The organism is Paracerasibacillus soli, assembly GCF_042432965.1.
GTDB classification, from domain to species: domain Bacteria; phylum Bacillota; class Bacilli; order Bacillales; family Amphibacillaceae; genus Paracerasibacillus; species Paracerasibacillus soli.
The window spans coordinates 29,479-75,506 of the sequence record NZ_JBHLWL010000061.1; the positions used below are offsets into that span (position 1 = coordinate 29,479).

At 36.8% G+C, this 46,028-nt stretch carries 50 protein-coding genes; 30 read left to right on the plus strand and 20 right to left on the minus strand.

What is annotated here, in order from left to right; genetic code table 11:
- Nucleotides 1-348: 348 nt before the first annotated feature.
- Nucleotides 349-1,617, plus strand: a complete 1,269-nt coding sequence (locus ACFFIS_RS14660) for an ATP-binding protein (protein ID WP_320381178.1) — start codon at nucleotides 349-351, stop codon at nucleotides 1,615-1,617.
- Between the two features lie 141 nt (nucleotides 1,618-1,758).
- On the opposite strand, the gene ACFFIS_RS14665 is transcribed toward ACFFIS_RS14660, so the two are convergent.
- The 5 genes from ACFFIS_RS14665 to ACFFIS_RS14685 form a co-directional block, all read right to left on the minus strand.
- Entirely contained in the window at nucleotides 1,759-2,184 is a 426-nt protein-coding gene (locus tag ACFFIS_RS14665) for a YndM family protein (protein ID WP_390188138.1), read from the minus strand.
- Nucleotides 2,185-2,471: 287 nt separating this feature from the next.
- The gene (locus ACFFIS_RS14670) at nucleotides 2,472-3,218 is read right to left on the minus strand and encodes a hypothetical protein (RefSeq protein WP_320381176.1); all 747 of its coding nucleotides are present in this window, start codon (nucleotides 3,216-3,218) and stop codon (nucleotides 2,472-2,474) included.
- Nucleotides 3,219-3,959, minus strand: coding sequence for a hypothetical protein (locus tag ACFFIS_RS14675; protein ID WP_320381175.1), 741 nt, complete (start codon nucleotides 3,957-3,959; stop codon nucleotides 3,219-3,221).
- On the minus strand, nucleotides 3,940-4,842 hold the full coding sequence (locus ACFFIS_RS14680; RefSeq protein WP_390188139.1) for an ATP-binding cassette domain-containing protein: 903 nt from the start codon (nucleotides 4,840-4,842) through the stop codon (nucleotides 3,940-3,942). Before ACFFIS_RS14680 ends, ACFFIS_RS14675 begins: the two co-directional genes overlap by 20 nt.
- Nucleotides 4,843-4,848: 6 nt before the next feature.
- Entirely contained in the window at nucleotides 4,849-5,226 is a 378-nt protein-coding gene (locus tag ACFFIS_RS14685; protein ID WP_390188140.1) for a GntR family transcriptional regulator, read from the minus strand.
- A 188-nt stretch (nucleotides 5,227-5,414) separates the two neighbouring features.
- Between ACFFIS_RS14685 and ACFFIS_RS14690 the strand changes: the two genes are divergently transcribed.
- The 3 genes from ACFFIS_RS14690 (at nucleotide 5,415) to ACFFIS_RS14700 (ending at nucleotide 8,223) form a co-directional block, all read left to right on the plus strand.
- Entirely contained in the window at nucleotides 5,415-5,870 is a 456-nt protein-coding gene (locus tag ACFFIS_RS14690; protein WP_320381167.1) for a YaiI/YqxD family protein, read from the plus strand.
- A 2-nt stretch (nucleotides 5,871-5,872) separates the two neighbouring features.
- Nucleotides 5,873-6,742, plus strand: coding sequence for a MurR/RpiR family transcriptional regulator (locus ACFFIS_RS14695; protein WP_320381166.1), 870 nt, complete (start codon nucleotides 5,873-5,875; stop codon nucleotides 6,740-6,742).
- Between the two features lie 101 nt (nucleotides 6,743-6,843).
- Nucleotides 6,844-8,223: an aspartate aminotransferase family protein gene (locus ACFFIS_RS14700; protein WP_390188141.1), complete on the plus strand. Its 1,380-nt coding sequence runs from the start codon at nucleotides 6,844-6,846 to the stop codon at nucleotides 8,221-8,223.
- 203 nt (nucleotides 8,224-8,426) lie between these two features.
- Here the strand turns inward: ACFFIS_RS14700 and ACFFIS_RS14705 are convergent, their stop codons facing one another.
- Nucleotides 8,427-9,839: a LysM peptidoglycan-binding domain-containing protein gene (locus ACFFIS_RS14705; protein WP_320381164.1), complete on the minus strand. Its 1,413-nt coding sequence runs from the start codon at nucleotides 9,837-9,839 to the stop codon at nucleotides 8,427-8,429.
- 143 nt (nucleotides 9,840-9,982) lie between these two features.
- Complete coding sequence (gene cypC / locus ACFFIS_RS14710) at nucleotides 9,983-11,242, minus strand: CYP152 family fatty-acid peroxygenase CypC (protein WP_390188142.1); 1,260 nt, start codon at nucleotides 11,240-11,242, stop codon at nucleotides 9,983-9,985.
- Between the two features lie 181 nt (nucleotides 11,243-11,423).
- Between cypC and ACFFIS_RS14715 the strand changes: the two genes are divergently transcribed.
- Both ACFFIS_RS14715 and ACFFIS_RS14720 read left to right on the plus strand, forming a co-directional pair.
- The gene (locus ACFFIS_RS14715; protein WP_390188143.1) at nucleotides 11,424-12,566 is read left to right on the plus strand and encodes a hypothetical protein; all 1,143 of its coding nucleotides are present in this window, start codon (nucleotides 11,424-11,426) and stop codon (nucleotides 12,564-12,566) included.
- A gap of 123 nt (nucleotides 12,567-12,689) precedes the next feature.
- Nucleotides 12,690-13,829, plus strand: a complete 1,140-nt coding sequence (locus ACFFIS_RS14720; RefSeq protein WP_390188145.1) for a conserved virulence factor C family protein — start codon at nucleotides 12,690-12,692, stop codon at nucleotides 13,827-13,829.
- 74 nt (nucleotides 13,830-13,903) lie between these two features.
- On the opposite strand, the gene ACFFIS_RS14725 is transcribed toward ACFFIS_RS14720, so the two are convergent.
- From ACFFIS_RS14725 to ACFFIS_RS14735, 3 genes are read right to left on the minus strand one after another with little or no spacing between them, the layout of a single operon-like run.
- Nucleotides 13,904-16,123 carry a hypothetical protein gene (locus tag ACFFIS_RS14725; RefSeq protein ID WP_390188147.1) on the minus strand — a complete coding sequence of 740 codons (2,220 nt, stop codon included), beginning with the start codon at nucleotides 16,121-16,123 and terminating at the stop codon, nucleotides 13,904-13,906.
- Nucleotides 16,113-16,442, minus strand: coding sequence for a hypothetical protein (locus ACFFIS_RS14730; protein ID WP_320381155.1), 330 nt, complete (start codon nucleotides 16,440-16,442; stop codon nucleotides 16,113-16,115). Before ACFFIS_RS14730 ends, ACFFIS_RS14725 begins: the two co-directional genes overlap by 11 nt.
- A complete protein-coding gene (locus tag ACFFIS_RS14735; protein WP_390188149.1) occupies nucleotides 16,402-16,983 on the minus strand; it encodes an RNA polymerase sigma factor in 582 nt (193 codons plus the stop codon). The genes ACFFIS_RS14730 and ACFFIS_RS14735 overlap by 41 nt, the downstream gene beginning before the upstream one ends.
- A gap of 225 nt (nucleotides 16,984-17,208) precedes the next feature.
- Between ACFFIS_RS14735 and ACFFIS_RS14740 the strand changes: the two genes are divergently transcribed.
- Nucleotides 17,209-17,433 carry a hexameric tyrosine-coordinated heme protein gene (locus ACFFIS_RS14740; protein ID WP_320381154.1) on the plus strand — a complete coding sequence of 75 codons (225 nt, stop codon included), beginning with the start codon at nucleotides 17,209-17,211 and terminating at the stop codon, nucleotides 17,431-17,433.
- 187 nt (nucleotides 17,434-17,620) lie between these two features.
- On the opposite strand, the gene ACFFIS_RS14745 is transcribed toward ACFFIS_RS14740, so the two are convergent.
- Nucleotides 17,621-18,190: a DUF6434 domain-containing protein gene (locus ACFFIS_RS14745; RefSeq protein WP_390188151.1), complete on the minus strand. Its 570-nt coding sequence runs from the start codon at nucleotides 18,188-18,190 to the stop codon at nucleotides 17,621-17,623.
- Between the two features lie 177 nt (nucleotides 18,191-18,367).
- Between ACFFIS_RS14745 and ACFFIS_RS14750 the strand changes: the two genes are divergently transcribed.
- From ACFFIS_RS14750 to ACFFIS_RS14780, 7 genes are all read left to right on the plus strand, one after another.
- On the plus strand, nucleotides 18,368-18,934 hold the full coding sequence (locus tag ACFFIS_RS14750; protein WP_390188152.1) for a helix-turn-helix domain-containing protein: 567 nt from the start codon (nucleotides 18,368-18,370) through the stop codon (nucleotides 18,932-18,934).
- The gene (locus ACFFIS_RS14755) at nucleotides 18,835-19,767 is read left to right on the plus strand and encodes an IS3 family transposase (RefSeq protein WP_390188263.1); all 933 of its coding nucleotides are present in this window, start codon (nucleotides 18,835-18,837) and stop codon (nucleotides 19,765-19,767) included. Before ACFFIS_RS14750 ends, ACFFIS_RS14755 begins: the two co-directional genes overlap by 100 nt.
- A gap of 176 nt (nucleotides 19,768-19,943) precedes the next feature.
- Complete coding sequence (locus tag ACFFIS_RS14760; RefSeq protein ID WP_390188154.1) at nucleotides 19,944-20,804, plus strand: hypothetical protein; 861 nt, start codon at nucleotides 19,944-19,946, stop codon at nucleotides 20,802-20,804.
- Nucleotides 20,805-21,027: 223 nt separating this feature from the next.
- Nucleotides 21,028-22,530 carry a malate dehydrogenase (quinone) gene (mqo, locus tag ACFFIS_RS14765; RefSeq protein ID WP_390188155.1) on the plus strand — a complete coding sequence of 501 codons (1,503 nt, stop codon included), beginning with the start codon at nucleotides 21,028-21,030 and terminating at the stop codon, nucleotides 22,528-22,530.
- A gap of 782 nt (nucleotides 22,531-23,312) precedes the next feature.
- A complete protein-coding gene (locus tag ACFFIS_RS14770; RefSeq protein ID WP_390188264.1) occupies nucleotides 23,313-24,752 on the plus strand; it encodes an NADP-dependent glyceraldehyde-3-phosphate dehydrogenase in 1,440 nt (479 codons plus the stop codon).
- A 248-nt stretch (nucleotides 24,753-25,000) separates the two neighbouring features.
- The gene (locus ACFFIS_RS14775; protein ID WP_320380547.1) at nucleotides 25,001-27,280 is read left to right on the plus strand and encodes an ATP-binding cassette domain-containing protein; all 2,280 of its coding nucleotides are present in this window, start codon (nucleotides 25,001-25,003) and stop codon (nucleotides 27,278-27,280) included.
- Between the two features lie 401 nt (nucleotides 27,281-27,681).
- Nucleotides 27,682-28,269, plus strand: coding sequence for a DUF7010 family protein (locus ACFFIS_RS14780; RefSeq protein ID WP_390188156.1), 588 nt, complete (start codon nucleotides 27,682-27,684; stop codon nucleotides 28,267-28,269).
- Between the two features lie 190 nt (nucleotides 28,270-28,459).
- Here the strand turns inward: ACFFIS_RS14780 and ACFFIS_RS14785 are convergent, their stop codons facing one another.
- Complete coding sequence (locus tag ACFFIS_RS14785; protein WP_320380545.1) at nucleotides 28,460-28,621, minus strand: hypothetical protein; 162 nt, start codon at nucleotides 28,619-28,621, stop codon at nucleotides 28,460-28,462.
- A gap of 370 nt (nucleotides 28,622-28,991) precedes the next feature.
- On the opposite strand from ACFFIS_RS14785, the gene ACFFIS_RS14790 reads away from it, so the two are divergent.
- The 6 genes from ACFFIS_RS14790 (at nucleotide 28,992) to ACFFIS_RS14815 (ending at nucleotide 33,000) form a co-directional block, all read left to right on the plus strand.
- The gene (locus ACFFIS_RS14790) at nucleotides 28,992-29,297 is read left to right on the plus strand and encodes a rhodanese-like domain-containing protein (RefSeq protein ID WP_320380544.1); all 306 of its coding nucleotides are present in this window, start codon (nucleotides 28,992-28,994) and stop codon (nucleotides 29,295-29,297) included.
- A gap of 188 nt (nucleotides 29,298-29,485) precedes the next feature.
- Nucleotides 29,486-31,180 (plus strand): FAD-dependent oxidoreductase, encoded by a 1,695-nt coding sequence (locus tag ACFFIS_RS14795; protein ID WP_320380660.1) that lies wholly within the window; start codon nucleotides 29,486-29,488, stop codon nucleotides 31,178-31,180.
- A 38-nt stretch (nucleotides 31,181-31,218) separates the two neighbouring features.
- Nucleotides 31,219-31,479, plus strand: coding sequence for a metal-sensitive transcriptional regulator (locus ACFFIS_RS14800; protein WP_320380543.1), 261 nt, complete (start codon nucleotides 31,219-31,221; stop codon nucleotides 31,477-31,479).
- A gap of 108 nt (nucleotides 31,480-31,587) precedes the next feature.
- Nucleotides 31,588-31,950: a rhodanese-like domain-containing protein gene (locus ACFFIS_RS14805; RefSeq protein ID WP_320380659.1), complete on the plus strand. Its 363-nt coding sequence runs from the start codon at nucleotides 31,588-31,590 to the stop codon at nucleotides 31,948-31,950.
- Between the two features lie 15 nt (nucleotides 31,951-31,965).
- Nucleotides 31,966-32,265 carry a rhodanese-like domain-containing protein gene (locus tag ACFFIS_RS14810; protein WP_390188157.1) on the plus strand — a complete coding sequence of 100 codons (300 nt, stop codon included), beginning with the start codon at nucleotides 31,966-31,968 and terminating at the stop codon, nucleotides 32,263-32,265.
- A 183-nt stretch (nucleotides 32,266-32,448) separates the two neighbouring features.
- Complete coding sequence (locus ACFFIS_RS14815) at nucleotides 32,449-33,000, plus strand: O-acetyl-ADP-ribose deacetylase (RefSeq protein ID WP_320380542.1); 552 nt, start codon at nucleotides 32,449-32,451, stop codon at nucleotides 32,998-33,000.
- Nucleotides 33,001-33,208: 208 nt separating this feature from the next.
- Here the strand turns inward: ACFFIS_RS14815 and ACFFIS_RS14820 are convergent, their stop codons facing one another.
- Together ACFFIS_RS14820 and ACFFIS_RS14825 are read right to left on the minus strand one after the other, a co-directional pair.
- Nucleotides 33,209-33,709 (minus strand): universal stress protein, encoded by a 501-nt coding sequence (locus ACFFIS_RS14820; protein WP_390188159.1) that lies wholly within the window; start codon nucleotides 33,707-33,709, stop codon nucleotides 33,209-33,211.
- Between the two features lie 168 nt (nucleotides 33,710-33,877).
- Complete coding sequence (locus ACFFIS_RS14825) at nucleotides 33,878-34,306, minus strand: MarR family winged helix-turn-helix transcriptional regulator (RefSeq protein WP_320380540.1); 429 nt, start codon at nucleotides 34,304-34,306, stop codon at nucleotides 33,878-33,880.
- A 166-nt stretch (nucleotides 34,307-34,472) separates the two neighbouring features.
- Between ACFFIS_RS14825 and ACFFIS_RS14830 the strand changes: the two genes are divergently transcribed.
- Nucleotides 34,473-34,976, plus strand: a complete 504-nt coding sequence (locus tag ACFFIS_RS14830) for a CarD family transcriptional regulator (RefSeq protein WP_320380539.1) — start codon at nucleotides 34,473-34,475, stop codon at nucleotides 34,974-34,976.
- Between the two features lie 250 nt (nucleotides 34,977-35,226).
- On the opposite strand, the gene ACFFIS_RS14835 is transcribed toward ACFFIS_RS14830, so the two are convergent.
- On the minus strand, nucleotides 35,227-36,111 hold the full coding sequence (locus ACFFIS_RS14835; RefSeq protein WP_390188161.1) for a fructose bisphosphate aldolase: 885 nt from the start codon (nucleotides 36,109-36,111) through the stop codon (nucleotides 35,227-35,229).
- Nucleotides 36,112-36,439: 328 nt separating this feature from the next.
- Between ACFFIS_RS14835 and ACFFIS_RS14840 the strand changes: the two genes are divergently transcribed.
- Both ACFFIS_RS14840 and ACFFIS_RS14845 read left to right on the plus strand, forming a co-directional pair.
- Complete coding sequence (locus tag ACFFIS_RS14840; protein ID WP_390188163.1) at nucleotides 36,440-37,174, plus strand: sulfite exporter TauE/SafE family protein; 735 nt, start codon at nucleotides 36,440-36,442, stop codon at nucleotides 37,172-37,174.
- A 314-nt stretch (nucleotides 37,175-37,488) separates the two neighbouring features.
- Nucleotides 37,489-38,205 (plus strand): sulfite exporter TauE/SafE family protein, encoded by a 717-nt coding sequence (locus tag ACFFIS_RS14845; RefSeq protein ID WP_320380538.1) that lies wholly within the window; start codon nucleotides 37,489-37,491, stop codon nucleotides 38,203-38,205.
- A 380-nt stretch (nucleotides 38,206-38,585) separates the two neighbouring features.
- Here ACFFIS_RS14845 and ACFFIS_RS14850 read toward each other — a convergent pair whose 3' ends face one another.
- Nucleotides 38,586-39,371, minus strand: coding sequence for a metal-dependent hydrolase (locus tag ACFFIS_RS14850; RefSeq protein WP_320380536.1), 786 nt, complete (start codon nucleotides 39,369-39,371; stop codon nucleotides 38,586-38,588).
- Nucleotides 39,372-39,562: 191 nt separating this feature from the next.
- On the opposite strand from ACFFIS_RS14850, the gene ACFFIS_RS14855 reads away from it, so the two are divergent.
- The 4 genes from ACFFIS_RS14855 to ACFFIS_RS14870 all read left to right on the plus strand — a co-directional run bounded on the left by ACFFIS_RS14855 (nucleotide 39,563) and on the right by ACFFIS_RS14870 (nucleotide 41,929).
- Nucleotides 39,563-40,018 (plus strand): carboxymuconolactone decarboxylase family protein, encoded by a 456-nt coding sequence (locus tag ACFFIS_RS14855; protein ID WP_320380535.1) that lies wholly within the window; start codon nucleotides 39,563-39,565, stop codon nucleotides 40,016-40,018.
- Nucleotides 40,019-40,221: 203 nt separating this feature from the next.
- Entirely contained in the window at nucleotides 40,222-40,443 is a 222-nt protein-coding gene (locus ACFFIS_RS14860) for a DUF2829 domain-containing protein (RefSeq protein WP_320380534.1), read from the plus strand.
- Between the two features lie 84 nt (nucleotides 40,444-40,527).
- Complete coding sequence (locus ACFFIS_RS14865) at nucleotides 40,528-41,283, plus strand: 3-oxoacyl-ACP reductase (protein ID WP_390188164.1); 756 nt, start codon at nucleotides 40,528-40,530, stop codon at nucleotides 41,281-41,283.
- 136 nt (nucleotides 41,284-41,419) lie between these two features.
- Nucleotides 41,420-41,929: a QueT transporter family protein gene (locus ACFFIS_RS14870; protein ID WP_320380532.1), complete on the plus strand. Its 510-nt coding sequence runs from the start codon at nucleotides 41,420-41,422 to the stop codon at nucleotides 41,927-41,929.
- A gap of 342 nt (nucleotides 41,930-42,271) precedes the next feature.
- On the opposite strand, the gene ACFFIS_RS14875 is transcribed toward ACFFIS_RS14870, so the two are convergent.
- The 4 genes from ACFFIS_RS14875 to ACFFIS_RS14890 form a co-directional block, all read right to left on the minus strand.
- On the minus strand, nucleotides 42,272-42,544 hold the full coding sequence (locus ACFFIS_RS14875; RefSeq protein ID WP_390188266.1) for a tyrosine-type recombinase/integrase: 273 nt from the start codon (nucleotides 42,542-42,544) through the stop codon (nucleotides 42,272-42,274).
- Nucleotides 42,475-43,041: a site-specific integrase gene (locus tag ACFFIS_RS14880; protein WP_390188165.1), complete on the minus strand. Its 567-nt coding sequence runs from the start codon at nucleotides 43,039-43,041 to the stop codon at nucleotides 42,475-42,477. Before ACFFIS_RS14880 ends, ACFFIS_RS14875 begins: the two co-directional genes overlap by 70 nt.
- Nucleotides 43,042-43,045: 4 nt before the next feature.
- Nucleotides 43,046-43,405, minus strand: coding sequence for an Arm DNA-binding domain-containing protein (locus tag ACFFIS_RS14885; protein WP_320380530.1), 360 nt, complete (start codon nucleotides 43,403-43,405; stop codon nucleotides 43,046-43,048).
- A 69-nt stretch (nucleotides 43,406-43,474) separates the two neighbouring features.
- Nucleotides 43,475-43,849 (minus strand): helix-turn-helix domain-containing protein, encoded by a 375-nt coding sequence (locus ACFFIS_RS14890; RefSeq protein ID WP_390188167.1) that lies wholly within the window; start codon nucleotides 43,847-43,849, stop codon nucleotides 43,475-43,477.
- A 310-nt stretch (nucleotides 43,850-44,159) separates the two neighbouring features.
- On the opposite strand from ACFFIS_RS14890, the gene ACFFIS_RS14895 reads away from it, so the two are divergent.
- The 3 genes from ACFFIS_RS14895 to ACFFIS_RS14905 all read left to right on the plus strand — a co-directional run bounded on the left by ACFFIS_RS14895 (nucleotide 44,160) and on the right by ACFFIS_RS14905 (nucleotide 45,967).
- Nucleotides 44,160-44,468, plus strand: a complete 309-nt coding sequence (locus ACFFIS_RS14895) for a hypothetical protein (protein WP_390188168.1) — start codon at nucleotides 44,160-44,162, stop codon at nucleotides 44,466-44,468.
- A gap of 277 nt (nucleotides 44,469-44,745) precedes the next feature.
- Nucleotides 44,746-45,144: a hypothetical protein gene (locus tag ACFFIS_RS14900; RefSeq protein WP_320380526.1), complete on the plus strand. Its 399-nt coding sequence runs from the start codon at nucleotides 44,746-44,748 to the stop codon at nucleotides 45,142-45,144.
- A gap of 421 nt (nucleotides 45,145-45,565) precedes the next feature.
- Entirely contained in the window at nucleotides 45,566-45,967 is a 402-nt protein-coding gene (locus tag ACFFIS_RS14905; protein ID WP_390188169.1) for an AAA family ATPase, read from the plus strand.
- Nucleotides 45,968-46,028: the final 61 nt, after the last annotated feature.

A 46,028-nucleotide genomic window follows, 5' to 3' on the forward strand; every position in this document is an offset into this window, starting at 1 on the left:
GTGAACGCAGGGCTAAGTTCACCACGTCCTGTGGTAACGCCTGCGCTAGCACGTCCTGTGCGTCGGAAACCCCACAGGAAAAAATTTAAGGAGGGCCGACTAAATAAGGCCTTTGCGGCCAACGTCGGCATACCCCAGTGTTGGGGCAAGGCAGGTTAATTTCGCAACGTCCTGTTGCAACACCTGCACTAGTACTTCCTGTACGTCGGAAGTTGAAGCGTTGCCCGCGGAAAGCAACGGTCCGTAGCGGAAAACAACCTAGCACGTTACGAGACAGTTTGGTTCTATTGTTATGAAACAATGTATTTTCAAAAACACTTTCTAATACTAAAGTAAAGAGGTACTTTTATGAAACAAAAACAAGCTATTTTTCAATCACACCATTTAAACAAAGAAGCAAATCCACATTATAATGATTATGCAACAGCTGTACAAAAAGTTAAAAACATATTACAAGAACAAACCGGTTTGCATTTCAAACTCTATCAATCGGACATGGAGATGGACCAAGTATTTGAAGCTGCTGAACAGATGATCATGCAAAACGACTCCGATATCGTACATATATGTAGTATTTATGATAATGTCAGTGTCGCAACATTTCGTTATACAGTCGTGGAAAACTATACGGTCCAACCATCAATTGAAAATAATATCTTTTATTTTCCAAAGTTTGACGTCGCATTAGTAAAGATGCCAATCTATCAAAGCCATGAAGATTTCGAGGAAAATTTCTTATTTGCAAGTGACGACCAAAGCCTATTAAAATTTTTGAACTATTTATTAGAAAAACAACGTCAAGCGATGTTAAAGGGGATTTCAGTCTTTACAGACACGGATGATGGATTAATAAAAACTCGTGAAAAAATCACACAACAAATTCACCGTGAAGATGTATTATTGGAAGAAAACATCAAAACAGATATATTCCGCTCCATTGATGAGTTCTTCTTAAAAAGTGGAGCATTTTTTAGAGAATATGATATCCCGTATAAACGTGGGATTTTATTATATGGTAGCCCAGGAAATGGCAAAACAACATTAGTGAAATCAATTGCAGGCAGTGTTGCCGCACCTACTGTCTATTGGCAAATAACCGAAAATACATCTAGTTATTCCATTCAAGAAGTATTTTCTACTGTAACAAAAATGGCACCTATGGTTCTCGTTATTGAAGATATCGAATCCATGCCTGACTATGCTCGTTCTGCGTTTTTAAATGCACTAGATGGAGCAACTTCAAAAGAAGGTATCTTTTTAATTGGAACAACAAACTATCCTGAAAAAATTGATCCTGCCTTAATTAACCGTGCAGGGCGTTTTGACCGTGCATATGAAATTAAGCAGCCAAATGATGATTTACGTAAAAGCTATTTACACAATAAAGGATTAGAAAAGTTTCTAGACATGAATCAAATGGAGTTATTAGTGAAAAAGACGAAGGGCTTATCTATCTCTCAATTAAATGAAGTATACATGTCCATTGCCTTACAATGGCATTATGATCAGGAAATTCAAATTGAGAAAATTGTGGATGATTTACTTGAAAATCAGCGAAAGACAAAGAAACAAGATTGGGATTTGGATGAAGAGAACATCGGTCGTGTAGGATTTTAAGATGGTACAGGGACAAAACCAAAGTGTCAGACCCCTCAACTACTACATTTAGTATGAAACAATTAGTTTTTTACTGGTCATAGTAGTTGACGAGGGGGGTCAGACCCTTATTGTCCCAACCCTATTTTTCAATGAAATAAATCACTTTTCTTCTTCAACATCATGTTCCTCCCCAAGTTCTGTCTGGAATTGACTGAATGTACCGCGGTCGTTGCGTTCCGTTTCTGAAAGGTGGTTACGAATATACCCATGTACAAACATCTCCACACAAGTAATAAAGAAAGCTGATAAAAAAGATATCGGTAAAATATGATGTGCTGTCCCAATAAACGTTGCTGATAAGAACCATAATGTGAGAAAAACGAGGCCGAAGTCCGCAATTGTTGCTGCAATATTACCAAACCTTCTTAAAATGATCATATCACCAATAAGGTAGGATACAACGGTCGTAATAACCCCCATCCAAAATAAACTCATTAGCGATGCATGATTAAAGATCCCAAATAATGATAGAACTGTAATAAAAATTGCCGCAAATTTAATACCAAGTATTTTCAAATGATCCATTTCAATCGCCCTTTCGATATAGCATTTGTTTTAGTATTTGGCGATTAACGGAAATTATGCCCGAGAGGGATGGTCTATTTTATTTTATTGATTAAAAATTTCTGTGCGTATGTGCCAAACAATTTCCGTACATTCATACTGGAAAGTTTAAGAATGTCACAGATACCTTACTCTAAGCTGTTATATGTCCATGCATATATAAAGCACCTCTAATGTTAGATTGTGTCCAACAATTAGGGTGCAGTTCAACAGCTAGCAAGCGTTTATTTAGTAGATTATCTTAAGTCTCATTCAAATTCCTCTTCATCCAAATCAATTGAGACATTTTTAGGAACTAAAATGTACATTAGACTGTCTCCGCCACTTACAGATGTCCCCCCTAAAAAACTTGTATCATCGTCGTCAACCGTAAATTCCTCCGTTACTCCCTCTTTATCTAATGTTTCTTTAAAACTATACGGTGTAAAAGGAAACTCATTAGTCATTCCCACAATTGAAATAGTCTGTTCATTTGGATTTTGGATCTGTAGGTTATTATCTTTCATTAATACATGAGAGATAGACACATCTTCCGAAATCGAAACTTCTATGTGACCATTTATTATAATTGGTGTACGATAATATCTTACTTCCACTTTATCTGTTTTACTTATCCCAATATCATAATTAATATATGAATCCCCACTAAAAGTTAACTTTACGCGTTCATTACTGATTGGAAAGCTCCATGATTTTATTAAATATTTTTCAGCTACTGTAGAAAAGTTCCCTTTGTGAGCAAGCTCGTATAAACTCATTTCAGAATTCGAGATTGGCTCTTTCATTACTTTTATTTGATTATTGTGCAATTTCTCCGGCAAAAACGGGGTAATAATCGTGGCAATAAGTAATATCGCAACATAAGTAATAATTCCAATATTTTTATGACGTAACTTTTTTAGTTTTAAGATTTTACCTGTGAATAGTATTACTATTCCAATGATAATACTTAAGATGATGAATAAATATAGCAGTTGGATAAAAATATCTGACATCTATTCTCGCACCTCCAGTCGATTCATCGCCCAGAAAGATACTGCAAATAAAAGTAAACTTGTAACCCCCACTTTTAATACGAACAAACTAAACAATGTTTCCTGGAAGAAGAACTTTCCAAATTCAACGACTAACTGGATTTCCCATTTTGAAAAAAATACTATTACCCCAATAATTACTGTTGGAATTACAAACATAAATAATTTATGGCGTTGTACCATAGCGCCAATAAAATAGCCAAAGGTACTAAATAAAAAGATTAAAAGAATCGTACTAACTACACCAAATACATATTGCATGATTGTAATAGATGAACGTATATCAACTACTGAATCCTCCATAAAATACGCAATGACTTTGATTAAATTTCCGGATAATATTGCAGTAATTGCTCCAAATACACTCATACTTAAAAGGAAAAAGATATTCGCTATACATGCACTCATTCGATTTGTTACAAATGTAAAATCATCATACCTGTATGCCTTTGTCGTTAATTGAATACCATATGTAAAGACAGCTAGCATTGTAAAGGCAATGACAATATCAGCAGACAAAAAGGAAATATTTACGTAAAAATCTCCACCACCAATACCCATCGAGCCCCCACCGCCCATCGAAAATAAAATACCGATAAGCTGTGTGATGATTAATGAAGTGAATAAACTTCGATAAGACTTCATCTTAAATACATACTGTTTTTTCACAACTTCAAAGAAATTAACGGTAGTTAAGGACATCATCAATTCCTCCCCTCGCCTTATCTGTCAAGTAAAGACACAAGTTACTCGGAGCTACAGGTTTTAGTTCAAATCCAAGTTTCTCTCCCTGTATCCGTTTTTCTTTTTTTAAATTGTTCTGCACAACAATCGTCATACTATCCTCTTCGATGCCGGTTTCAGTAATGATTTCTAATCCATTAGCCCATTGTGTAACATGTGCACGATTCCCGCTTACTTCAATTGCATACTCTTTTAGTTCATCAACAGGCATATGAAGTATTTTCTTTCCTTGCTCTAGCAATAAAACATTTTCAAGTAGATTTTCTATTTCATCTAGATAATGGCTCGAAATAATTATCGTTCGTGGATAGGCGATATAATCACGTAATAGCACACGATAAAAGTCCTTCCTTACCGCAGCGTCCATTCCTGTTGTCGGTTCATCAAAAATCGTAAGTGGACAACGGGAAGCTACGCCAAAGATCATATTAAATGTACTTTTTTTCCCTTTCGATAAATTCTCATGTATGTCATCTGGATGAAAGGAAAAATATTTAAACAATCGCATCGCAAAATCCATATCCCAATTTTCATAAAAAACCTCACCTTGATGTAGCAGTTCTTTTAATGTTAAAGACGATTGAAAACTCATTTGATCATCAACATAAACCAAATTTGCTGAAACGAGTAAGCTATTAAATGGATTTTTAGAAAATACTTGGACATCCCCCATTGTTGCATGAATATAACCTGCAAGGGTTTTTAATAACGTTGTCTTTCCAGCACCATTTCGACCAATCAAACCTGTTATAGTATCTTCTTTTATAGAAAATGTTAACTGATTCAATGCGTGTTGATTCGCATAAGATTTCGAAACTTGCGTACATGATATAACGTCCATCCTTACCTACTCCCCCTCTTGATTACTTGCAGATTTAATCATGTTCATTAATTGTTGATCACTTACATTTAAATAGCGTGCCTCTTTCACCAAATCGTGAATTAAACCAACTAACGTTTCATTAATTCGTTTATCTCGAATCCGCTCCTTTGCTCCTTCTTTTACAAACTTACCGAGACCCCGTTTCGTATACAAAATGTCCTCCTCTGAAAGCATATGCAGTCCTTTTGCTGCTGTCGCTGGGTTAATATTAAACTTCTCCGCTAATTGATACTGCGAAAAAACCTTTTCGTCTTGTTGAAAGGTTCCTTCTAAAATTTTATTTTCAATCCATTCTGCTATCTGTATATAAATTGGTTTGATACTATCCACATCTAGCTTCAATCCGGCACCTCCCCCACATCATGTGATATAGTGCATTACTGTTGTAATGTACTATATATAATATATATATAATTGTCAACAAAATATTTACCATATTTTTTCTTTAAAACTTTCAGGAAATAAATTTGACAAAAAAAATCTCTTCCGATTAGATAGAGAGAGAACCGTTTTGTAAAGGAGAATTTCTTTTGAATATACTAGTAGATGCTGATGCTTGTCCGGTGAAAGATATTGTAATTAACGTTGCAAAAGTATATAAAGTTCCTGTCAAGCTTGTTAAAAGCTTTAGTCATTTTTCCCATGATGAAGATATAGCTGGTGTTGAAACAATTTATGTCGATACAGGAGCTGATGCTGCAGACTATCGCATTGTGCAACTAGCAAAAGAGGGGGACCTCATCATTACACAAGATTATGGACTCGCCTCCTTGGGTTTAGCAAAAGGTTGTGCCGTGCTTCATCATGTTGGTTTTGCTTATACAAATGAAAATATTGATCGACTGTTACAAACACGTCATGCAAGTGCAATGGCACGCAGGGCTGGTAAGCGCACAAAAGGTCCAAAACCTTTTACAGATGAAAATCGGATTAAATTTGAAAATTTGCTCAGACAAACGATTTTAAGTCAAAACGGGGTGAACTAAAAATGGGACAAAATGTGTTTCAACATATTGGAGAACAAGTTCCACGCATGAGCAAGGCCCAAACAAAAATTGCCTCTTACATATTAGAAAACCAACACTCTGCCCCATTTCTTACAGTTGGGAAGTTAGCAAAGCTTTCAAAAGTAAGCGAAGCAACTATTGTTCGTTTTGCTACGTTTCTTGGCTTTTCGGGCTATAATGAATTTCAACAAGCAATGTACGATTCCGTAGAAAAGCAATTAAATACGGTTGAACGGTTGCAAATGTCTCGTTCAGTATATAGTGAGGCGGAGAAAAGTATTTACGAAGTTTTTGAAGATGATATGGCCAATATTCAAGCAACAATGGAGACCTTGGCTGTAGCAGATATGAAAAAAGCAGCCCAGCTTATCATGAACGCTAAAAATGTCTATATCATTGCTAATAGAAGCGCCGTATCTTTAGGTGTATTTTTACAATATTATTTAGAAATAATTACTGGTAAAAGTAAATTAATCGATTCTAGTGAACTGGCCTTTGAGCAGATGTATCAAGTCTCACATGAAGATGTCATAATAGGAATTAGTTTTGCCCGCTATACGAAAAGAACGATAGATATCGTCTCACATGCTAAAAAGCGCGATGTTAAAGTCATTGCGATTACAGATAGTTTACTATCCCCGATTACACAATATGCAACTGTATCTTTAATCGCATCAAGTAAAATGCCTTCCTTTTTTGATTCCTTTGTCGCTCCTTTAAGCCTTATTAATGCACTTATTGCGTACATTGGACATCAACAACAAGATGCGATTAACAAACGACTTGAGAAATTAGAGCACGTATGGGATGAATACGGCGTATTTTATAAAAATAATAACCCCGTGAAATAAACGCTACATTTTAGGTTTAATTTGAAATATTTATTGCATTTATTTCCCCCCCTGCATATACTGTAAGTAATGATAAGTAACACAAAGGGGAGATAAAAATAATGCCATCTCATATTTCTTATGCGCAAGGATCAAAAGTTCAATCCTTTCAATTATTCCAGCAAGCCAAAGAATGGATACCTGGAGGAGTTACAGCAAATATTAAGCATTTTTCTCCGCATCCCATTTTTATGAAATGTGCAAAAGGTAGCAAATTAATAGACGTAGATGGACAGGAATATATTGACTATTTATTATGTTACGGAGCTCTTATAACGGGACACGGCCACCAAGCTGTAACTAATGCAGTAAAGGAGCAATTAGACCAAACCGGAACAACCGTTTTTGGTACACCACACGAGCTTGAATTAACTTTGGCAAAGAAATTAGTAGATTTATATCCAGGCATTGATATGGTTCGCTATACAAATTCGGGATTAGAAGCCACTCTCTTAGCAATACGTTTAGCTCGTGCCTATACGGGTAAAGATAAAATTGGCAAATTCGAGGGGCATTATCATGGTGGATTCAATCATGTACTTGTAAGTGTGAATCCTGAACTAGATGATGCTGGAAGTAAATATGAACCAATAGCACTCCCAGAATCGAGTGGCATTCCAGAGCACGAACTCAAACAAACGCTTGTTTTACCTTTTAATGATTTACAATCAACGAAAAACCTTCTTCGAAAATACGCATCAGAATTGGCCGCTGTTATTATAGAACCTGTGCAAGGAGGATTTATCCGTGCAGAGCAGGAATTTATCGAAGGACTCCGGGAAATCACCGAAGAATTAAATATTGTATTAATTTTTGATGAAGTAAAGACAGGGTTTCGTGTTCATCTTGGTGGAGCCCAAAGTGTTTACGGTGTGAAGCCAGATCTAACAGCACTCGGAAAGGTCTTAGGTGGCGGTTATCCAATTGGGGCTTTAGGAGGATCTAAAGAAATGATGATGTTATGTGCGCCAACAGATGAAAGTGATGTCTTTTCTTTCGGTCAATCTAGTCGGAAGAAAACAGATGTTGTCTTTCATAGTGGCACTTATAACGGGCATCCAGTTGTCCTTGCAGCTGGGTTAGCAACTATTTCGTTACTTGAGGAAAATGGCGTCATGGAGGTTTTATTTGCTAAGACAAATCATCTTAGAACCGCCTTGGAAAAATTATATACCACTTACCAGATTCCAATGCACACATGCGGAATGGGTAGTATATTTAATCTCATATTTTCTAAAAATCCTATTAGAAATTATCGTGATTTATGGGGAACTAATCATGATTTAAGAATGAAGATAGATATGGAATTACTACATCAGGGCATCTATATAAAGCCAGGCAACCGTTATTCCATGTCCATTTCACATACGCAACAAGACATTGATAAAACGGTAGAAGCCCATGAAAAGGCAATTAAAAAAGTATTATCGTCGGGCGGATAATGTGAATAGTTCTATGAAGCTAGGAGTAAGTGTTATTCTCCTCCATATTCTGAAATGGGGTTCTACAGCAACTAAATTTGTGAAAAGTAATGATTCGTTCAATACTACTATTGCCCAGAAGCGTACCATTTACTAAATGTATGCCAAATAAAAAGATGCCTTATGTTATTAACTTTAAACAAGGCATCTTTTTATTTGGTTTTTTACTTTTTCCTCACTTTAAAATTATGCTGCAATATTGGCCAATTTTGTGGGAATGGACTTCCTAACACCCAAAAACTTACACCACGAAGCCCGTATTCTTTTACAAGATCATATTTTGCTTGCATACTACGTGCATCTTCAAACCATACTTCGTGACGTTGCCCACTTGAATCTGTATATCTAAAAAATGGAGATTGATACGTATCATTATATTCAATTGCAACTTGATGCTCTGCTGCTAAATTAACAGCCTCCTGAGGTCCGACTGTTCGCGCAATTGTACCTTGTTGCCATGGGATTTTCCAATCACGACCATAAAGCGGTGCACCCATCATGATCTTCTCTGACGGGATTGCAGTTACCGCATAATCAAGCACATCACGCACCTTATTGATTGGCGCGATTGCCCACGGTTGGCCACCTGCCCATCCCCACTCATACGTCATGAGGATGACAAAATCTACAAGTTCCCCATGAACTGGATAATCATGCGCTTCATAAAGAAGTCCTTTTTGGTCAGCTGATTCCTTTGGTGCAAGTGCCGTTGAAACACTAAATCCTAATGGCCTTAACTTTGCAACAACACGGCGTAGAAATGCATTATAATTTTCCCGGTCTTCTGGATATACATATTCAAAGTCAATATTTAACCCACGATATCCTTTTTCTTGCATTTTATTTACAATATTCGTTAATAGCTTTTCTTGCAATGCTGGATTTCTTAAAATTGTTGCAGCTAAATCTGAACTAAAGTTATTTTCCTTAAAGTTTGTAATGACAAAAAGTGGTGCTACATCTTGGGCTTTTGCTGCCTCTAGTACAGGTGCATCTTGTAAGGCCGTAACTGTACCGTCTTCTCTTACCGCATGCATAAACAAAGATAAATACGTAAAGTTCCTACCCAATGCGGTAACTTCCGCTGCTCCAGCCTGATTAATTTGTGTTGTGTACGCATTCACTTCTTTAACTGGTCTAGACACAAGCGGGATGTGCAAATGTTGACCAATTGTAAGTTGTGAAGGATTTACTAAATGGTTCGCTTGTATAATTCGATTTACATCCACATCATATTGCCGGGCAATTTGCCATAATGTTTCACCAGCTTGCACAACGTGTGTAACAGATGGAATGATTAATACATCCCCGACAAATAGTAGCGCAGGACTCGTTATATTGTTAACCCTAGCAAGTTCCTCAACTGTTACACCGTATCTACTCGCAATTTGCCACAATTGATCTCCAGCCTGCACAACATATTCACGATTGGGATTTGGAATGATAAGCGATTGTCCAACTACAAGTACATTCGGGTCACGGATATCATTTGCTAACACAACCTGATTGAAATCAGCCCCATATTGTTGCGCAATCCTCCATAATACCTCACCACGTTTTACTACATGAATTTGCATACTACTTCCCCCAATATTCATTATCTACACAGTATGCTATTCATTAGACGATTGTCCCGGTGCATCACGAGTGAATAATGGGGACGGTTCTCCTGTTTCATTTTGAATAAATTAGCACCGGGGTCTAATTCCACAAGTGAATCCTATTTCTTTCTTACATGACGCATGATAAACCCACTCTTTGGAATACTTGGTATTTTGACCAAACTGTACTGTAAGTTTTGCTTCGGCACTTTGTAATCCATTTTATTAACAAGCATGTTTAAACTAACTTTCATTACTTCAATCGTCAACCATTCACCAGGACAGCGATGATCCTTTATAAAATTACCTCCTCCTTGTGGGATGAGATCAAATAATCCTCCTTGCCAATTTTCAAATCGGCTTGGATCAAACTCATTAGGTCGTAACCATAAATCAGGATGACGATTTGTTCCATAAATATCAAGTAAAACTAAATTCCCTTTTTTGAAATCGTGTCCACTCCATAAAAAATCCTCTCGTACTCGGGCAACTGCATATGGGAAGAATGGATAAAATCTTCTCACTTCCTGAACAAATAGTTCCATATAACCTTCTTCTCCACTACTCACATTCTCCTCTTCTCTTGGAAAATGGTATAAAGCATGTGCACTAAAGGTTATATACACACTAATTGCCACAATCGGGCGTAGTAAATTGATTACTTCTACAGCAGCGACCCTTGGATTGAGTAGGTTTCCGTCCAAATCCTTATGCCAAACAATATGATATAATGGTTTTTCTTCATCTACGATTAGTTGATGATTGCGAATCTGTTCAACCATTGTTACAAGCCACATTTCCAGTTGATTTCGTGAGCGCCGACCTCGCCAATGTCGTGGTCCCACAGCAGCAGCGGATTTAAACAATGAGGCTAATTGTTGGGAGCGCATATTTACTTCATGCTTGGCTAACGGAACCCCCGCCCATTCACAAGCTGCTATCGTCAGTAATTTCTTCATCTCCTCAAATAAAACGACATCGTCCTGTTGCTGCCATATAACCATCGCATGTGTCCACTCATTCGCCACTATCTTTACTATCCTTTGTAAGTTTTCAGACGACATGAACTTCATAAGTAGTTTTTTGCGATGTACGTGTTTGCAGCCATCTAATGTTTGTACAGATTTTTCTCCAAAAATTGTCTCACGAATTCGCTTCGGGGCTACGCCATGTCTGTTAAACTTTTCATTATCATAAAAGATTTCAGCAGCATCTGCACCAGCCATACAAACTGTCCTTTGGCCTCCTAAAATGCGTGTTTCAAATATATCCGAATTAAACTTTCTTCTACGTTTAGGTATGTATTGGTAACCTTCCATTAAAAGCTTTAAACTATTGTCGATTCCTTTATCAATTGGTATTTGTTCACGGTATACCATCTTTTAACCACCTATATCCTTTTTTACTTTATCCATCTCCTTTAGACTCTACATGATATGTGTACCTATTCATCTTCTACTTATTTTCCCCTACATCTGAACGACAAATAAAAAAGTATGAATCCTTTTCATCTATGATGCGTATATGTTTAACAACACATAAAGTGAAAGGTGGTAAACAGTGATTAAAAGGATACTAATGATATTGATTGGTTTTATCCTTTTAGCCTTTTTTATTTTTCACATGATAGAAGTTAGGAATAAAAAGGATGTCATAACTTCTGACCATACATCTACCTCAGACAATGAAACAGAAATAACCGATTCTAAGCCAATCATCCCAACAGGACCATTTGGTAAATATGAATATGATGGGAAGCAATGTCTCACTATTGATGAAATCATTGAAAGGGGGGACTGCTTTCAAGAAGTTTTTGAAAAACATCTCGTTTGGTATCTAAATGAAGAAAAGGTTGAATTTTATTTCCCTTTTCAACGTGAACAGAGCCATTGGCACGATGTCTTTTATGTTGAAATTGATGAAGATGATCAGTTAAGCGAACTCCAAGAAACGGATTACTTTCATAAGTATGATGATCCGTATCCTCACAACAATTCCAATCACGATCGTGGTAAAAAAATAGTCGATGAATACTGGCATATCTTTTCAAATTTAATCCCAAAGGAATATCGTGAACACTTAAAATATATCTATTGGACCGACACTGGTGATGATCTTGTACTTGCAGTAGGAGTAAAAGAAGATGAAGTGGAAGCTATGACTTTATTATTTTCACATCAACTTCTCAGTTATAAACCTTATCTCCGCTACTCCTTTTTACATGAATATGGACATATTTTTACGTTAAACGAAACGCAAACTAAAATAAATGAGGAGCTTTTCCTAGAAGAAGAACCCAGTGAAGAACAATTAAAACAAGATAAGGAGAGTTGCAAAACTTATTACCATAATGGGCGTTGTTCCTATGAAGATAGTTATTTATTTCAGTACTTTCAACGTTTTTGGGCTGATATCTATGAACAATATCAAAAAATTGACTGGGATAATCAAAAGGAATATGAGGAATTTTTCTTTACACATGAAGAGCGCTTCTTTAATAGCTACCAAGGAACCTCTCCACCAGAAGACATCGCGGATACGTTCGCTTTCTTTGTCCACTCACATAGTAGTATAGGAGCACAGCCAGAGATGAAATATCAAAAGATCAAATTTTTCTATGAATATGAGGAACTTGTAGAATTGCGAACCACAATTTTAGAAAATCTTTATCACTTATCGATTGAGGATGAAGAATTTTATTAAGCAATCTAGTTATGAATTATTGTCATGGCTAGTCTTATATCATCATGACATAACACGCACGAATTGGCTTCCTCGATCAGATTTGCTAGAATAAGACATAATATAATCGAGGAGGAATGGAAAGTGAAAATTGTTTCAATAGAACCAACTCCAAGCCCTGTTTCGATGAAGATTAATTTAGATGAAACATTACCTCAACATCAAACAGAGAACTATAAATTAGAAGATGACTTAACCGGAGCCCCTACATATATTCAGGATTTATTTAAAATAAATGGAGTAAAAGGAATTTATCACGTTTTAGATTTTATTGCCTTGGAGCGACATGCACGGACTCCTTGGGAGGAAATTTTACCCGAGGTTCGGAATGTACTTGGTACAGCAGAAAGTTTTACGAATCATGTTCATGAAAATCCCACGTCTGTCATGACAGATCACTTTGGTGAAATTCAAGTATTCATCCAAATGTTTCGTAACATCCCCGTTCAAGTAAAATTGAACGAAGGGGATATAGAACAGCGTTTCGGCTTACCAGAGCGATTTATGAACGCAGTAATGGAGGCATCCCTTGCAACAGACAATATGTTAGCTGAAAGAAAATGGGTCGAGCAGAGCCCACGCTACGGTAAGCTAGAAGAAATTGGCGCGGTTATTGTTGATGAGCTATCCGCTAGTTACGATGAAGAGAGATTGACAGAACTGGTTGAACTAGCAAAAACAGGTGATGCGACATTATCAGAAAAGAGAAGTGGCAAGAAAGTAACACTTGAAATGTTAGATCATCCAGATTGGAAAGTCCGTTATGCCGCTCTAGATCGAATGGATCCGACCTTGGCAGATCTACCTGTACTTGATAAGGCACTAGATGACGAACGTTCTTCTTTAAGGCGACTAGCAACAGCCTATCTCGGCATGATTGAGGAACCAGAAGTATTGCCATATTTGTATAAAGCATTAAGAGATAAAGCAGTAACTGTACGCCGAACAGCAGGTGACTGTCTTTCGGATTTAGGTTTTAAAGAAGCCATTCCAGAAATGATTCAAACATTGTCAGATAAAAGCAGAATTGTCCGCTGGCGTGCTGCAATGTTTTTATATGAAGTTGGTGATGAGACAGCGATTTCAGCATTAAGGAAAGCAATGGATGACCCTGAATTTGAAGTCCGTATGCAAGTAAAAATGGCACTTGCCAGAATTGAAGGCGGAAAAGAAGCAGAAGGATCCATATGGAGCCAAATGACAGAAGCCGTGAAAAAAGGATAAATGGTGCAACGTTGGGACGGTTCTCGCGCTTCGTTTGAAGCACAAGAACCGTCCTCTTGTTTCATACATGTCTATCAGTCAACTTTTTGCAATGCAAGAATAAATTGTTTCATCGCCCGATAATTTGTTGTTTTTAACCAGTTTTCAAGTTCCTGTTCTTTACTTTCAAAAAATAAATCCAATACGTCTTGTAGGTGCTCGTGATAGGCTGTCTGCCCGGTACTTTCTTCTTTTAAATTAGTGACCAATGACAACCAATCTGAAAAGGACTCACCAACTTTTCTTTCTGGATATTTTTCAGCAATTTCAAGTGGACGTTTATACGAATCACTTAAATACAATTGTACTGCTAACCATGCCCCGACAAAGCGATGACTATTATCTCGTTCCATCACCTCTTCAAAAATATCTCTTGCTTCAGTTAACTTCCCTTGTTTCATAAGAGCAGCACCGTAGATACTCCATTCATATTCGTTCAAGTTCCCGCGGACTGCCTTTTTATAGCGATCAAACCAGGAATGAAAAGCCTCCCACTCTTGTTGCTCATAATAATAATCAATAAGTTCATATAAATCTTGGGTATTATTTGTCTTTTCTGCTAGGGCCTGCAAATACGGAAGGGCTTCCTCATTCCAACGAAAACTGTCTTCTATCTCATTAAAACCTAGTAACCGTGGAATCATACGTAAACTATGCATATCGTTCGAGTCTTGCCTTACACTTTCTTTATAAGCTGCCAAGGCCTTATCTAACTTTTTATCAAGCAAGAGTCGATCTGCTTTCGTTAATTCACGCTGTTTTAAATAGAAAAACGGCAAATTACCAATTGTATTTTCATTTAGACGATAACCATCACTTTTAGTAATAAGTTCCCCGTTTTTACGATATGCCTGAACAGACCAAGAGAAACGATTGTCAGGATTCGCAAATGCTAACAAAGACTTTGGGTCTATTGTTTCCTCATCCCCGGAAAACACAACACCAAATCGCTGGCCATATAGTTTCTCAACAGGAATGGTTATTTCATGGTCTGTAATATGTGACTGAAACACCGAACTCATCGATCCCCCATCTACATCGATACCTAAGGAAAGCTCATAATATGCCGCTCCCTCTACTTTATCCCATGAAAAATGAATAGACTTATCCGTAATTTCTTCTTGATTTACTGGAGATTGAATATCTATCAGTTTTTCCAAGGTAATATTATAAGTAATATCTGTATTTTCAGTTACATCAATCCAATCGTCCATATTAACTGGCCAAGTCCAGCCATCTATTTGATCAAATGCAAGGGCTAGAATAATTTGATAACTACCCGGAATAACACCGTCAAAACGAAATTCGCCATTTTTATTCGTTATGTGGTAGTATGGTTCAAATTCCCTCACACCTAAATTCACTGCATTCGCATCCTGTAAAAAAACACCAACATTTCGAAGTGGTGTGCCATCACTTCGAACTAATTTCCCATGAATTGTCCTTAAAGCTTTCTCTCCACTTGAAACCACTTTTTGTAAGCCTTTTTCCATGTTAGTCAAGTGTTCATAGACATATGAATTTGCCGAGGAAATATTAGAATCTCCTCTCTCCACCTTTTCTTCATATTGCCGAAGTGTTTGTTGGACTTTATTATATGCTTCTTTTAATTTCCCTTCACGCAGCAAAAGTTCAGCCTGCTTTTGGGCAATTTGGACTCCAAAATAATCATTGTTCAGATTTCTTTCACTGAATTGTTCGAGTAAATCAGCTGCCTCAGCAAATTTCTTCTGATTTATTTTCATTTGTGCTTGTTCCATCTGGAACTCCTCGTACATATAAGACTTCTTTGCACGTTCAATCGCACGAAACATTACTTCGTCTGCCTTTTCTATATTCCCATTTGCAAGATAATAAGACACTAGTTGTCTAGTCGCAGTTAATAAATAACGATCTACAGGACCTTCTTCAATATACTTTTTTATGTATGGAAGTTTTTCGTCCAACGTAAATGGCATATCTGAATCCTGGGAATATTGTGTAAATGTTGGTCCTATTAAAATATCATAATTACCCTTCCCTAAACCTTCAAGCATGTATCGTTGAATTGTCTCCCACTTTTGAAAGTCACCTAACCTATCTGTTTCAAGTCCTTCAAGCACTTTAGTTTTAGCCGCTACATTTCCTTTATCGAGTCCCTTCTTTGCTAAATAGAAGTTCAATTGTGGGTTGATTATAAATGTAAATAATGGTACCAATAGAACCATACTGACAATTATTGTAATGAGATGCTTTACTTTTAATTTAATTTTCATATTGCACCCCTCTTTTTTCAAGCGTATCTTTCCAGTATACATACCCTCCAATTTCTATTAATCCATGTTGTTTATCACGATTCATCTGTTCAGGATTTTTATCTATCATATCTTTTGTTCCAATTAACACTAGCGATAATAAGCAAACTGCAACGATTGGCAAAAATGAGATTTCAATTTCCTTATTCCATAATGAGATTAATTTATGTTTAAATGTTGTTGGATGGGTTCGCTGGAGTACTTTTTCCTGTTTTGTAAACTTTATATTTCTTAATTCTTCATGGAGCTGTTTGTTTATTTTTCTGCTCTGTTCGCTCATAGTTAACTTCCCCCTTTTCCAACAAAGCTTTTAATAATACTCTACCTCGTGTTAGTCTAGATTTCACTGTGTTTTCATTTATTTTTATTTGCTTGGAAATGTCGTTGATTTTCATATCGTTGAAGTAAAATAACGTAATCACTTCACGGTATTTATAATCTAATTGCTGAATCAATTCACTTAAATGTTGATGTTGAAAAAGCTGTAAAACAATTTCCTCTGGATCATCTGTACTATCACCTTTTTCAGCATGATTCACAATATCCATACGGGGAAAAATGTTTTTCCAACTCCACTTCCTCATTTTAGCGCGACAAGCATTAATTATAATTGCGGTTAACCAACCTTTCATTTTCGTTACATCTTCTAGTTGATTTATTTTTTCAAACGCTATAATAAACGTGTCCTGCACCAATTCCTCGGCTGTCTGATGATCATTAACTAACAACACAGCCGTTCGTAATAAATAGTCGCCATATACATTCATTAATTGTATGAGTGCTTCTTCCTCTTTTTCTCTTAACCTGCTGACAAGATGCAAATACGACCCCCTCCTTTTACTACCCCTACACTATAGATGCCTCCCACGTTAAAAAAGTTGCATACAAAACGTGGATGAAACATAGGGACGGTTCTCTTGTTTCAAATTGATATTGATGATTTGCTCATGTATACTGTAAATTCTTTTGCAAAATATGATTAAAAAAATATTATTTGCTAAATATAATATTAGCTTAACAGAAATTGAGAAAAGGAGAATGAAAAGATGAGCGATTGGCTACCAAGTTTAAAAACTAAAACACCACAGGAGGGATACGAACTAGCCATTTTATTAGCTAGGAAGGCTATCGGTTATACGCAACCATCTGCTGATGTTAGAGAAAAACTAAGGCCGAAATATGAAGAAGATGCGGATAGCCTTACGTTAGCGTCACAAGTTGTTGCCATACATTATCAAACAGTTGCTGCAGCAAATAATTATTGGCAATAATAAATAGTATGAAACAGCGGGACGGTTCTTTTGTTTCACTCATAGAAAAAGAACCGTCTCACAATCGCAGCCTTATACTCGTAATGAATATAAACAAGGCCGAATATGATACACACCATATTCAGCTTGCTCTTTCATTGGATAATTCGAGTAAGCGTATCATTTAATCCAGAAAATCTTATTGTTCCTATTTGACTGCTTTATATTTATTGCTTCCCGGCAATTTCTTGACAATATTCCAAGCTGCAATTGCCTCGTCACGACTTTTACCTTTATTTTTCGGGTCTGCAAAAAAGTCCCGGATAAATTGATTGTATTCAAATTGTGGTGCAATCTCCGTCTTATAAAATGGATTCTTCTTTCTTATCTCCTCCTCATACCAAGCATTTACTACATCACGATATGTTTTCCCAACATTACTTTTAATATAGTTTTGAATGTAGGTAGAAAAGTGAAAATTTGGGATTACTGTCTTAAAAAATGCTCGCACACGTTGACTACATCGGTGGTTTTCCGTAATGATTGTATCAAGACTTAATTCTCCTTGTGGCTCCGCCTTTTTATTCATTCTTGTTTTTCTAATGGGTTTTATGATCTCTCCCGTTCGTAGAAACGTTTCAATTCTCTCCGTAATCTCTATTTTAGATCCTGTAGCGCTTATGCCATTTCCCCTACAAAATGATTGTAATTCTTCTTTTAACCAATAGAAGTCTTGGAATCTTTGCACGCTTATCTCTTTTGTTAATGTAGGCCTCATGGATAACACCTCCATATATCGTTAATTTAACTATTAATTAGAATTTTAGCATAACGAAGCCGATAAAAATATGTAAGTTCGAAATATCTTCACCATGTTATGGGTGATAATGACACACGAGAATGTAGTGCACCCCAATAGTTAGAGTGAAAATAATTAACTTTTGGGGTGTTTATTTTGGTCAAGAAATACAGTGACAGTTTAAAGTTAAAGGTAGTAAAAGAGTATCAAGAAGGTAGCCTAGGGGTTAGACGTTTAGCTAAGAAGCATGGTATACAATCAAAATCACAGGTGGATAGATGGATTAAATTATATGAGAAGTATGGTGTGGAAGGACTTAAAAGTAAGAAGCATAACGAAACTTATTCTGTTCAATTGAAACTTGATGTATTAAAATTTATAGAGAGAACTGGTTCTTCAGAGATGGAAACAGCCCTTCACTTTGGATTGAAAAATACCACTATAATATCTTCATGGAAGAAAGCTTTTCGTGAGGGTGGTGCTGGAGCTCTGAATGGATCGAAAGGATGGTCTACTATGCCAGATACATCAAAGAATAAACAAAACAAAAAAGGAAAAGAAAATGAAATAACATACCAACAAAAATTAGAAAGAGAAAATGAACTCTTACGTTTAGAAGTAGAATATCTAAAAAAGTTGCGAGCTTTTCAGATGGATCCGGAAGGCTATCTCGAAAAGCACAAGCAGCGTTATCATTCGAACTCAAAGAAGCATTCAAATTAAAAGATGTTTTATGCGTAGTGGGTATTCCTGAATCTTCCTATCATTATCATATAAAAATGATGAGAAAAGCGAACCCAGATCAGACACTAGAAGAGCTTATCCAATCCATATTCAATGAAAATAACGGAAATTATGGCTACCGTCGTATTTGTCTAGAATTGAGAAATCAGGGTCATAAAGTGAATCATAAGAAGGTTCAGCGTCTTATGAGGAAACTCGGACTTAAAGGGAATAAATTCTGGAGAAAAACACGTAAATACAGTTCTTATAAAGGCTCAGTTGGGAAGGTTGCGAAAAACCGTATAAGCCGCCGCTTTCAAACAAATGTGCCTCATCAAAAATTAACAACAGATATCACGGAATTTAAATGTTCTGATGGAATTAAATTATATTTAAATCCGATTTTAGATATGTTTAATGGAGAAATTATTTCATTTGGGATAAGTAAGCGCCCAAATTTAGAACTTGCGATGGGCCCCTTGAAGGAAGCTATTGAAATAGTAAAAGATACAAAGTATAGAACCACTATCCACTCTGACCAAGGATGGCATTACCAACATAAAAAATGGGTAAAGACACTTAAAAATAATAAGGTTTTTCAAAGCATGTCAAGAAAAGGAAACTGTTTAGATAATTCACCAATGGAAAACTTTTTTGGTTTACTAAAACAAGAGATGTATCATGGAGAAGCACAATGTTCATTTGAAGAACTAAAAGCCAAAATTGAAAGATATATCAATTACTATAATAACAAACGAATAAAAGCAAAAACTGGCTGGTATGAGTCCGATACAATATCGTCTACACATCAGCCAATTAGCTGCTTAATATAAACTCCAACTTATGAGGGTCACATCATTCTGATGTCTCACTTTTACCTGCGTGAAACGGGAGAACCGTCCCCATGTTTCACAAAAATGTGGGTATTAAATAGGGGTTAGTTAAATAAAATGGTAAGGGCCCAATTTTAATTTTGTTGTAAAAATATGTGGTTGAGGGGAAAAGGACAATGGGGATACGTAAAAGGTGGAAGCTAATTGCACTGGGCGGACTGCTTATTGGCATAGTGTGTTGGTGGGTAATATATGAAGTGAAAAATCAATCAGATCCTTTAAACAAATCAGATGCGTTTGTATATAGTGAAGACGGTATACTTTACTGGTTTGAATTAACAAGTCGGAATGGAAAAGTAAAGGGCACCTTTTATCAGCATGTATTAATAGAAGATGAAGATGTCAGGGATCTACCGCATATTGAAGAAAAACAGTCCCCGTTAACTGGTGAATTTACTGATACAGGATATGAATGGCAGACAAACGAGGGTGGAAAAATCGTGACGTATGTTGCCACATTGTCTGAAGAGAATCTCCTGATACACAAGCAAGGAGAAGAAGATAGTAAGTTATATAGGGCAGTAAACAAAGAAAAACTTGCTGAATATGAAATGACAATACATGAAGCATTGCAAATTGCTATTGATCAAAATGAGGAAAAGGAGAAAAGTCGTTTACGTAAATTTTTCTCTGAATTTAATAATGTGTACGGATATTATTATACGAATGATGATAAGTCGTTACAGTTGCTCATAAAAGTCGATGAAGCCAATCTTGAAGGGGATGTAACGGCTACACTACTTATGGCCACGAAAGATAACCATAAATCATACGAAGAAAAAACATATGAACTGAATGGGATAACAGATGGGCATATGGTGGAGTTCTATACTGTAGTAGACGGGATGCAAACTAAGCTAAAGGGAGACTTTCGTACAGCGACTACTGGCTTTGACTTATCCTTTTGGACTACTAACGAAACATTATTTTTCCGTGCAGTAACTGAAAAAGAAATGAAGGGTATTTTTGGAGAGTAAAATCATGACACAGAGGGACGGTTCTCATGTTTCATGCTCTTGCTCATGAAACATGAGAACCGTCCCCATGTTTCACTTTCACGTCGAATGAGAGGGCGGTTCTTTGGGTTTTGGGTTATAATAGTTTGAGAGAGATGTGGCTCATTCCTTTTTTTACATAAATATGTAAGGTGGAAACGGCACATCTTTTTTGTAAATTAATGGGTTAAGGGATATGGTAGAGATGAGTGACAAACAAGTGAATACCGATGTTATTTTGATCGGTGCGGGGATTATGAGTGCTACTTTAGGAGCGCTTTTGCAGGAGTTAGCACCTGAGTGGAAGATTAAGGTGTTTGAGAAATTAGCAAGTGCTGGTGAAGAGAGTTCAAATGAATGGAATAATGCGGGTACAGGGCATGCTGCATTATGTGAACTGAATTATACACCAGAGGGTTCGGATGGCTCGATAGATATTACGAAGGCAACTACAATTAATGAGCAATTCCACAAATCTAAACAGTTCTGGTCTTATCTAATAAAAAATAATTTGATACGTAATCCAGAAGAATTTATTATGCCATTACCACATATGAGTCTCGTGCAAGGGCAAGATAATGTAGCATTTTTAAAAAGACGTATGGAAGCACTTTCAACGAGTCTGTTTTTTCAGGGAATGGAATTTTCAGATGACCCAGAGAAACTGAAAGAATGGATTCCACTTATTATGGAAGATCGTAAAACAAATGAACCAATAGCAGCAACTAAAATTGACTCTGGAACAGATGTTAATTTTGGGGCACTAACACGTATGTTGTTTGACCATTTAGAGAGCCAAAATGTTGAATTAAACTACAAACATCAGGTCCTAGATATTAAGCGTACGTATGATGGCTTGTGGAAGGTTGAAGTGATGCATGTTGAAAGCGGTAGAATCTCCCATCATACCGCAAAATTTCTCTTTATCGGTGCAGGTGGCGGAAGTCTGCCGTTATTACAAAAAACAGGAATTCCTGAGTCAAAACATATTGGGGGATTCCCTGTAAGCGGATTATTCCTAGTTTGTAACAAGCCAGAAATTGTAGAGCGCCATCATGCAAAAGTGTATGGTAAAGCCGCGGTAGGCGCACCACCAATGTCTGTGCCACATCTGGATACAAGATATATTAATAATAAAAAATCATTATTGTTTGGTCCGTTTGCTGGATTTACGCCGAAGTTTTTGAAAACGGGTTCAAACTTCGACTTAATTAGTTCGGTAAAGCCAAATAATATGCTTACGATGTTGGCGGCAGGCGCAAAGGAAATGAAACTAACAAAATATCTCATCCAACAGGTACTACTATCAAATGAAAAACGTATAGAAGAACTGCGTCAGTTTGTTCCAAATGCGAAAGCCGAGGATTGGGATATTGTTGTGGCAGGTCAGCGAGTACAAGTAATTAAAGATACAGAAACTGGTTATGGAACACTACAGTTTGGTACAGAAGTTGTCAGTAGTGAGGACGGCTCAGTTGCTGCATTACTTGGCGCATCACCGGGTGCTTCCACAGCAGTTCATGTCATGTTAGAAGTTTTAGAGAAATGTTTCCCGGAACATATAGATGAATGGGAAGAAAAGATAAGAGAGATGGTTCCTTCTTATGGCATTTCACTTGGAGAAGAACCAGAACTTTTCCGTGAAATTAATGAGGATACGTCGCAGGCTCTCGGATTAATGAAAACAGGTAGTTTACAAGAAGCATAGACGCCAAATTGGCAGTCTATGCTTTTTCCTTTTCGTAGAGAATGGAAAGAAGGATTACATAGAGAGATTTCATGAAGTTGTATCTAATATATGAAGTACTTCAAGGGAAAATTTACAGATGGTATGTAGATGGACATGGATGAGGTGTTGGGTAACTTCTATAGCAAATGGGAAGATCTGCTTAAAATAGGGCATATTAAAAAGTCAACTTTCTACTGATAAAATGGATCAGTTAAGGAATGAACAGCGTGAATGGGTCAAGGATAAAGGTCTTGCGGCAGAATCAGCAATAAAGAAAAATCAAGGCGGATCATGAGAGACCTACGAATACACGAGTATACAGGCGGAAATGACTAAAGATAGATGTCTAGCGCTAGTTGAAATATATATGAAATAAGCATAAGTGATGAAATAACCTCTAATCAACGGAAGATTGGAGGTTATTTCAATTTTAGATGGGAAAGATAAGAGACAATTAGGTTTATATTAGGGATAAATATGTCAGATGGTAACGCGCACCGATATGTCCTTGCTTCAATATGAAAATATGGAAAATGTAACCGCTCACCAAACATAGAAGTTGAACATTGTTTATCAAAAAAGTAAAGTATATGATATGAAAAACAAAAGTTTTATTTACTATTTTGTAAAAAGAAGCCAATTGTAATATTGATACATAGATGCTTGTATAAGATAGATTGGCTTCGTTCCTATCGTGAGTTCACGATAGGTGAGATAATATGTTTTTCATGGAAGGAGAAATAAAAATGACATCTCATGAAATGACATCAGGAGTGCATAAGTTTTATATCAACGGAGAGTGGAAAAATAGCGAATCTGGTCATACTATTGCTATTAAGTCTCCATATCTTCATCAGGTGATTGGAGAGGTACAAGCCGTTACAAAGGCGGAAGTGGACGAAGCTATTCAATATGCACATGAAGCACAAGCGAAGTGGGCGGATGTTTCCCTACAGGAACGTGGTAGCTATTTATATAAATGGGCTGATGAATTAGTGCATATGCAAGATGAAATTGCGGAAGTCATTATGAAAGAAGTAGGGAAAGCTTATAACGATGCGAAGAAAGAAGTCGTGCGTACTGCCGACTTCATTCGATATACGATAGAAGAAGCAGAACATACCCAAGGAGAAAGCATGAGAGGGGACAGTTTTCCAGGCGGCTCTAAGTCGAAAATTGCAATTGTCGAGCGAGTTCCACTAGGTGTCGTGTTAGCGATCTCTCCGTTCAATTATCCGGTAAACTTATCTGCTGCTAAAATAGCACCAGCATTGATGGCAGGAAATGCTGTCGTCTTCAAACCTGCTACACAAGGTGCGCTAAGTGGTACGAAAATGATAGAAGCACTAAGTAAAGCAGGCTTGCCAAAAGGTCTTGTAAACTTAGTGACAGGTAAGGGTTCTGACATTGGTGATTATATTGTTGAGCATAAAGGTATCAATATGATTTCCTTTACTGGTGGAACAGAGACAGGTAATCATTTAGCCAAAACGGCTACAAAAGTTCCGTTAGTGCTTGAACTTGGTGGAAAGGATCCTGGAATTGTTCGGGAAGATGCTGACTTAGATGAAGCTGTCAAGCAAATTATTAGTGGTGCCTTTTCTTATTCAGGCCAACGCTGTACAGCAATTAAGCGTGTCTTAGTACACGAAAAAGTAGCGGACGAACTCGTAAGCATGTTGAAGGAAGAAATAGATAAATTAGCTGTAGGTTCACCGGAAGACAATAGTACCGTTGTACCTTTAATTGATACAAAGTCAGCTGATTTTGTTCAAGGTTTAATTACAGATGCCATTGAAAAAGGTGCTACATTGATAACAGGAAACAAACGGGAGGAAAACCTCATCTATCCTACACTTCTAGATCATGTTACAGGAGACATGCAAGTAGCATGGGAGGAACCATTTGGACCTGTGTTACCAATCATCCGCGTGACATCAGATGAAGAAGCAGTTAGCATAACGAATGAATCTGAATATGGACTGCAAGCAAGTATTTTTACAAAAGACATTAATAAAGCATTTGCGATTGCAAATAAAATTGAAGTCGGTTCAGTTCAAATTAATGGTCGTACGGAGCGAGGACCTGACCATTTCCCATTTATCGGTGTGAAAGGATCTGGAATGGGAGTACAAGGAATTAAGAAGAGTATCGAATCAATGACACGTGAAAAAATAACAGTGCTTAATTTGGCTGAATAAATTTACGTGTTTTGATATAAAAGTAAATAATAGTAGAGCGTATTTTCAATGTTTATCAGAAATACGCTCTATTTTTATGGGCGTTTTTATAAATTAGAAAACGGAACTAACCAATATAGAACGTATCAGCTGCTACGAAAATGAAGCCAATGATAACCGAATGAGGGATAAACAAGCGGTTAATTGATATAATGAATGCTACATCTCCCGCATAAGCTTCGTAAACCTATGCGAGAAAGGATGATAAAATGTCAGAAATGAAAGATGAAATCATTTTAAGAGGAATGAAAGAAAATAATTTAAAAGATATTGATGTAAACATCCAGAAGGAAAAAATTACTGTTTTCACTGGGCTTTCTGGATCGGGGAAAAGCTCTGTTGTTTTTGATACACTCGCAACAGAAAGTAGAAGGCAAATGACGTTCAATTATCCGCTTTATGTTCGAAATCAAATGCCAAGGTACGAAAGGCCACACGCAGACTTGATGCAGAACTTAAGTCCAGTCGTTGTAGTAGAGCAAAGACCAATAGGGAGCAATTCTCGCTCAACTGTAGGTACTTATATGGATATCCAGCCACTTATTAGACTTTTATTTTCACGAATAGGAAAGCCAACAATCGGTTCTGCAACGGACTTTTCGAGTCAAAGCTCCTTTGGTAGATGCCCGGAATGTAGTGGATTTGGAGAAGTCGTGACGCCTGACCGCCATAAAATAATCGACTTTGACAAGTCACTTCGGAATTATGCAGTAAAATTTAAGCCACTTTCTCCCTCAGGTTGGCAAGGCAGATGGATGATGACCGGCGGACTATTTGATCCGGATCTACCTATCAAAGATTACCCCAAAGAAAAGCTCCGCCTATTATTGTATGGTCCCCCAGAAGGTGAAAAGGTCTATGCACCATTTCACACAAAAAACGGACCACAGCCACATGAGTGGGATGGCTTATTGCCAAGATTTACACGTCTCTATATCAATAGAGATATTTCCAAACTAAAAGAAGTTTCTCAAGATGATGTCTTAGCCGTAGCAACCCGTTCATTTTGTGCAACCTGCCAAGGATCTGGTCTGAATCCGAAAGTATTGGCTTGCAAAATAAATCATTTCAATATTGCAGACTATGAGCAATTAGAACTTATAGAACTGTCGGAAGAACTTACAAACATACAGGATCCGATGGGAGAATCTATCGCTCGACAGGTAATTCCACAGATAAAACTGCTCAATAAATTGGGATTGGGTTATCTTAGCCTTTCAAGAAAAATGAGTACCCTTTCTGGTGGTGAAGCACAAAGAGTGAAAATAGCCCGTCATTTAGGAGGTAGCCTCAACAATATTACATATATTTTCGACGAACCAAGTGCAGGGCTTCATCCAGAAGAAGTGGATATGCTCGTAGAAATGTTAAAAGATATAAAAGCACAACATAATACCGTCATTGTAATCGAACACGATCTATCCGTAATAAAAGCAGCGGACGAAATTATTGAGATGGGACCAGGGGCAGGTATAAATGGGGGGAAGGTTATCTATCAAGGTAAATTAGATACATTAAAAGACACGCCAACTGCAGCATCTCTAGACCATAAGCTAAAAATAAACAAAAAACCACGGGCAATAAAAAGTTATTTTACAATAAAAGGCGCAAATCATCACAACTTGAAAAATATAAGCATCCATATACCCAAACATGTTTTCGTTTCTATATGTGGTGTATCCGGTTCAGGTAAAAGTTCTCTTATGTTAGATGCATTTGCGAAGAATTATCCTGAAACCATCATGGTTGGGCAAGGTAGTATAGGAGTCTCGAGTCGTTCGACACTTGCCACATATATGGGAATAATGGATGATATTCGTGCGATATTTTCCAAGGAAACAGGAAAACGAGCGGGTTTGTTCAGCTTTAATTCCCTTGGCGCATGTCCTATCTGTAAAGGAAAAGGCGTAACAAAACCAGATGTAGCATTTGCAGATCCTGTGACAATTCGGTGTGAAGCATGTGGCGGTTCGCGATATTCAGATGAAGCATTGTCATATCGATATGGGGATAAAAATATCGTACAATTGTTAGATTTAACAATAGATGAAGCGACGGCTTATTTTAAAATGCCTAAAATTTTGCAGAGCGTTCAGAAACTGCAAGACGTTGGTTTAGGATATTTAACGTTAGGACAGACGACAAGCTCTTTAAGTGGAGGAGAGGTGCAACGTCTAAAACTTGCAAGCCACTTACAAAAGGAGGGGCAAATCTACTTGTTAGACGAGCCATCTTTAGGACTGCATACAAAGGATAGCGGAAAACTTTTAGACGTATTTCAAAACCTTGTAAACAAAGGTAATTCCGTTTTCATTATTGAACATCATTTGGATTTTATAGCAGCGAGCGATTGGGTAATTGAGTTAGGTCCTGGTGGAGGGAAAAAAGGTGGACAGATTATATTTGAAGGCACACCAGAAGAAATGTTATATGCCGAAACAGTGACAGCAAAATGGTTAAAGGCTGCGGTGAAAGAACATCCATATTAGTAGGGAAATGTAATATGGGCTATTTGGCTGTAGACTCCTTCTTCCATTAGGCAACGAATGAGAATGGGAGGGGCAACAGCCGATAAAATCCCGATTCCGTTCCGTGAACAATCGATAGGGGAAGTGGGGAAAGACCTACTGATTGGAGTTCCACTTTATTCTATAAACTATCTCCAACCAAAGCTAGTGACACTTGTTATAATGGAAGATTGCGGATATTCGTTTGGTGAAGTATTTCCCCCCTTATAGCAAGGTACTCAAATGATAATCATATTTCGCCTGTTATCGCATAACAGAACATGAAGTGCAATTTTCAGAATGATGTCTCTTTATGATTAATTTATGCTATACTGATTTTATGATTATTATTTACAAGATGAACAAGGAGGGTGAAAGAGAGGATGACCAATACGAATGAGGAAAAATTAAATGTAATCGAAGCTAAAGAAGATCTAATTGGGCGTACAAAAAAGGGAGTTACGATGATTTATGTTGGAACAGCATATTGGTTACTAATGGGGGTACTCGGTTTTATTGACATGCACATCAACTTATTAGGACTATTTTATTTAATTGGAGCAGGAATGATTTTTCCTCTCAGTATATTTGTAGCAAGTCTTTGTAAAATTGATATTTTTGCACAAGATAACCCACTATCTAATATGAGTGGTGTTTTAGGGGCCATGCAGATTCTATTTGCACCGATATTGATTTTAATCTTTATGGAACAGATTGAGTGGCTGCCATTTTTTATTGCGATATTAACTGGTGCTCACTTTCTTCCTTTTCATGCATTATATAATAGTAAAGCCTATATATTTCTACCAGTCGCAGTTATCGCTTTTTCATCGCTCGTAGGTTTTGCTCTGATGGAACATGTATATACAATCTTGCCTTTTGGGCTGTGTGCCATTTACTTGATAACAACTATTATACTGATAAGTGAAAATAGGAAACAAACAACTTCTATCAAACAAAGTGCTTCATAATAATTATATCTTGAAACCGCTTAGCAATCTATGCATATCCAAGCGGTTTTTTTTAGGCCTCGTATTGAATTTTTCTCCAAATAATGCTAGATTCCAAAATCGCATGCTAATCCATTCATCTAACAAGTGTAAAATAACTCATTTTGAAAAAATGTTATTTTTATATTTTTCCGTGCATAAATGGGTACGCTTATTGCCTCTTTTCAATAACTGAAAGAATTTCCACATCAGATCCATATTTTTTACGAATACTTTTTCTTGCTTCAGCGGGACTTCTTACGATGACGGAGGTAGTTTTCTTCCTATCGCGCAATTCCAAGTTGACAATAAAACATTTCGCACCACATCTCATATCGATCCCCACTCCCTTCAATTACCTTTATCTTAAACTATAGCGGAATTGCCGTTAAATTGGAAATATCCCTATTTTACATTTCATAAGTTATATGCACTTTATTATTGCCTAGTGTGAAAATCTCTCATGATTCCTTATGTTACTTTTATTCTTCCCGCGTAATATCTTTACAATGATAAAATTTCTCCCTTGATTTTTTACCTAGGGGGGTATATAATGAACACATATTGAGGGATACCCCCTTGGGTAATGTGGCGAGGCCAATCTAAAATAAGCATATCATGATAGAATATATTTTTTTTAGTTTTTATATACCCACTGGGGTAAGTTAATATAAATAAACGGATAATTAAAGGAGCTAATATGTATGAAGACAATTTTACCAAAAGAGCTTGAAGAAAAGATAACGAATGGAGCCGAGATCCATATTATTGATGTTCGGGAAGATGAGGAAGTTGCCCAAGGGAAAATCCCAGGAGCAAAACATATACCTCTCGGCGATATACCGAATGAATTAGCTAAAATGGATAAGCAGCAACATTACTATGTAGTATGCCATTCTGGAGGGAGGAGTACTGCAGCTTGTGAGTATATGATAAGTCAAGGTTATGATGTAACAAATATGACTGGTGGCATGTCAGCTTGGCAAGGTGAAATAGAAATAAATAAGTAAGAGATCAACCTCCTTTCGATTTAGAATCATTGGGACTTAGCTCTTGGACGGAGGGTGAGGCTGTGCCCGCGGAAAGCGTCCGCCTATAGTGCAAAGTAACGGGTAACAGGCTTAATAATTTACAAATCAATTAGGAAACAATAGGTGGAAAAATAATGCCTAAACATAATATAAGAGGAGCGGTGATCATGGGAAGGAAAATATTAATTATCGGTGGCGTTGCTGGAGGAGCATCTGTTGCGGCCCGGGTTAGAAGACTGGATGAACATGCGGAGATTATCATGTTTGAAAAAGGCCCACATGTATCTTTCTCAAACTGTTCATTGCCGTATCATTTAAGCGGTATTGTAGAAAATAGTGAGCAACTCGTATTAATGAACCCCGATATATTTAAAAATCGCTACAATATTGAAGCGAGAGTGCACCAAGAAGTTGTTAAAATTAATCGAGATAAGAAAACAATTACGGTTAAGGAGGTCTTGACGAATAATGTGTATGAGGAGAAGTATGACAAACTAGTTCTTTCACCGGGAGCGACACCAGTCCGTCCTCCTTTTGACGGCGTCGATAAGCCACATGTTTTTACAGTTCGAAATGTCGTGGATATTGAGCGAATACACGCTTTCGTAAACCAAAAGGGAATAAACGATATCGCTGTTGTTGGTGGCGGGTTTATCGGTGTAGAGGTAGCAGAGAACTTAAAACTTGCAGGATATAATGTGTCATTAGTAGAATTTGCAAATCAAGTAATGACTCCATTTGATTACGATATGGCACAAATTATGCATAAGGAAATGGTTGATCATGGCGTAAACTTAATTGTAAATGATGGGTTGGAGAAGATTGGCGACACGTATGTTGAAACGCAATCTGGTAGAAAAATAGAAGCACAGGCAGTCGTATTGGCGATAGGCGTAAAACCTGAAATTAATTTAGCACAAGAAGCGGGCCTAGAAATTGGCGAAACTGGTGCAATTAAAGTAGATCATAACTACGTCACAAGCGATCAAAATATTTATGCGGTTGGGGATGCGATTGAAGTATACCATCGTCTCTTACACAAACCAACACGATTATCATTAGCGGGACCTGCTCAAAAGCAAGCAAGAGCAGCGGCAGACCATATGTATGGCATTCAAAGTAGAAATAATGGTGTCATTGGTTCCTCGTCAATCCATTTATTTGATTTAAATGCAGCTTCAACAGGATTAAATGTTCGTACAGCAGAACAAGCAGGTATGAATGTGGACTATGTTTACATTATGCCAGGGGATAAAGTAGGTTTAATGCCAAATAGTAATCCAATGCATTTTAAACTTGTGTATGAATATCCAACTGGTAAAATTTTAGGTGCCCAAGCGATTGGAAAAGGGAATGTAGATAAACGAATCGACGTCATTGCAACGATGATTACGATGAATGGGACGTTGGAAGACTTAAAAGACCTCGAGTTAACATATTCGCCAATGTTAGGAACGGCAAAAGATGTGGTCAACCACGCAGCATTAGTTGCACTTAATTTACTTCACGGAAGATATAAAAAAGTAAAAGTCTCCCAAGTGCGTGAATTAGTAGAGGACAATGCTTTTATTATCGACGCGCGAGAAAAAGGTGAATATGCTGTTGGACATTTGAAAACGGCAGTGAATATTCCATTGAGCGAATTTAGACAAAGATTAGATGAAATTCCAACAGACCAACCTGTATATATTCATTGTCGTTCCGGGCAAAGAAGTTATAATATGGTGATGGCTTTACAAAATATGGGCTATGACAATGTGTACAATATTTCTGGTTCTTATTTGGGGATTAATTTGTATGAGTATTATCAAGATCTACAATTGGGTAGAAATAAAATTGTAACAGCATATCATTTTAAGTAAACTTTTAGTAGTGCTTAAGGTCGAAAGGGGATGGACAGATGAATTACGATAAATCGGTTGTGAATCGGTTAAAGCGAATCGATGGCCAAATAAAAGGTGTTTTGAATATGATTGAACAAAATAAAGAGTGCCGCGATGTGATTACACAATTATCAGCTTCACGTAATGCAATTGATCGGACGATTGGTCTAATAGTGAGCATGAACTTGGAACAATGTGTAAGAGAAAATGTAGAAAAAGGCGAAAGTACCGAGGAACTTGTAAAAGAGGCAGTTAACCTATTAGTAAAAAGTAGATAATGAGGCCGCGACATAAGGGGTCAGACCCCCTTATTGCAAGCCTCACTCTTTTTATTGTGAAATATACCCATATAGGTATAAGGGTGAGTTGAAGAAAGGGATGTGAAAATGGATATTATGCAACTAATTTTTGTAATCATTATTGCCTTATTTGTGATTCTTCGGTTTCTCCCAACAAAGGGTGTTACGAATATTACAATACAAGAGGCGAAGGATAAACTAAAAGATAAAGATATTCAATTTATTGATGTACGTACACCTGGTGAATATAAAGCAAATCACCAAGCACGTTTTAAAAATATTCCCCTTGCAAATTTGGCAGGACAACAAATAAATAAATTAGATAAAGAAAAAGAGATAGTTGTAATTTGCCAAAGTGGCATGAGAAGTAAACAGGCAGCAAAACTTCTCAAAAAACAAGGTTTTCAGCAAATTTATAATGTAAGAGGCGGTATGAGCGCTTGGCATTAAGGAGAGATTGTGCGCATGGCTAAACAGGTTACACCAGAGGAAGTAAGGAATCGTATTGAAAATGGTGAGAAAGTAGAAATAATTGATGTTCGGGAAAGTGCGGAAGTAATGAGTGGGAAAATACCTGGTGCGATACACATTCCTTTAGGGACGCTCGCTCTACGAAAGGATGAATTAGACAAAGATAAGAACTATATTATGGTTTGCCAATCAGGTAACCGTAGTAAAGCAGCGTGTGGAATACTGGAAGCATTAGGGTATAAAGTAGAGGATATGGTCGGCGGAATGAATAACTGGAAAGGAAACATACAGTAGTAAATGGAAAGTTAAAAGGTTAACCCTTTTTCTTTCCCTTTTTTATTAAGATTTTTTAATTGGCCTACGATATACCTGCGTTGTATATTGCTTCACGTGTTGGTAAATGTAACTTACAATGAATGTAGATGGAGTAGTGAAGAGATATATATGAAAAAGATGGATTTGAAGGGGGCGACCATTTTGAAGGTTTCAATACATGGCAACGAGCTAGAATTGAAAATGGGTGATATCACAAAGCAAACGACGGATGCAATAGTGAATGCTGCGAATGGATTGCTAATGGGCGGTGGTGGTGTAGATGGTGCAATACACGAAGCGGCTGGTGCAGAACTGTTGGAGGCGTGCAAACAAATACGTCAGGAACAATTAAACGGAGAATACTTGGCTGTGGGCGAAGCTGTTATATCAAAGGGATATCATTTATCAGCTAAGTATGTTATTCATACCGTAGGACCAATATGGTATACAGATGTGGAAAACAAGGAAATGTTATTAGCAAATTGCTATAAAAATGCATTAAAAATTGCGGTTGATAACGGCTTATCTAGTATTTCCTTTCCTTCCATATCAACGGGAGTTTATCGCTTTCCAGTTGATTTAGCAGCAGAAATTGCCATGAAAACAATCGTAGACTTTTTGCGTGATCACGCATTTGGAAAAGTTGTGATGACGTTGTTTTCCGAAGAGGATTATAAAATTTATACAACAAAACTAAAACGTGTTCTACAGTAACTTTGCTGATTGCTCCTCACCATTTACATAAAAATAAAAAGGGGGCCGGGACAAATAAAATGTACCCTATAAGAAAGACACTTAAAAAAGGTCTCTCTTATAGGGGTCTGACCCCCCTCATCCAACTACTATAACTAGGAAAAGGCTCATTACATATGGAATGTAGTAGTTGAGGGATCTGACACTTTGGTTTTGTCCCAGCCTTACGCTATTTTACAACTAATACTGGACACGTTGCCTCGTCAACAACCTTCTTACTTACACTACCTAGGACGAATTCCTTTATACCATTTAGACCACGATTTCCGATGATGATCAGATCGATATCTTTTCCTTTAGCAAAATCGGTAATTTCATTTGCAGGTTTGCCTGTTAGGATTTCGTAGTCTGCCTCTACTATATGAGAGAGCTGTACCCGTGCTTTGGAAATAACATGATCTGGTGTATAGTCCTGTTGGTTTGTATCGGACTGTCCAAGATTTGCATCTGGTGTTGGAACAAGGTCACCAGTAAGTGGTGATTGATAATAATTTGTGTTACCGGGTTGAGCGGTGATTGCATGAGCAAACGCATCAGTTGAAGGTTCATGAACATAGGCTACTGTTAAGTGAGCATCGCTAAACTTCGCTATATATTCCGCTGTTTCCAAAGCGCTCTTACTGTCATCAGACCCATCAAATGCTACTAAGATATGACGATATTCATTCATCCGCTTTCCACTCCTTTGACGTTTTGTAAAACAAAAGGATTCATATAGTGTATTCACGGATAACTGCTGTTTGAAACTTAAAGTTATATTAAAATATGATGAAGCTTATATTACAACGCATTATAATCGTCCTAGATGCAAGGATTGAAGAAAAGCAATGGAAAGTGATTATGACTCCATTCCCCAATCAGAGTTTAAGATTACTTTCAACGTATCTAGCTTTTCAGTTCCAATTTCCTCTTTGATTTTATCTTCAATTTCATTTTTTAGTGATTTATTTTTCTCTAAATATTGCTGCCCTAACTCTGTTAATTGAATACATTTTTCTTTTTTATTATCTTTTAGACTGTCGATGATTACTAACCCTTTTTCCGCCAGACTTTTTATGAACTTATGTGTTGCTTGTCGGGAAATATCAAGTTGTCTTGTAACATATGAAATAGTTGTTTGTTCTTTTTGATAGACTTTTGCTAAAATAAACCATTCCGAATTAGAAATATAAATATTACTATGATCATTCCACAAGCTCTCGGTTAATTTGCGTAATTGAACATGGCGCTCACTTATCAAATCAATCAGATTGAAGTCAGCATGCATTCTTTTCACTCCTTGAAGGTGGGGTCTGACCCCCTATAACATAATCTGTAATTAATATATAGAAATTAGGGAATAATATCAACTAGGTTGACAACATAGTGGAAAATAGTATAAAATTGACATATAGTCAACTAAGTTGACAATATAGTCTAAAGGAGCTAATAAAATGTATAAGATTGATGATTTGGTCATCTATTCAGGACATGGGATATGTAAGGTAGATGATATTAGTGAAAAGACTTATGCGGGAGTTACGAGAGCATACTACGTATTAAGTCCAATTGAAAATGACAATCAATTGACAATTAGTACTCCTGTAGATAATAGTAAGAAAATGATCCAAAACTTAATGGATAAGGATGAGGCGGCAAATATTTTAGAGTCATTCGATTCGGAAGGTACGGATTGGATAGAAAGACCTCAATTACGTTCCAAAGTGTATCATGATATTTTACGTAGTGGAATTCGTAGCGATATTGCCAATGTAGCCAATACTTTATTAAGAAAAAAGCATGAAATTGAAATGGAAGGAAAAAAATTATCCGTGCAAGATGGAGATATTTTAGAATCCATTCAAGATATATTATTTAGAGAACTATCAATTGTATTAAAAACGCCTTATGAAAAAATCATTGGAAAAGTGGAGCAAAGTTTAAAGAAAATCTCATAATGCAACGTACAGCATGTAACAGATTTCCTGTTCATGTATGTAACTAGTTAGATGCTGTATTATCCCTCATGGACCCCCGTCTTTTAATCATTCCCTCTGTGAAACGGCATATGTGTGGCCAAAATTAATCCATATCACTTAAAAATATACGAGAAAGTAAAAAAGTAGTTCACCTTGAAGGAAAGAAAGGATCACTTCAAAAATGAACTACTTTTTGTCATACATGCGAATATATGATAGGCTTTGTGAATTAGATAGAAGCCTCATAGATTGATTTTACTGCTTTTTCAAGTACAGTGTTAAATTCCTCATCTGTTTGATTAGCATTTAAATCTTGGCTTAATGCGCGAGAGAAACTTGCAATAAGGCCATTGTTTTCTTTTAATTTTTCGTTAGCAACATCTGCAGAATAGCCACCGGATAGTGCAACAACACGTACGACTCTTGGATGGTCAATTAATTCTTTGTATAAGTTTGCTTCTGTAGGAATTGTTACTTTTAACATGACGTTTTCATCTTCACTTAAGTTATCGAGATGACGATGAATTTCTGCTTTTAGTAAAGCTTCACATTTTTCCTTTTCTGGGCTGTGAATATCAACTTCTGGTTCAATGATTGGAACAAGTCCTGCTGCGATAATTTGCTTACCAACTTCGAATTGTTGATCAACAACAGCTTTAATTCCTTCTTCATTTGGTTCTTTAATTACGGAGCGCATTTTTGTACCAAAAATATGGCGTTCATTTGCACGTTTTAATAAACTATCAAGTTCTGGCATTGGCTTCATCAGTTGTACGCCGTTTGCTTCTTCAGCAAGACCTTTATCAACTTTTAGAAATGGCACAATACCTTTTTTATCAGCTAAATAATCAGCTGTATACATATCTTCAATTTTACGATCCATTGTTTGTTCAAAAAGAATAGCACCTAAAATATACTTCGAATCAAATGCAGGTGAAGTAATAATTCTTGTCCGCATTTCATGGACTAAATCGAACATTTCTTCTTCGTTTTTATAGGCACTTTCTTGTACACCGTATTCCGCCAAAGCTTTTGGAGTACTACCACCACTCTGGTCTAGTGCAGCAATAAACCCTTTATCGTTTTTGATTCTTTCAAAATGATTTTGATTCATCATTTTCACTCCTTTTCCAGTATAGTTTCATCAGCACTTCGGAAAATATACATTACCTCATGTAGAAGTAACTTTCCTTCATTTTAACACGTTCAGAATAAAGGATATAGTCATGCGAATTAATGAAACGGTTACATTTGGAAAAAGTTTTAACTGCGAATTTTTACGGTAGGTAAATGTGCAATTATCACTGTTAGGCGTATGTATAAGGGGTTATTTTAATATGGGTATATAAATATTAGTTATGCATTTATATAAAAAATATATATTTTATTTATATAACCTTTCTCGTTATACTAAATGTAGATGACAAAAGGGAGTGGCCATAATGGAATATATTATTTTATTTATAATTGGTATTACTTCGACAACGCTAGGGACATTGGCTGGAGGCGGAGGGCTCATTAATTTACCGGCTATGCTGTTTATGGGAATACCTGTTCACTCAGCTATTGGGGCAAATAAAGTATCAAATACAGTGAGTTCCTTCTCAAGCTTTTATTATCTGCTTAAAAAGGGGGAAATATCTATAAAAGAATCATATTGGATTGTCCCTGTAAGTATTGGCGGTGGCGTGAGTGGAGGTTTTATTGCATCACGGATTACGGCAGAGCATATGTATGTGATGGCAATTGCACTACTTTTTATTGCATTTATCGTATCATTTTTAGGAAAAGATAATTTTGCTGGTAAAGAGCGCTTAAAGTTTAGCAAGGGCAGTGTATTAGGGCTTTATAGTATTGGAATATATGATGGACTATTTGGCCCGGGGCAAGGGACGTTAATGCTTTATTTGTTTAATTACCTAAATATCGCCTATATTCGTGCGGTAGGAATGATGCGCCTCGCCACGTTTTCAAGTTGTTTTGGAGCGGCGATTACGTATATTGCCACTGGAAAAGTAATGTGGGCAGTAACATTAGCACTAATGTTGGGATCCCTTGCAGGAGCACAGATTGGTGTACGGATAGCTGAAAAGTTAAAACCTGCATATGTGAAACCGGTATTAAGAATGGTGACAGTAGCATTGATTTTTCAAATTGCTGCGGAGCATATTTTATAAAAGACAACGAAAGATAGAGACCTATCTTGGTCAATTTGTGATGTGATGTTCGACTCGAAAAAAGGATGGTTTGTTGCTGTGAAAGTTATGCAATAGCTAATTTGTAAAGGATGTTGTTGCTGTGGGGGTTATGTAATAGCTGATTTGTACAGGAATATGGGAGTGGATATTCAAATCACATTTTAAATATCAAAATTATGCGTACTAAAATGAAAAATCTTATTTTTTTCATATAGTTACATGGGTGAAATATGATACAATGGCCGCAGTGTATCATATGAAATGTAGCCAGATTTTTTGAAAGTAGGTTCTCCATGGATATATTACTTTTCTTCATCATTATTTTAGTCGCTTCCATACTGCAAACGAGTACAGGATTTGGTTTTTCTATTTTAGCGACACCATTTTTGCTCCTACTATTTGAGCCATTTGAAGCAATCCAGATTAATCTTCTTTTATCACTCGTCATTTCAAGTGCCTTAATAAGAAAAATTACCAAAGATATTGATTTTGGCATATTAAAGAGATTCTTAGTTGGTAGCATAATGGGATTACCGATTGGTCTCATGGTCTTTTTATTATTAGATATAAGTAAATTGAAATTAGGAGTAAGTATTATTATTTTAGGTTTAACATGTATGCTCATGATGAGATTCCGAGTCAAACGCAGTAGAGGAAGAGATGGCATTGTTGGAGGTTTATCAGGTGCTTTAACAACTAGTATTGGGATGCCTGGACCGCCGATATTATTATATTTTTCGGGAACGGAGACGCAAAAGGAAAAGTTACGCGGGACAACTTTAGCATTTTATTTGTTTATTTACTTGATAAGTTTTATCATTCAAGTGATTGTTGTTGGGACAAATCAAACAGTTTGGATTTCAAGTGGGATTGCTTTGCCACTAGTTTTCGTAGGTTTGTATGTAGGCCAGCTTTTATTTAAACGAATTAGCGAACAAGCCTTTCGCATATTTACATATATTATCTTACTATTCACCGGGATATACCTGCTTGTTGAAAGTCTAGGATAGGGGGTCAGACCCTTGAAAGCGAGGAGTTTTGAATGGGATTTATTTTTGTGATTATGGTGGTAGTGACGCTTATTGCGATAGAAGTTCAGTTAAGAAGGCTAAATAAAACAAATGGAAAGATAGTAGAACTACTTGAAGAAAAAGGCAAAGATTGAATTCTCACAAACGGACTTGTGAAGTAAAGGGGCTGTTCGGGACTTTTTGCGAAGCAACTCCCCTATAAACATTGACTTATAACTGTTTATGACCTCTACTTTTATTCATTGGTTGCTCCTTTGTAGAAGATTTCTTCTACAAAGGAGCTTTTTTATTTCTGTAAATAAAAATGTTCATTTTATCAACCTATGGGATTTTTATCCATGCATGCAAAACCGATGGGGTCAGACCCCTATAAAAGTCCTTTCTTCTCCAAATCCTATCGTTGTAACTGTGGTATGTGGATAATCTTTTAATAATGCTTGTAATTCCTTATCTTTATCAATCATATGTTCCACGACTGGAAAGGCCTTCAGTAGATCTTTCAATGATTCTGGTGATGTGGCAGTTTTACTCGTTGGAAAAGTATGGCTTGGGATAACATATTTAACTTCTAATAAATTTTTCACTGCATATGCAGCTTCTTTCGGCCCCATGGTAAAGTGCCCCGATGACGATAATATGGCAATATCAGGTTCATACATATCCTGAATCAACTTCATATCAGACATTAATGCTGTATCACCGGAGTGGTAAAGGGTATAATCATTTACAAAATCAAAGACATATCCAGCTGATTCCCCAGCATATACAGGTGTCCCATTCGTTTCATTGTAAGAAGACGAGTGTCTCGCTTGTACCATCGTAACTGTAACATCATCAAATGAAACCGAACCACCTAAATTGATAGGCAATACATTTTTAATTCCTTGCCCAAGGAGGATTAAGGCTAGTTCATATTGGGCAACAATCATTATATCTGGCTTATGCTCCACTACTTTTGCAAGACCACTCGTATGATCAAAGTGCCCATGTGTTAAAAACACACAATCAATCGCTTGAAAAAACTCCTTATGATTTAATTGTTGAGGAAATCCTGGATTTAAATCAATAAATGGATCAATTACATAGTTGTTGCCTTCTTTACTCGTTAACTGGTACATGGCATGGCCAAGTCGTAAAACCTTCATCTTATTACCCCCTAAGTTTTTAAAATCCCATCATCAATGTATGTCTAAGAAGGTAAATAAGAACTGTATATTGCGGTTAAAAAGCAATAGATATTTTGGGGGTTCTGTAAGTAGCATATAGGCACTATATTTTGTATGCCATATGGCTAGTATTATAATGGATTTGCAATAAGTTAATTGGAGGGATTTTCATGGAAGCACGTATAGATTATTATAAAGTTGCACCACAGGCCGCAAAAATTATGATGGACTTTGAAAAGTATATAAAATCCACCAATCTTGAATCAACCTTATTAGAACTCGTTAAAACACGAGCATCACAAATAAATGGCTGTGCTTTTTGTTTGGACATGCATACAAAGGACGCACGAGCAAACGGTGAAACAGAGCAACGGCTTTATGCATTAAATGCATGGCGTGAAACTGATTTTTATACCGAAAAGGAACGTGCAGCTTTAGCACTAACAGAGGCAGTTACACAAATTTCAACCAATCATATATCAGATGAATTATATCGTGAAGTACGTAAACATTTTGCTGAAAAGGACTTTGTTGATCTTGTTTATGCGATTAACACGATTAATAGCTGGAATCGGCTTGCAATTACAACGCGTGCTGTAGCAGGCGTGTATCAACCTAGAAATTAGTAACAAATAATACCCTGGAATAGAAGTGAGTGGTAACGTTATAGATTGTAACGGTGTGTACGGGATTGTAGTCAAATGGATAATAGATGGTTTGTATTGGAAAGTTTGTTGTTCAATAGCCTTCTGATTGCCTTTCTTTAAAAATCCCGCTACTATTTTCTTAGCAGATTGTTTTATTTTTTAAAACGAAAGGTTGAGTCTATATGACATTTGAAAAAGTTTTACCTTTATTAAAAGAAGGAAAAAAGGTTATTCGTGAGGGTTGGGCTGGTGCTGAGTTGTATATTAAATTAGTAGAAGAAAGCACACATGATAACGAAAAGTTAAATCCTTACTTTTTAATTAACGTTGTAGGGGAAGGATATACCATGTTCACTCCAACAGTTTGTGATATTTTAGCTGAGGACTGGAAGGTAGTGGAGTAAGAGATTTTTTAAATATGATAGATGAAAAAAGGAAAGTATCGTTACTTTCCTTTTTTTGTGAAACAACAAGGTTGGAGGATGAAAATGAATTTTCCAGAGTATAAAGGGAAGACAGTATTTATAGCGGGAGCTGCTTCAGGTATTGGTCATGCACAGGCGATGGCTTTTTTAGAAAATGGCGCAAATGTATTTGCACTTGATATAGACGAGCAAGGATTGCGTGAACTTGCGCAGCAATATAAGCATCGCTTTTATTATGTTGTTGGTAGTGTGGCAGACAAGCATATTGTCAAGGAAGCAGTTGCAAAGGCAATTACGACATTTTCAGAAATAAATATTTTGCTAAACACTGCAGGGATTTTAGATGGTTATGCAACGACACTTGATACGGATGAAGCGCTATGGGATAAAGTGATGAATACAAATGTGAAGGGAATGTACTTTGTAACAAATAAAGTGCTTCCACATATGCTTGAGAAACAAAATGGTGTCATCGTGAACATCGCCTCTATTGCAGGTCTTGTTGCCGGTGGTGGTGGAGCGGCCTATACGGCTTCAAAGCATGCAATTATTGGGTATACCAAACAGCTCACGTATGATTATAGTCGTAAAGGTATACGTGCGAATGCAATCGCTCCCGGTGCGATTCAAACACCGATGAATCAAGCAGATTTCGCGGGAGATGGCGAAATGGCAAAATGGGTTGCCGCTGAAACTCCAGCTGGCAGATGGGCACAGCCAAGGGAAGTAGCAGATCTAACGCTTTTTATAGCAAGTGAGGCAGCAAGTTACATGCATGGTGCGGTCTTACCGCTTGATGGTGGTTGGATTGTAAAATAGAAAGTATACAAGGTGGAAAAACTTGTGATACAATATGCAGGCAGGCAAAACAGAGCTTGCACTACGGCACTTAGTCTTCTTTGGTCGTAGTTATTACTAAAATAGCGGGATAGCTATTTTACAAAGGAGAATAAAAATGAATAAATCTGTTTCAAGTCATCCTTCGCGAACTTCTGTTCATGAGTTGACAAAAGTATCGCTAGTAGCAGCACTTTACTTTGTCGTTACCGTTATGTTAGCGGTCATAAGCTTCGGTGCGATTCAACTACGACTTTCGGAGATGTTTAATTACTTAGCACTGTATCATAAACGTTATGTTGTAGCTGTCACGTTAGGAGTAGTTTTTGCTAATTTTATGTCACCAACATGGGCACTTGATGTTCCAATTGGTGGGATTGCGACATTCCTAGTGTTAGTTTTATGCCGTGCAGTGACAAAGAATATGAAAAACCATATTGAGAAGATGGCAGTAACTGCTGTAATCTTTGCAATATCGATGTTTACCGTTGCCGGTCAGCTGCATATTCTTTTAGATTTACCATTTTTCTATACATGGTTTATCGTAGGTGTGGGTGAATTATTATCTATGACCGTCGGTGGATTTATCATATATTTTGTAAGTAAGAAAATTGATTTAACGAAGTAATTATATTGAGATTTGGGAGTAATGATTATCCGTTGGGTAAACATTGCTTCTTTTTTTATTTGGGTAATTTATGATTGGGGATGGGACTTATATATTGCTGCTTTCTATCCGATTTTCTTTTTATTTTACTAATTTTATGTGGCTTTTGGATGTTGTGGGATAGATGCTTTGTGTGGTAGTTTTTGACCGGTGGATAATGTGGAGCTTTTTATTGGGAGAACTAATTGGCTTTATGGGCGGCATGATGTAAGGAAAACTCTAAGCCCTTGATATACCAAGGGTTAGAGCACTTCTCTTCATACCGTGGTCATTTTATTGGTCATAAGCGCCGATAAAATCACTCTAAATATGGAGGTCTCTCATTGAGGCCTCTTTTTCTAATCCTCTAGTCAGATGTCCGTAAATTTCGTCCGTGGTCGCTACTGAAGAATGTCCGAGCCTATGGGAAATGACTTTCATATTGACAGTCGCTTCGATTAATAATGAAGCGTGTGTATGCCGGAACGAGTGTGGTGTGATGTGCTTACATAAGTCGGGCATTTTTGCTAGCAGACGTTGCAGACGGTTGGAAAATTGCTTAATTGTACACGGATAGCCTTCTGAACATGTAAAAATGAAACCCTGGTCTTATATAAGCGTTTATTTTTCTTAATAAATTCGTTTTGCTTATCCTTTAGTTCCTTTAATAACTTCATGATGGTCAAATCGATCAGTATCTTTCTCATGGAGCTCCTTGTTTTAGGTGTTTGCAACTCAAATTCGCGCTTATTGTTACTAGGGTTATAGTCGGTCTTCGTAATTGAAAGAGAAGAATTCTGAAAGTCTAGATCCTTCCACTGAAGTGAAATGACTTCTCCTATTCGCATGCCGGAATAAGCGAGAAGACTGAAGAATTCATAGTCGTTCGGTAAGCCTTCATCTTTTGCAATTTTCAAGAAAACCTTTAGTTCTTCCTTTTCTAGAAAAACGAGTTTTTCTTCGTTTTCTTCGTATTCAAGGTTCTTAGGCAGTTTATAGTTGTCCGTTGGATTTTTGTTGATATAATCCATTTCAATCGCATAATCGAATATCATTTTAGCGACGATATGGATGCCTTCCCTCGTGTTATACATATATTTAGATACTAGAGAATTCATATACTGCCTGTACACTTGTTTTGAAATTTTTTGAATGGGTGTCTGTGCCCACACGCTTAATAAATGTTGGCAGAGCTTTTACGGTTTCTCGTGGAGCTTTTTTTCTAGTAAAAGGATAAGACTCTATCCATTCCTCATATAACGCCTGGAACTTCATGTTCTCCCCTTGAAAGTACTCACCTCGTTTAATTTGCAGCTCAATCTCCAACGCTGCCAACTCTGCCTCTTCTCGTGTTTTAAATCCTCTTCGTTTAATTTGTCGTGGTTTGTTTGTAATTGGATCTTTCCCATTAGAAACGACAAAGTACCATGACGACTTATCTTGGTTAATATAAGCCATTCTCTTTTATCTCCTTCATGACGTTTGCTGTTCACAGAAAACGAATATCAAAGAAGAGAACTGCCGAACTTACTCCAGATCAAAAAGTAATTGAACCATCTTCAATAATTTCTCTCTTTCTCCTTTCTCTAATATTTTCCCCTGCACCATAATGATATTTTTCTTATCCTCTAAAATGGAATCTATCTCATAGTAAGTAGCAGAGGGCAGTTTCCAACTCATCGTGTCCTTGTCTACATAGTTGCTGTGCATGACCAGCTCGTTATATTCCATATCCAACTGTTTAGCAATCTTACGTAGAGTGCTTGGTTTCGGCTTTTCGATATGGTTATTTTCAAGCTTGGACAGGTAGGACTTTGATGAATCAATGAGTATAGCCAGTTGATCGAGAGTTAAGTTCTTACCTAATCTTCTTTGACGTACTATTTCCCCTAATGATTTCATCTCGATTCATCCTTTGAAAAATGATGTGTGTAGCTACCATATTACAATATGTTTTGTTGGATATCAAAGTTTATATAACGGAAACTAATAAGTTTATTATAAACTACAAAACTACATGTAGTTTACTGATATCATGCGGTTATATAGGCTTTATACGATTGTCTAAATATCACCGGAAAAAGTTGAGTTTACAGTAAACTTTTTGGTTGCTTTATAAAAAACTCTATTGTAAAATGTGGTCAACTTGGTCATTAAAGTTTCATAGTATTTGAGACTATTGCTTAATGACAGCAGAGGGGAGGTGAGCTTAATGAGAATCATGGAAATCAATGAAGAGGCAATCAATCAACTAGTTTTAGAAAAAGTGGACGAGCATATTCGCTCACTGGAATTGGAAGAGGATGTGTATTTCATGGATGCCAGACAGTTGGAAAAATACCTTAGCTTGTCCTGGCCGACAATCTCGAAAGTTTTCCTGAGTGACCCAGACTTTCCAACGTTAAAAAAGGGGAAATGCTATATGTTCCACAAAAAAGACGTTGATCGTTATTTAGATCGCTATTACGAGGAGTTAAAGCATAATGGGAGAGATATTTTGAAGTATCGGAGGAAGGGTTGAAACCAATGCAGAAGCACAAAAAAGCCCCTTAACTCACGGCAATGAGTTAAATGGGCTAACACAAAATTGTTCAATTCCATTTTATCGCATGGAAGTTATAATCGCAACGTCGCAGTTTAGGGGGCGTTGTGATTGATGGCGCATGAAATGTTTAGAGAAGAAGTGAAGGGGTTTGGAATTCCAGACCCTTTTTTCACTAAGGATAATAGATTATATAGGGTAAATCGTATTTGTTGCTGAAGTCTTGAACGATCTTTTTAATGACGAAGGAATGGACATGCCAGTCAATGACTTCCCGGAACTCTTCTTCACCATCTGTGCAGAGAATAGTCATGCAGATCGGCCGAAAAATGTATTGATTGAAATTCTGGAAGAGCTAGACGCCAACAGAAGCCATATTTTTGATGAATACGAACCGACCAATGGCACCCATGCCATCGTGAATAAAGAGGGCTTATTTTTGACTGTAAACTATGTGAAACAGAAATTAGGATCTGACGCTAAACAAATTAGGGAAGCTTGGATGAAGCAACAGTTAACGATTCAGCAAAAGAATCAAGGAAATATAGTTGATTATAAAGTCGTAAGGCATAAAAAGCGTAGTCAGCGTGCTATTCATGTAAATCAAGAGTTATTAGAAGAGCGGGGGTTCAATTTTTCTAGAAACAGTTTTTAAATCTACTAGGTATGAGCATGGTATCTTGTAATTCAATACCTGTAAATACCGTCATCATAGGGTTTGCGAGGATTACAAAGAAAGAGGTTACTAGAAAAATTACAAACCATATGTGTGAGGATTACAAGTGAAATTACAACTTGTAATCCTCTTTTTAGTCGATCTGCTGCGGTTTGCGAAGAGGAGTTACAAAATTACAAGTTTTATAGCTTAGATATATTACTTTTTCCTAATGACATTTCCAGTTATCTGTAAGTCACTGTCTTGTGACAAGCTGTCAGCGCTGGTATCATTGTAATAGGACTACTTACTCAAAGTGAAAATGAAAAGAAGTACAAATCTTATTAATAGCTAAAAAAACTTATAAGCTTAATGAGTGGAAAATAAGAGAATAAATAATGATAGCGAGGTATTGAGAAAGATGAAACTTATACGAACTAGTATTGAAAATTTTCGTTCTATCAATAAATGTCACATTAATCATGATAAAATAACTGCGCTGGTTGGGAAAAACAATTCAGGAAAATCTGCAGTATTGAGGGCACTAAATGCCTTTTTTAATTACATAGAAGAAGAACCTCATTTTCATTCAGGAGCACATCAATATTCGAATGCTAGCCATACAAGAATAGAATTAACTTTTAGTAATGTTCCAAATAACGATAGGTACGCCAGATTGTTAAATGGAAATGAACTTGTTTTACGAATGACATACTCACGCTCTTCGGGTAAGAGAAGCCTATTCTATAAGAAAAATGGAAAAACAAATCCTTTACCAGAGTCATGTATTTCGCAAGTGAAAAGTGAGCCACTTCGCAATTAAATTTTGAACCACCCTAAAATAAATAATTATTCATCAGTTGATTCGTTTTTTAGCCATTCCT

Bases quoted from the DNA above. Each gene is read 5' to 3' on its own strand.
- ACFFIS_RS14660 (WP_320381178.1), top strand. From the start codon at position 349: ATGAAACAAAAACAAGCTATTTTTCAATCACACCATTTAAACAAAGAA.
- ACFFIS_RS14665 (WP_390188138.1), bottom strand. From the start codon at position 2,184: ATGGATCATTTGAAAATACTTGGTATTAAATTTGCGGCAATTTTTATT.
- ACFFIS_RS14670 (WP_320381176.1), bottom strand. From the start codon at position 3,218: ATGTCAGATATTTTTATCCAACTGCTATATTTATTCATCATCTTAAGT.
- ACFFIS_RS14675 (WP_320381175.1), bottom strand. From the start codon at position 3,959: ATGTCCTTAACTACCGTTAATTTCTTTGAAGTTGTGAAAAAACAGTAT.
- ACFFIS_RS14680 (WP_390188139.1), bottom strand. From the start codon at position 4,842: ATGGACGTTATATCATGTACGCAAGTTTCGAAATCTTATGCGAATCAA.
- ACFFIS_RS14695 (WP_320381166.1), top strand. From the start codon at position 5,873: ATGGGACAAAATGTGTTTCAACATATTGGAGAACAAGTTCCACGCATG.
- ACFFIS_RS14700 (WP_390188141.1), top strand. From the start codon at position 6,844: ATGCCATCTCATATTTCTTATGCGCAAGGATCAAAAGTTCAATCCTTT.
- ACFFIS_RS14705 (WP_320381164.1), bottom strand. From the start codon at position 9,839: ATGCAAATTCATGTAGTAAAACGTGGTGAGGTATTATGGAGGATTGCG.
- cypC (WP_390188142.1), bottom strand. From the start codon at position 11,242: ATGGTATACCGTGAACAAATACCAATTGATAAAGGAATCGACAATAGT.
- ACFFIS_RS14725 (WP_390188147.1), bottom strand. From the start codon at position 16,123: ATGAAAATTAAATTAAAAGTAAAGCATCTCATTACAATAATTGTCAGT.
- ACFFIS_RS14730 (WP_320381155.1), bottom strand. From the start codon at position 16,442: ATGAGCGAACAGAGCAGAAAAATAAACAAACAGCTCCATGAAGAATTA.
- ACFFIS_RS14740 (WP_320381154.1), top strand. From the start codon at position 17,209: ATGAGCGATTGGCTACCAAGTTTAAAAACTAAAACACCACAGGAGGGA.
- ACFFIS_RS14745 (WP_390188151.1), bottom strand. From the start codon at position 18,190: ATGAGGCCTACATTAACAAAAGAGATAAGCGTGCAAAGATTCCAAGAC.
- ACFFIS_RS14760 (WP_390188154.1), top strand. From the start codon at position 19,944: ATGGGGATACGTAAAAGGTGGAAGCTAATTGCACTGGGCGGACTGCTT.
- mqo (WP_390188155.1), top strand. From the start codon at position 21,028: ATGAGTGACAAACAAGTGAATACCGATGTTATTTTGATCGGTGCGGGG.
- ACFFIS_RS14770 (WP_390188264.1), top strand. From the start codon at position 23,313: ATGACATCAGGAGTGCATAAGTTTTATATCAACGGAGAGTGGAAAAAT.
- ACFFIS_RS14775 (WP_320380547.1), top strand. From the start codon at position 25,001: ATGTCAGAAATGAAAGATGAAATCATTTTAAGAGGAATGAAAGAAAAT.
- ACFFIS_RS14780 (WP_390188156.1), top strand. From the start codon at position 27,682: ATGACCAATACGAATGAGGAAAAATTAAATGTAATCGAAGCTAAAGAA.
- ACFFIS_RS14785 (WP_320380545.1), bottom strand. From the start codon at position 28,621: ATGAGATGTGGTGCGAAATGTTTTATTGTCAACTTGGAATTGCGCGAT.
- ACFFIS_RS14790 (WP_320380544.1), top strand. From the start codon at position 28,992: ATGAAGACAATTTTACCAAAAGAGCTTGAAGAAAAGATAACGAATGGA.
- ACFFIS_RS14795 (WP_320380660.1), top strand. From the start codon at position 29,486: ATGGGAAGGAAAATATTAATTATCGGTGGCGTTGCTGGAGGAGCATCT.
- ACFFIS_RS14800 (WP_320380543.1), top strand. From the start codon at position 31,219: ATGAATTACGATAAATCGGTTGTGAATCGGTTAAAGCGAATCGATGGC.
- ACFFIS_RS14805 (WP_320380659.1), top strand. From the start codon at position 31,588: ATGGATATTATGCAACTAATTTTTGTAATCATTATTGCCTTATTTGTG.
- ACFFIS_RS14810 (WP_390188157.1), top strand. From the start codon at position 31,966: ATGGCTAAACAGGTTACACCAGAGGAAGTAAGGAATCGTATTGAAAAT.
- ACFFIS_RS14820 (WP_390188159.1), bottom strand. From the start codon at position 33,709: ATGAATGAATATCGTCATATCTTAGTAGCATTTGATGGGTCTGATGAC.
- ACFFIS_RS14825 (WP_320380540.1), bottom strand. From the start codon at position 34,306: ATGCATGCTGACTTCAATCTGATTGATTTGATAAGTGAGCGCCATGTT.
- ACFFIS_RS14830 (WP_320380539.1), top strand. From the start codon at position 34,473: ATGTATAAGATTGATGATTTGGTCATCTATTCAGGACATGGGATATGT.
- ACFFIS_RS14835 (WP_390188161.1), bottom strand. From the start codon at position 36,111: ATGAATCAAAATCATTTTGAAAGAATCAAAAACGATAAAGGGTTTATT.
- ACFFIS_RS14840 (WP_390188163.1), top strand. From the start codon at position 36,440: ATGGAATATATTATTTTATTTATAATTGGTATTACTTCGACAACGCTA.
- ACFFIS_RS14845 (WP_320380538.1), top strand. From the start codon at position 37,489: ATGGATATATTACTTTTCTTCATCATTATTTTAGTCGCTTCCATACTG.
- ACFFIS_RS14850 (WP_320380536.1), bottom strand. From the start codon at position 39,371: ATGAAGGTTTTACGACTTGGCCATGCCATGTACCAGTTAACGAGTAAA.
- ACFFIS_RS14855 (WP_320380535.1), top strand. From the start codon at position 39,563: ATGGAAGCACGTATAGATTATTATAAAGTTGCACCACAGGCCGCAAAA.
- ACFFIS_RS14860 (WP_320380534.1), top strand. From the start codon at position 40,222: ATGACATTTGAAAAAGTTTTACCTTTATTAAAAGAAGGAAAAAAGGTT.
- ACFFIS_RS14865 (WP_390188164.1), top strand. From the start codon at position 40,528: ATGAATTTTCCAGAGTATAAAGGGAAGACAGTATTTATAGCGGGAGCT.
- ACFFIS_RS14870 (WP_320380532.1), top strand. From the start codon at position 41,420: ATGAATAAATCTGTTTCAAGTCATCCTTCGCGAACTTCTGTTCATGAG.
- ACFFIS_RS14880 (WP_390188165.1), bottom strand. From the start codon at position 43,041: ATGTATAACACGAGGGAAGGCATCCATATCGTCGCTAAAATGATATTC.
- ACFFIS_RS14885 (WP_320380530.1), bottom strand. From the start codon at position 43,405: ATGGCTTATATTAACCAAGATAAGTCGTCATGGTACTTTGTCGTTTCT.
- ACFFIS_RS14890 (WP_390188167.1), bottom strand. From the start codon at position 43,849: ATGAAATCATTAGGGGAAATAGTACGTCAAAGAAGATTAGGTAAGAAC.
- ACFFIS_RS14895 (WP_390188168.1), top strand. From the start codon at position 44,160: ATGAGAATCATGGAAATCAATGAAGAGGCAATCAATCAACTAGTTTTA.
- ACFFIS_RS14900 (WP_320380526.1), top strand. From the start codon at position 44,746: ATGCCAGTCAATGACTTCCCGGAACTCTTCTTCACCATCTGTGCAGAG.
- ACFFIS_RS14905 (WP_390188169.1), top strand. From the start codon at position 45,566: ATGAAACTTATACGAACTAGTATTGAAAATTTTCGTTCTATCAATAAA.